General features: G+C 49.3%; 43 protein-coding genes (2 of these 43 only partly in view). 12 read left to right on the forward strand and 31 right to left on the reverse strand.

What is annotated here, in order from left to right; genetic code table 11:
* Together FN808_RS09645 and FN808_RS18900 are read right to left on the reverse strand one after the other, a co-directional pair.
* Window positions 1-1,043, reverse strand: the 5' portion of a protein-coding gene (locus FN808_RS09645; RefSeq protein ID WP_185958337.1) for a 3-keto-alpha-glucoside-1,2-lyase-like domain-containing protein. The gene continues 844 nt to the left of window position 1, outside the view; the window shows 1,043 of its 1,887 coding nt (coding positions 1-1,043); its start codon is at window positions 1,041-1,043; the stop codon falls past the left edge of the window.
* A gap of 415 nt (window positions 1,044-1,458) precedes the next feature.
* The gene (locus FN808_RS18900) at window positions 1,459-1,764 is read right to left on the reverse strand and encodes a hypothetical protein (protein WP_185958338.1); all 306 of its coding nucleotides are present in this window, start codon (window positions 1,762-1,764) and stop codon (window positions 1,459-1,461) included.
* A gap of 310 nt (window positions 1,765-2,074) precedes the next feature.
* Here FN808_RS18900 and FN808_RS18905 point away from each other — a divergent pair, with 310 nt between their 5' ends.
* Window positions 2,075-2,617, forward strand: coding sequence for a flavodoxin domain-containing protein (locus FN808_RS18905; RefSeq protein ID WP_185958339.1), 543 nt, complete (start codon window positions 2,075-2,077; stop codon window positions 2,615-2,617).
* Between the two features lie 64 nt (window positions 2,618-2,681).
* On the forward strand, window positions 2,682-3,314 hold the full coding sequence (locus FN808_RS09655; RefSeq protein ID WP_142714370.1) for a Tll0287-like domain-containing protein: 633 nt from the start codon (window positions 2,682-2,684) through the stop codon (window positions 3,312-3,314).
* 138 nt (window positions 3,315-3,452) lie between these two features.
* Here FN808_RS09655 and FN808_RS09660 read toward each other — a convergent pair whose 3' ends face one another.
* Window positions 3,453-4,727: an NAD(P)/FAD-dependent oxidoreductase gene (locus tag FN808_RS09660; RefSeq protein WP_142714371.1), complete on the reverse strand. Its 1,275-nt coding sequence runs from the start codon at window positions 4,725-4,727 to the stop codon at window positions 3,453-3,455.
* A gap of 389 nt (window positions 4,728-5,116) precedes the next feature.
* On the opposite strand from FN808_RS09660, the gene FN808_RS09665 reads away from it, so the two are divergent.
* Window positions 5,117-6,376, forward strand: a complete 1,260-nt coding sequence (locus FN808_RS09665; protein WP_142714372.1) for an MgtC/SapB family protein — start codon at window positions 5,117-5,119, stop codon at window positions 6,374-6,376.
* A gap of 67 nt (window positions 6,377-6,443) precedes the next feature.
* Here the strand turns inward: FN808_RS09665 and FN808_RS09670 are convergent, their stop codons facing one another.
* From FN808_RS09670 to FN808_RS09735, 14 genes are all read right to left on the reverse strand, one after another.
* Window positions 6,444-7,328 (reverse strand): F0F1 ATP synthase subunit gamma, encoded by an 885-nt coding sequence (locus FN808_RS09670; RefSeq protein WP_142714373.1) that lies wholly within the window; start codon window positions 7,326-7,328, stop codon window positions 6,444-6,446.
* A gap of 2 nt (window positions 7,329-7,330) precedes the next feature.
* Window positions 7,331-8,878: an alternate F1F0 ATPase, F1 subunit alpha gene (locus FN808_RS09675; RefSeq protein ID WP_142714374.1), complete on the reverse strand. Its 1,548-nt coding sequence runs from the start codon at window positions 8,876-8,878 to the stop codon at window positions 7,331-7,333.
* The gene (locus FN808_RS09680; protein ID WP_142714375.1) at window positions 8,875-9,666 is read right to left on the reverse strand and encodes a F0F1 ATP synthase subunit B family protein; all 792 of its coding nucleotides are present in this window, start codon (window positions 9,664-9,666) and stop codon (window positions 8,875-8,877) included. The genes FN808_RS09675 and FN808_RS09680 overlap by 4 nt, the downstream gene beginning before the upstream one ends.
* A 1-nt stretch (window position 9,667) precedes the next feature.
* Window positions 9,668-9,940: a F0F1 ATP synthase subunit C gene (locus FN808_RS09685; protein ID WP_142714376.1), complete on the reverse strand. Its 273-nt coding sequence runs from the start codon at window positions 9,938-9,940 to the stop codon at window positions 9,668-9,670.
* Window positions 9,941-9,949: 9 nt separating this feature from the next.
* Entirely contained in the window at window positions 9,950-10,660 is a 711-nt protein-coding gene (locus tag FN808_RS09690; RefSeq protein ID WP_142714377.1) for a F0F1 ATP synthase subunit A, read from the reverse strand.
* 16 nt (window positions 10,661-10,676) lie between these two features.
* On the reverse strand, window positions 10,677-10,961 hold the full coding sequence (locus FN808_RS09695) for an ATP synthase subunit I (protein ID WP_185958340.1): 285 nt from the start codon (window positions 10,959-10,961) through the stop codon (window positions 10,677-10,679).
* 1 nt (window position 10,962) lies between these two features.
* Window positions 10,963-11,268, reverse strand: coding sequence for an AtpZ/AtpI family protein (locus FN808_RS09700; RefSeq protein WP_246068323.1), 306 nt, complete (start codon window positions 11,266-11,268; stop codon window positions 10,963-10,965).
* Complete coding sequence (locus FN808_RS09705) at window positions 11,265-11,678, reverse strand: F0F1 ATP synthase subunit epsilon (protein ID WP_142714379.1); 414 nt, start codon at window positions 11,676-11,678, stop codon at window positions 11,265-11,267. Before FN808_RS09705 ends, FN808_RS09700 begins: the two co-directional genes overlap by 4 nt.
* Window positions 11,671-13,098, reverse strand: a complete 1,428-nt coding sequence (gene atpD / locus FN808_RS09710) for a F0F1 ATP synthase subunit beta (protein WP_142714380.1) — start codon at window positions 13,096-13,098, stop codon at window positions 11,671-11,673. Before atpD ends, FN808_RS09705 begins: the two co-directional genes overlap by 8 nt.
* Window positions 13,099-13,114: 16 nt before the next feature.
* A complete protein-coding gene (ppsA, locus tag FN808_RS09715) occupies window positions 13,115-15,508 on the reverse strand; it encodes a phosphoenolpyruvate synthase (RefSeq protein ID WP_142714381.1) in 2,394 nt (797 codons plus the stop codon).
* A 102-nt stretch (window positions 15,509-15,610) separates the two neighbouring features.
* The gene (locus FN808_RS19445) at window positions 15,611-15,868 is read right to left on the reverse strand and encodes a YgaP family membrane protein (RefSeq protein ID WP_142714382.1); all 258 of its coding nucleotides are present in this window, start codon (window positions 15,866-15,868) and stop codon (window positions 15,611-15,613) included.
* A gap of 86 nt (window positions 15,869-15,954) precedes the next feature.
* The gene (locus tag FN808_RS09725; RefSeq protein ID WP_142714383.1) at window positions 15,955-16,404 is read right to left on the reverse strand and encodes an Hsp20/alpha crystallin family protein; all 450 of its coding nucleotides are present in this window, start codon (window positions 16,402-16,404) and stop codon (window positions 15,955-15,957) included.
* 290 nt (window positions 16,405-16,694) lie between these two features.
* Window positions 16,695-17,366 carry a response regulator gene (locus tag FN808_RS09730; RefSeq protein ID WP_142714384.1) on the reverse strand — a complete coding sequence of 224 codons (672 nt, stop codon included), beginning with the start codon at window positions 17,364-17,366 and terminating at the stop codon, window positions 16,695-16,697.
* A 14-nt stretch (window positions 17,367-17,380) separates the two neighbouring features.
* Complete coding sequence (locus tag FN808_RS09735; protein ID WP_142714385.1) at window positions 17,381-18,799, reverse strand: PAS domain-containing sensor histidine kinase; 1,419 nt, start codon at window positions 18,797-18,799, stop codon at window positions 17,381-17,383.
* A 361-nt stretch (window positions 18,800-19,160) separates the two neighbouring features.
* On the opposite strand from FN808_RS09735, the gene FN808_RS09740 reads away from it, so the two are divergent.
* The 3 genes from FN808_RS09740 (at window position 19,161) to FN808_RS09750 (ending at window position 21,002) form a co-directional block, all read left to right on the forward strand.
* Complete coding sequence (locus FN808_RS09740) at window positions 19,161-19,697, forward strand: YciE/YciF ferroxidase family protein (RefSeq protein ID WP_142714386.1); 537 nt, start codon at window positions 19,161-19,163, stop codon at window positions 19,695-19,697.
* Window positions 19,698-19,743: 46 nt separating this feature from the next.
* On the forward strand, window positions 19,744-20,613 hold the full coding sequence (locus FN808_RS09745; protein ID WP_142714387.1) for a universal stress protein: 870 nt from the start codon (window positions 19,744-19,746) through the stop codon (window positions 20,611-20,613).
* A 134-nt stretch (window positions 20,614-20,747) separates the two neighbouring features.
* Complete coding sequence (locus FN808_RS09750; protein ID WP_142714388.1) at window positions 20,748-21,002, forward strand: hypothetical protein; 255 nt, start codon at window positions 20,748-20,750, stop codon at window positions 21,000-21,002.
* 118 nt (window positions 21,003-21,120) lie between these two features.
* On the opposite strand, the gene FN808_RS09755 is transcribed toward FN808_RS09750, so the two are convergent.
* Together FN808_RS09755 and FN808_RS09760 are read right to left on the reverse strand one after the other, a co-directional pair.
* Window positions 21,121-21,450 (reverse strand): sll1863 family stress response protein, encoded by a 330-nt coding sequence (locus tag FN808_RS09755; protein WP_142714389.1) that lies wholly within the window; start codon window positions 21,448-21,450, stop codon window positions 21,121-21,123.
* 33 nt (window positions 21,451-21,483) lie between these two features.
* Entirely contained in the window at window positions 21,484-22,020 is a 537-nt protein-coding gene (locus FN808_RS09760) for a DUF2267 domain-containing protein (RefSeq protein ID WP_142714390.1), read from the reverse strand.
* 315 nt (window positions 22,021-22,335) lie between these two features.
* On the opposite strand from FN808_RS09760, the gene FN808_RS09765 reads away from it, so the two are divergent.
* Window positions 22,336-23,217, forward strand: coding sequence for a universal stress protein (locus tag FN808_RS09765; protein ID WP_142714391.1), 882 nt, complete (start codon window positions 22,336-22,338; stop codon window positions 23,215-23,217).
* A gap of 286 nt (window positions 23,218-23,503) precedes the next feature.
* Here FN808_RS09765 and FN808_RS09770 read toward each other — a convergent pair whose 3' ends face one another.
* The 4 genes from FN808_RS09770 to FN808_RS09785 form a co-directional block, all read right to left on the reverse strand.
* A complete protein-coding gene (locus FN808_RS09770) occupies window positions 23,504-26,251 on the reverse strand; it encodes a cation-translocating P-type ATPase (RefSeq protein WP_142714392.1) in 2,748 nt (915 codons plus the stop codon).
* 162 nt (window positions 26,252-26,413) lie between these two features.
* Window positions 26,414-27,604, reverse strand: coding sequence for a chemotaxis protein CheB (locus FN808_RS09775; protein ID WP_142714393.1), 1,191 nt, complete (start codon window positions 27,602-27,604; stop codon window positions 26,414-26,416).
* A 159-nt stretch (window positions 27,605-27,763) separates the two neighbouring features.
* A complete protein-coding gene (locus tag FN808_RS09780) occupies window positions 27,764-36,427 on the reverse strand; it encodes a glycoside hydrolase family 94 protein (RefSeq protein ID WP_142714394.1) in 8,664 nt (2,887 codons plus the stop codon).
* A gap of 64 nt (window positions 36,428-36,491) precedes the next feature.
* Complete coding sequence (locus tag FN808_RS09785; RefSeq protein ID WP_142714395.1) at window positions 36,492-36,818, reverse strand: DUF5335 family protein; 327 nt, start codon at window positions 36,816-36,818, stop codon at window positions 36,492-36,494.
* A 293-nt stretch (window positions 36,819-37,111) separates the two neighbouring features.
* Between FN808_RS09785 and FN808_RS19240 the strand changes: the two genes are divergently transcribed.
* The gene (locus tag FN808_RS19240) at window positions 37,112-37,519 is read left to right on the forward strand and encodes a TraR/DksA family transcriptional regulator (RefSeq protein ID WP_142714396.1); all 408 of its coding nucleotides are present in this window, start codon (window positions 37,112-37,114) and stop codon (window positions 37,517-37,519) included.
* A 20-nt stretch (window positions 37,520-37,539) separates the two neighbouring features.
* Window positions 37,540-37,767 (forward strand): hypothetical protein, encoded by a 228-nt coding sequence (locus FN808_RS09795; RefSeq protein ID WP_142714397.1) that lies wholly within the window; start codon window positions 37,540-37,542, stop codon window positions 37,765-37,767.
* Window positions 37,768-38,227: 460 nt separating this feature from the next.
* Here FN808_RS09795 and FN808_RS09800 read toward each other — a convergent pair whose 3' ends face one another.
* Genes FN808_RS09800 through FN808_RS09810 form a run of 3 tightly spaced genes read right to left on the reverse strand, consistent with a single transcriptional unit; the run spans window position 38,228 to window position 44,367 of the window.
* Window positions 38,228-39,064 (reverse strand): RnfABCDGE type electron transport complex subunit D, encoded by an 837-nt coding sequence (locus tag FN808_RS09800; protein ID WP_142714398.1) that lies wholly within the window; start codon window positions 39,062-39,064, stop codon window positions 38,228-38,230.
* Window positions 39,061-40,866: a CRTAC1 family protein gene (locus tag FN808_RS09805; RefSeq protein ID WP_142714399.1), complete on the reverse strand. Its 1,806-nt coding sequence runs from the start codon at window positions 40,864-40,866 to the stop codon at window positions 39,061-39,063. Before FN808_RS09805 ends, FN808_RS09800 begins: the two co-directional genes overlap by 4 nt.
* Window positions 40,867-40,890: 24 nt before the next feature.
* Window positions 40,891-44,367, reverse strand: coding sequence for a CRTAC1 family protein (locus FN808_RS09810; protein WP_142714400.1), 3,477 nt, complete (start codon window positions 44,365-44,367; stop codon window positions 40,891-40,893).
* A gap of 273 nt (window positions 44,368-44,640) precedes the next feature.
* On the opposite strand from FN808_RS09810, the gene FN808_RS09815 reads away from it, so the two are divergent.
* Entirely contained in the window at window positions 44,641-45,642 is a 1,002-nt protein-coding gene (locus tag FN808_RS09815; protein WP_142714401.1) for a LacI family DNA-binding transcriptional regulator, read from the forward strand.
* A 543-nt stretch (window positions 45,643-46,185) separates the two neighbouring features.
* Entirely contained in the window at window positions 46,186-47,181 is a 996-nt protein-coding gene (locus tag FN808_RS09820) for a LacI family DNA-binding transcriptional regulator (RefSeq protein ID WP_142714402.1), read from the forward strand.
* Between the two features lie 55 nt (window positions 47,182-47,236).
* On the opposite strand, the gene bglX is transcribed toward FN808_RS09820, so the two are convergent.
* The 5 genes from bglX to FN808_RS09845 form a co-directional block, all read right to left on the reverse strand.
* Window positions 47,237-49,486 (reverse strand): beta-glucosidase BglX, encoded by a 2,250-nt coding sequence (gene bglX / locus FN808_RS09825; RefSeq protein ID WP_142714403.1) that lies wholly within the window; start codon window positions 49,484-49,486, stop codon window positions 47,237-47,239.
* Between the two features lie 51 nt (window positions 49,487-49,537).
* Window positions 49,538-50,914 carry a glucoamylase family protein gene (locus FN808_RS09830; RefSeq protein WP_142714404.1) on the reverse strand — a complete coding sequence of 459 codons (1,377 nt, stop codon included), beginning with the start codon at window positions 50,912-50,914 and terminating at the stop codon, window positions 49,538-49,540.
* A 120-nt stretch (window positions 50,915-51,034) separates the two neighbouring features.
* Window positions 51,035-52,621 carry a sulfatase family protein gene (locus tag FN808_RS09835; protein WP_185958341.1) on the reverse strand — a complete coding sequence of 529 codons (1,587 nt, stop codon included), beginning with the start codon at window positions 52,619-52,621 and terminating at the stop codon, window positions 51,035-51,037.
* Between the two features lie 19 nt (window positions 52,622-52,640).
* The gene (locus FN808_RS09840; protein ID WP_142714406.1) at window positions 52,641-54,065 is read right to left on the reverse strand and encodes a RagB/SusD family nutrient uptake outer membrane protein; all 1,425 of its coding nucleotides are present in this window, start codon (window positions 54,063-54,065) and stop codon (window positions 52,641-52,643) included.
* A 17-nt stretch (window positions 54,066-54,082) separates the two neighbouring features.
* Window positions 54,083-57,205 (reverse strand): SusC/RagA family TonB-linked outer membrane protein, encoded by a 3,123-nt coding sequence (locus tag FN808_RS09845; protein WP_142714407.1) that lies wholly within the window; start codon window positions 57,203-57,205, stop codon window positions 54,083-54,085.
* Between the two features lie 328 nt (window positions 57,206-57,533).
* Here FN808_RS09845 and FN808_RS09850 point away from each other — a divergent pair, with 328 nt between their 5' ends.
* Window positions 57,534-57,671 carry the 5' end (the start) of a LacI family DNA-binding transcriptional regulator gene (locus FN808_RS09850; RefSeq protein ID WP_142714408.1) on the forward strand. 864 nt of this gene lie beyond the right edge of the window, so 138 of the gene's 1,002 nt are visible here — the first part of the coding sequence; the start codon lies at window positions 57,534-57,536; the stop codon falls past the right edge of the window.

Raw genomic sequence — 57,671 nt, forward strand, 5'->3', positions numbered from 1 at the left:
TGGTTTTCGTGCATCCTGTGATAGCTGTTCTGGTCAAAAATGATCTTGTCATCAATCTTCATGCGGACCATACCGGCATTTTGCAACCGAAACAGGTATTTTCCCCGGTTGGGGGTCCGAAGTGTTCCGGTATATTTCAGAGCATATCGATCATCTTTATCGATGATATTGCCGGCCAGAGAATCAGTACTGCCCGATTCCGTTACCTGCAGCGAATCAAAATCGGGGATCCGGTCATAAGTACCGGCATAGTAATCATAGTCAAGGTTGGCCAGCTGTATACTTTTTTTATCGTATCTCTTATATCTCACATTTCTAATGGCAACAGGACCATGATCCCCTTGTATCATCAGGGGGCCGCGTGCTGCTTCTTCCTCAAATGCAGCCGCACGGGTGGGGCCGGATATCTCTGCGTCTTCCTGTACCAGCACTCCATTTATCCAGACCTCCTCAAATTTGGCATTGGCAATTTTATCCCCTTCCTGATCAAACTCAGGCGCACTGAATTTTATTTTGACATGCTGCCAAAGCCCGGGGGCACGTGCCGCATTCAAGGTGGGGGCTTTTCCATCAAATCCCCTGTTCCCTTCCGGTTTACTGTCATCCCACCGCTGATATATTCCACCCAGATCACTGAATTGGGGGGCTTTAACATTCCAGCTATCATGTAGCTGAATTTCGTACCTTCCCATCAGAAAGATCCCGGAGCTTGAATTCCCGGGCATCAGGAAATCCATTTCAAGTTCGAGGTCGCCATGCATCCACCTGGTCAAAAGATGATCCTGATGCCTTTCGGTGGGTATATTTACCAGGATACCGGTCCTTTCCACTCCCTGTAAATCACGAATTTTGTTTCGGTCAGCCACTACCTGCCCGGCCAGTGTCCAATTTTGACTGGTCTCCCTAAAAGAATCCAGATTCTGAAGTGAAAGCTGTTTCATGGGCAGGCGCTCCATCACCTTTTCCTGTGGTGTATGGCTGCCTCCGCAGGCCTGTACCATCAATAGCAGTATTATAAAATATGCGAACCACGTTCTTTTCATAGCGCCTGTCAGGTTAGCTTGTACACTCATCATGTTTTATTATGACATTCCTTAGGGTATCCTTTCTTTAAAATAACATTTCCTTTCAGCCGGGAAATATCGATACAAATTGCTCAAGGAAGGTATAAAAAATATTTTACTTCTTTGCGAATCCTTTTCAACAGGTGACTATGACCAGGAAAACCACCTGCTGCCACTGCAGATGCCCCCTGTCATTGATAGTGTAATACCCAGGTCTGTATCATGGATGATCTGTAGTAGTGACGCTCGACAGTACATGAGATCCAGCGTGGCTTCACGCTCTATCTGATTAGCCGTATCATTTGAAATGCCTAAAAGCTACCCCTCCTTTTCCTTTTCCAGAAAGAGATTCACATACTCATTGCCCCGGTATAAAGAGCCCAACCCACCGTTTTTACACTCCTTTTCTCTTGATATGTATGCCGTAATTAACTTCTCCCTCAACATCATCTTTGTGGTGCTGATGAAACACATTGGCCAAAAATAGAAAGGCAAAAGTTCCGGCCAAAGCAAAAAGAAGTCCATCCCCAAGCCCCAGGATAATCCCGATCGATCCCGAAATAACCGAACCAGCTATGCCCCAGATAATATTACCGACCAGGGGTATTCCCTCTCGTTTTATAGCTCTGCCAAAGATGAATCCAATGATACTTCCCAGTGCAATGAACCAAAAGTATGCTGTCCCACTAAGTTCAATCATGGTAACCTCCACTCACATTCTCTTTAATGTATATTTTATTATAAAAAACGTTTCTCTTTTTAAGCGTGAGGGAAACCCCTATTGGCCCGAAGTCTTTTCTTTTACAACTGACAGATTCCGGGCAGGCTCCAAATTCAACATTCTTGTAAGGGTTCTCCCCATTACAAATCATACCTATTCCCTCTGTATATCCTTTGCAAGAACCCTCACATTATTAACAGCAAGGGGACAAAATCCATCAATAGAACAGCGTTGTCCATGCTTAGGCAATTTTATTACCAGTAACTGCAACTACGCTCATATCATTTCTATGAAGATTTTAATTATCTATGGATCTACAGAGGGGCAGACCCGTAAAATCTGCACTTTCCTGCGCGACAAGGCCCAAGAAGCAGGTCACGAAGTATCCCTGAATGATGCCAGCGGTGCGGATCTTCACCCCAAAGGGTTTGATGCTGTTATCATCGGTGCCTCCCTGCATATGGAAAAATACCAGGCTTCCGTCGAACATTATATACAGGAGCACCAGAGTGTGTTAAACAGCATACCGGGGGTATTTATATCCGTCAGCCTGGCTGCTGCCAGTAACGATCCCAAATCATGGGAAGAACTGAAGGAAATAACCAGCACCTTTCTTGAACAGACTGGGTGGCATCCAACACATGTGGAGCAGGTTGCCGGAGCACTACGATATTCCAAATACAACTTTCTTAAAAAGTTTATCATGCGGCTGATTGCCCAGCAGAATGATGGGGATACCGATACCTCGGAAGACTATGAATACACGGACTGGAACCAGGTTAAGGATATATTAGCCCTTCTGGAGAATCAAATCAGCAAAAAAGAAGCCTGATCATACTCTCGTGTAGATAAATATTTATCTATAAACACAAAATTCAGCTAATAGGTGCCCACTTATGCGTTACGTCAGATCAACCGTTCTCCTCTCGCTGTTTATGTTCCTGGCAAGCTGTAGCTCGGAACCTGAATCTCCCGGTGAAAGGACAGCATCTCCTTTTGATACTACCGCAGTTGTACAGGAGGGCAAGGCCATAACCCGGGCAACGTTCAAGACACTCAGCTCGAACCTTCAAAAAGCACTGGCAGAAGGGGGCGTTTCCCACGCTATCAAATTCTGTAATGTTGAAGCCATGCCGCTCACCGATTCACTTTCCAGCAATTTTGGAGTACAAATAAAGCGGGTATCCCACCGGCCCCGCAACATCAACAATCGGGCCGACTCATTGGAACTGGCTTCTGTTAAAACATTCTTGACCCAGATTGAAAATGACGAGGAGCCAGCCCCTATCGTTCACAGAAAAGGCGGGGATCTGGTCTACCACGCTCCCATCCGGATGGCCAGTCCACTTTGCCTGAACTGCCATGGCAATCCGGGTACCGATATCCCTCCGGCCGACCTGAAAGTCATCAAGGAACTATATCCCCAGGATGAAGCTACAGGATTTGAACTCAGTGAACTGCGGGGGATATGGGTCGTTTTATTTCCCGAACAGTATTTCGATTCCGGGAAGTTGCAGCAGCCACAATGATGACTAAACTTCAAAATGAGAGATACAAAAAGTAACTTCTCGGGGCGCTCCGGCCTGATATTATTCCCGCGCAATCCTACAGTTCTTTCTATGGAGGGGGCAATTATCATCCCGCTTACCCATCAATCACCTACCCGATTAAATAACTGTACGATCTGCGATTAACTCTGAAAGCGGTAATCCCCAGCTCGGTATTTTTCCGCCCAGCGTATAGTACATTGTTTTGAATCCCATTTTGAGCAGGTGAGGTGTCCGCCCCATCTTCAGGATACTGGTTTCCCCACCCCACCATTCATCAGAATGCATGTAGAAGCCTTTGTGAGCCCCCATGTCACCCATGCAGACCAATTTGAATTTCAACGGATCAATGGATTCTTTGGGTTGGTATCCGCCCACCTCTTCACCCAGCACCTTGGCCAGGACCTCAGACTCTAGATGGCCCAGCGACCCCAATTTAGGAACGGTAATAGAGGCCGCATCACCAACAGCAAACACCTCTGGATAGTCTGGATTCCTCATAAAGAGGTCGGTTATAATGAAACCCTGGTCATCGGAAATAGGCAACTCTCTCAAAAAATCATGCGCTTTCCAGTTCGGGAAAATAATCTTCAGCTCTGCCTCCAGACTGCTGCCATCCCTGAATTCTATGCCATCCTCGTAAATACGTTTGATTCCCCGCGTATTGGCCTTGTAGCCGAACCCCATCTCCTGGACCATAGGCAAAAGCTCTTCCAGTATTGTTTCACCGGCATCTTCGGCAATGACCTCGGCCGGAGTAAACATCGTGATGGTTTCACTACCCCCCAGCCCTTTTTCGCCAAGCCATTCTGCCATCGAAAAGGATATTTCCACCGGGGGACCTTCACATGCCGCCTCAGCCACGGGGATGTCTGGCAGCTTTTCGCTTTTTCCCTGTATAAAAAGGTCTGAACCTATAGCTACAGGACCGCCTTTATAGCCTCCATCATGCAAATGCCTTCTTATCTTGTCACCATAATAGGTATCTGTAAACGTATGGCCATATTTTCCGAATCCTTCTATTTCATCAAATGCCAGCTTGTTGCCCAGGGCAATAACCAGGTAATCGTATGCCAATTTTTCAATTGCCGACCCGGAGCGTTCCATTGGCTTGTATTCAACCTTTTTCTGTTCTACATCAATCTGTTGCACTTCCGCCTGAATAAAATCAATATCATCACGGTCCAGGAACCTCACAAAAGGAAGGTGCAAAGAGGATTCAGGATTGTTATTATTCCACACCTCAATGGGAATATTCGGGATGAATGCCAGATAAGGCTTCCGGTCGATACATGTCATCCGTACATTTTTTCCCGCATATTCACGTATGTATCGTGCAGTTGTTAAACCTGCAAAATTAGTCCCCAAGATTACAATATGTGGTTGTGCAGCCATGACCTGTCATTTTAAAGGTTGAGATGAACAATTAATCAAAAATATTGCTCCGGTCCTTGAACCGGGCAGAGTACGTTGTACTCAGTATTATCTTATACAAAATCCATCTGTCCCCGTGTAATGCCATTCCTGATTTCTTGCCGTGATATATGATAGCCGTGATGTAAGTATATTACCTACAAGTCAGTCCGCGGAATCCCCATCAACTTGCCGGCCCGGAAATCACTGTATTTCCCTGTTTCCAAAGGGGATAATAATACCTACTATATACTGTTAAGAGCTCATATTTTTTTCAATATTACAATCATTGAAATACAAAATTTATACATGGCTAATACACTGAAAACATAGCTGCCTGTATATATAAAGAGAGGACCAGACAACCACTTATGGAAAATCAGGAATATGAGGTAATCATTCAGCTCCTGGCTGCTCTGGCTGTCGGTCTCCTAATCGGCATTGAGCGGGGATGGAGTGGTCGGTACAAGGATGAAGGAGACCGGGTTGCCGGTTTGCGAACCTTCAGCCTGATCGGCCTGCTGGGGGGTATTTGGGCACAACTTTCAGCTATCACCGGATCCTGGATGCTGGGTGTTGCTTTTATCGCTGTTGTAGCCTTGATCATCGCTTCCCATATTGTCGGATCACGGGAAACAGAAGATGTGGGGATTACCACCGAATTTGCCATGATGCTTACTTTTTCCCTCGGGGTATGGGCTGCGCTTGGCTATTACATTTATTCCTTTGCTGCTACAGCCATGGTCGTTGCCCTCCTTGGCATCAAGCCCATTCTTCATCAATGGGTTGGAAATATCAAGACCGAAGAAATATATTCCGGCATCAAGCTCTTGATCATTTCCCTCGTACTGCTCCCTCTCCTCCCCAACCAGGGCTATGGTCCCTGGCATGCCTTCAATCCCTACTGGATCTGGTGGATGGTTGTATTGATTAGCGGCCTCTCTTTCGCCGGGTATTTTGCCATTAAATACGCCGGCAACAGGCTTGGAACCTTCCTCACCGCTATCATAGGTGGGTTAGCCTCCTCGACGGCCGTTACATTGAGCATGGCCCAATTCGCCACAAAGCATAAACATCAGACACTGTTTATGGGCGGCGTTGTAATCGCTGCATCCATTATGTTCATTCGGGTGCTTATAGAAGTTAGCGTTGTAAATGCAGGGCTCCTCAATCGCCTCTGGCTGCCCCTGACTGTTATGTTCACCAGTCTTCTTCTGGGCAGCAGCTGGCTCTGGTTTAGCCATCAAGAAGCTGATCCGGGACCAAAAATTGAACTTAAGAATCCGTTTAATCTCTCTACCGCCCTTAAATTTGGTGCCCTTTTGGGGGTCGTCATGTTCCTCTCTGCAGCATCCAACGCATGGTTTGGTCATGAAGGCGTATATGCCTTATCCATCGTTTCCGGTTTGGTTGATGTGGATGCTATAACGCTTTCCCTGTCACGGCTGACCCTCAATAACCTGGGGGAGGAAGTGGCCATCATGGGTATTATCCTGGCCTCGGCAGTCAACACCATTGTAAAAGGCATTTTGTTTGCCGTTGTCGTCGGAATGAAGCAAAGCTTCCGCTTATTTGCGGTACTCTTCTTTTCGGTTGCGCCTGGCTTGTTCATTGCCTTTTTAATGAACTGACACCGCTGGTTACGACCTTCAGGTACATACTGTACAATCCGGGCTTGTTGATATAACGGACCCAAGATTAATATTCGTCCTCCCCTTTCACAGCCAGGTAGCCCGATAAAATATCCAGGAGCTCATCTGTAATAGCGTTTTGCCGTTCCCGGGCATACTGGTTATGCAGTTTTAACAGGCGCTCTTCAATTTTCTTCTCTGCCATAGACATGGCATTCAACCGGCTCATATGTTCCGCGGCAAGAGACTCAGCCATAGCACGGTAAAGCGAAACCAGCAAATACTGGTTGACAAGCTGCGAGAAGAGCGCTCCTGCTTTCATGCTGTACTGCGGAATATTGTTCGTGGGCCATTCTTTGGCAGCCAGCCGGTTCAGCCAGTGTCGATCCAAGGGAAGCAACAGCTGCATCCGGGGCACATACCTTCCCTGCTTGATGGGTTTATGATGCAAAATAAGTACCTGTCCGATGCTCTTCTCCCTGCGCAGGCTTTCAAGAGCCGTTAACAGTTCAATGGCAACCTTGTTAAGCCCTGCGACTGATCCCGGCAGGTCGAACACTCCTTCAACCCTGCTGGCATCCAGCCGGGCGGCAACCCGTTCCCCCAAAACCAAAAAAAGGGGATCTTCAACTTTTTGTTCCTTTAACTGCCGGCTGGTGAAATCAAAAATCTGTTCATCAAAAGATCCACATAGCCCCTGCCCGGAACCCAGAACGATGATGGCAGTCTCCCTCTTCTTCTGCCCTCCCATATATGGAAACTCTTCCTGGAAGACAGGATTCATTACAATCTGCAATCCCATCTCTATGGTTCGATAGTACTCGCCAAGCGATTCCGCCGCCCGCTCAAACTGCCGAATGCTGACGGAGGCCAGTACTTTCATGGTATGGACAATGGATTGAAGATCACCGGCATTTTGTAGTTTCCTCCTGAAATATTCAACGGTCTGCATTCCTATACCCCCTCTTCCTGCTCCGAATTCTGTGATAAGTCTTCCAGCAACGTCTTTACTGACTCCTCCATGTTACGCCTATCTATGCTGTTCAGCGGTTCCCCCCGCGTTATTTTGTCCGCAACCTCATCCAGTCTTGCTGCAATATTCATTCTTATTTTTCGGGCAGCCTTTTTCACTTCCGGCAGCTCCATATCATCAAAAACACCCTGCGTCACGGCCACCAGAAGAGCCACCTGCTGAATCACCGGCATCGTGTCGAACTGGTCCTGTTTAAGGATCTCCCGTATTCGTTTCCCCCTTTCAATCTGTCTGCGTGTATCCTCATCCAGCCGGGAACTGAACCTTGAAAAGGCCTCCAGCTCCTCAAACTGGGCATAGTCCAGGCGAAGCTCATCGGTCACCATTCGATAGGCCGGAAGCTGGGCGGCACCTCCTACCCTTGACACTGATTTTCCAACGTCTATAGCCGGCAGCACATCCTTTCGGAAGAGCGTCGGCGACAGGTAGATCTGGCCATCAGTAATCGATATGAGATTGGTGGGGATAAAGGCAGACATATCCTGTGCCTGTGTCTCGATGATCGGCAGGGCGGTCATGCTCCCGCCCCCGTATTCCTCCCTGAGGCGAGTGCACCGTTCAAGCAGTCGGGCATGGATATAAAAAATATCCCCCGGGTAGGCCTCCCGCCCCGGCGGCCGACGCAGCAGCAACGCCAATTCACGGTACGCCCGGGCGTGCCAGGTCAGATCATCATATATGATCAGTACATCCCGCCCCTGCTCCATAAAATATTCCCCCATACTGGTAGCTGCATAAGGGGCCGTATACTGCAGCCCCACTGGTATACTGCTGCTGGCCGACATGACAATGGTGTGTTCCATGGCTTCCTGCTTTTGAAGATCAGACACCAGCCTGTTAATTTCGGCACGCTGCTTGCCAATAGCACAGTAAATACATATGACATCCGTATCCTTCTGGTTAACAATGCTATCGACTGCAATGGCTGTTTTTCCCGTCTGTCGGTCACCAAGAATAAGCTCGCGCTGACCGCGTCCAATGGGAAGAAGGGCATCGATGGTCACAATACCCGTCTGCAGTGGAACACTCACCGACACCCGATTCATGATGGGAGGAGCCGGGCGTTCGACCGGGTAGTATGAAACAGCTCTCAAAGTGCCCTTCTCATCCAACGGCCGCCCCAGGGCGTCCACTACTCTGCCGAGCAAGGCGTCTCCCACCGGCACGCCTAAAACCCGTTCGGTCCTGAATACTTCGTCTCCGGCCTCAATGAGGTTCTCCTCACCAAGCAGGATAACCCCTACCTCATCGGGATCCAGGTTATAAGCCAGTCCCAGAGAGCCATTGGCAAATTTTACCAACTCATCCGTAACCACATTCGGCAGTCCCTCCACCCGTGCAATGCCCTCCCCTACGGATATTACTTTTCCGGTTTCCCGGATGAAAATATCCGGATCAGCAGTCCATGCCCTGTTAATATTATCAAAGGCAGCTCCAATAACCGGTATGGTTGAATGATCATCTATCATCTGTGGGCAACATGGTGCTTTATTTTTGTGTCCGAATTAAACAAATCGTCAATATTCTTCTTCAAATCCTCCAGGTATACTTTGGCATTCCATCCCATTTTCCACCCCTGCGCCCTTATTTCAATGCCAAATCCTATGACTGACGAGACGGTAAATGTACAATTGACATCCACAGTAAAAATCTCGTGCAGCAGTTCCCGGATCTGTTTTTTTTGGTCATCGGGAAGGGGAAATGAACTGATCACCATCATCTTTCCCTCTCCGTAATCCAGGGCCGACTGAATTGCATTTTTCTCCTCCTTCTTGTCCATGGTCCGGAGTTTTTCAATGAATTTATTAATGGCCTGCTCTTCGAGCGTACTGTTCGCCAGCTCCTGTATCAACCGATTGAGAAGTTCAACAATATTATCGGTGGTTTGCTGATGAAGCTCGGCTATGAACGTTTTTTTTTCAGACTGAAGAGCAGCTTCCCAATTCTGCTGGATGGTATCAATCTCTTCCCTGGCCTGATGCAGCATCTCTTTCTTGGTTTCCTCTACTTCCCGGCGGGCAGTATTCATCATCTCCACTTTGGAAGCTTCAAAATCGGCCAGTTTCTGTTCATAGGTTTCACGCTTCTGTTCGGCTGCTGCCAATTTCTGACGGGCCTCCTCCAGCCTGGAAGTCACTTTTTCTTCCCTTTTATTCATCACTTCATGAAGCGGGCCGTACAGGAACCGTTTCAGCAGCGCCAGCAGAATGACAAAATTTATAATCTGAGCCGTAAAGGTAAACCAGTCGATATTCAATTTATCCTACTCCTATGACATAATCCCAGAAGGGATTTGCAAATATTAAAATTAGCGCTACAACAAAACAGTAAATAGCCGTTGATTCCACCATTGCCAGTCCGACAAAGAGCGTACGGGTAATGCTGGGCGTCTCATCCGGCTGCTGGGCAATGGCAGTCAAGGCCTGGGCCAGCGCTTTTCCTTCTCCCAGTGCCGGGGCAATGGATCCAATGGCAATGGTGAGTCCTGATATAATAATTGATACCATACCTATAATGCTAATACTGTCCATACTGTTCTTTTAGATTTTTGATTCCTGTTTTGATGTTTCTGCGGTCTCCTGCACCTGCTGAACCCGCGAAGCCGAGGCAATATAGACGAGTGCCAGGATAGAAAAAACATAGGCCTGTATCACCCCGATCAGTAGTCCGAATGCCTGCATCACCACGGGAAAAAAAAGGGGGCTCAGGCTCAGGACAATCGCTACAATCAGGCTGCCACTCATGATGTTGCCGAACAGGCGAATGGCCAGCGAGAGCGTCCGTGACAGCTCCCCGATAATATTGAAGGGCAGCATCAGCGGCGTAGGCTGAATATAATGCCGAAAATAGCTTGAGAATCCCTGGCTGGAAATGCCGAATACCGGCACAGCTACAAATACACAGGCAGCCAGCGCCGTAGCCGTTGACAGGGAGGCTGTCGGCGACTCGAAGGCCGGTATGACTCCTATCACATTCGAAAGGACAATAAATAAAAAGAGGGTTCCGATGAAGGGCAGGTACTTATTCGGATCCTCATGTGTTTCTTCCTCGATCTGCGTCAGCACAAAGACCACAAAAGACTCCATAAAGGCCTGCCCCCTCCTTATATTGATGCCTGCAGCCAGATTCCGGGTGATCATCCAGGAGACAAACACCAGAAGCAAAATAACGATCCAGGTATGCAGCAAGGTGGCGTTGATTTTAAAAATCCCCTCCTGCCAGTAAATGATATTATCAATATTGAATTCCATATTCGTTGATCAGCAGTTAGTTAGAAAGCGCTCTTTCCGGTGTTCCCCATTTAGCCAGCAAGTGCTGCCGAATGATAAGGAATGATGCCAGGGCGGTGATCATGTAGGCCCAGTGCTGAGTGAGCAAAACATAAAACACCCCCATTACCAAAGCCATTCTTATGAGAAAACTTATCAAAACCAGCAGGGGGGGATAGCCCTGCTTGGTAACCTTGCGAATCGTCAGCCAAAGTCCCCCGAAATAGAAAAAGCCGAGGGCCATCCCGGAGGTCAATGCTATTGTCAATAGTATCCAGCTCATATTATTCTCCATTGCTTTCACTTTCCCGTTGTACCCAGTACCAGGCATTCATACATCCTATCATGATCCCAAGCACCAAGAGCATAAGTGTCCAGGAATACCGGCTCTGATAGGTGCGGTCGACCCATATTCCCAGCGCCAGCAGGCCGAGTGTGGGTATGGCTACCGACCAGCCCACCAGCCCAAACATCCCGAGTCCATACAGTAATCCTTTTCTGTTTTGGCTACGCACTTTCATTTTACGCCGCGTTTTTTTTCGCACGCTATCTTCCATCTCCTCGGTGCTATTGGTCTCCTGTTCAGTCAATAGTTCATGTCCAATTCTTTATCCAAGCCAATAAAATGCTGTATCAAGTCAGCCTCGAGATTCCTGAGGGCTGTACTTGCGGCCTGCTCTGTTTTTGCAATTCTCTGAAATTCCTGGCGTACCTGCTGCTCCAAGGCACTGAGATTATCTCCTTTGATGGCATTCAGCACGGATACCAGGACCTCCCTTCCGCATTTGACGAGTATGCCCCGGTCTATTGCAATAATATGCTCCCTTGTACCACGGTAGTAATAAAGGATCCCAGGCTTCAACGCCGATGTAAAATCAACGTGCCGGGGCTTCAGACAAAAAAAACCGTTGGGAGCTTCAGCAATAATTTTATCCACCGGACGATCTTCCATGATATGTTCCGGGACCATAATCTTCAGCTGCATAATTTCATCATTCATGGGACCTTGCCTCCTCTATGGCTCCAATCATATATAAATTCCGTTCCGGCACCTCATCCCAGGCTCCTTCGATGATTTGCTCGCACCCGTCCACCACTTCACCGATCCCCACAATTGCCCCCTTTTTACCAGTAAACTGCTCCGTAACGCCAAAAGGCTGGGTAAAGAAACGCTCCAGGCGACGCGCCCGCTGAACGGCCTGCTGATCCTCCCTGGAAAGCTCCTCCATGCCCAGCATGGAAATAATATCTTTCAGCTCCTCGTACTGGGATAAAATCTGCTTCACCTGCTGGGCAACACGGTAGTGCCGCGGCCCCGTTATGTGGGGAGCCAGCATCTTGGACCCCGACTTTAGCAGGTCAACGGCCGGATACAGGCCCTGGCTGGCGCGTTCCCTGGAAAGCACGAGGTAGGACGACAGGTGCGAAAACGTATGCGTCACCGCCGGATCTGTAAAATCATCGGCCGGTACATATACCGCCTGTATAGATGTTATAGCTCCGTTCTGGGTACTGCAGATACGTTCTTCAATATCAGCAAGATCGCTGCCCAGCGTCGGCTGGTAGCCGAGCCTCGAATTGATTTTCCCCATCAGTCCTGACACTTCGGCGCCGGCCTGCACAAACCGGAAAATGTTATCGATAAGCAACAGCACATCCCGGCGTTCATGATCCCTGAAATATTCAGCCATGGCAAGAGCCGAATGAGCAACCCGAAAACGGGCGCCCGGCGGTTCATTCATCTGCCCGAATACCATAATGGTATGATCCAGTACCCCCGCCTCGGTTATTTCCTTATAAAGCTCTACCGCCTCGCGATTTCGCTCCCCGATACCACAGAACAAGCTTATTCCTTCGTGCTGGGTGACCATATTCCTGATCAATTCCATAATCAGCACGGTCTTTCCCACCCCCGCGCCGCCAAAAAGTCCGGCCTTCCCCCCCCGCTCAATGGGAGACAATAAATCTATTGCCTTAATCCCGGTCGGCTGGATTGTCTGATCGGACTGATGAAGAGCGGAGGCTGTGGAGGGCTGATAAATTGATTTCATCTCCCCGGGCGGGAGGGCTCCCTTGTTATCAATGGGGTCTCCAAACATATTGAACATTCGTCCCAGCAGCTGCTTCCCCACAGGCACAGTAACCGTGGCGTTTTCATCCCGCACCGTCAAGCCGCGCTTGATACCCCGGGTGGAGGTGAGGGCGAGTGTCCTGACCGTCTTTTCGTTGAGATGCCCGGTAACCTCGAGGATGACCGAACGATCGGCTTCAACCTTCAATTTTGACTGCATCTCGGGCAACCGTTCGGGAAAAACCACATCCACCACACTTCCCCGGATCGCCGAAATCTGACCGGTATTGTTCGGAACTGACAGAGCGCCGTTCGCCCTGTCGTTGAATATGGAATTGGATGGCTGCATAGTATTTCATCTGCTGCTAAATGACTGCTTGGTGCTGATGCTGTTCCGCTTTAAAAACATGCCTTAACACCTCTACGGCACTATCCGGATTGACAGATATCGAATCGATGCCGCACTCGACCAGGAATTCCGCGTATTCCGGATTATCGCTGGGTGCCTGCCCGCAAAAACCGACCGTGCAACCAGCTTTGTGAGCTTTTGCTATCACCTCACGAATGGACTCCCTGACAGCCTCATCATTCTCATCAAACAGGTAATTTAATTCGGTGGAATCACGATCAACCCCGAGGGTTAGCTGCGTCAGATCGTTGGACCCAATGGAGAAGCCGTCAAAATAGCGGGCAAATTTTTCTGCCAGGATCACATTCGATGGAATCTCGCACATCATGTACACTTTCAGGCCGTGCTCTCCCCTCTTTAGTCCATTTTTTTCCATTTCCTCAAGCACCCACTCGGCCTCTTTCGTTGTCCGGCAGAATGGAATCATGATGATAATGTTGTCGAGTCCGATTTTTTCCCGCACTCGCTTCAATGCCCGGCATTCCAGTGCAAACCCTTCGCGGTACCTGTTCGAGTAGTACCGTGAAGCTCCCCTCCAGCCCAGCATTGGATTCTCTTCATGGGGTTCCAGGTTCTTGCCCCCGATCAAGTCGGCATATTCGTTGGTCTTGAAATCACTGGTTCGGACAATCACGGGTTTGGGGTACTGTGAAGCCCCTATTTTAGCGATTCCACTGCTCAATTTCTCAATAAAAAAGTCTTCCTTATTCCGGTAGGTTTTGGTTATTCGCCGGATCTGCTCGCGTTCCGACTCCTCGATAATATCATCAAAATGGATCAGCGCCATTGGATGTACCTTGATGTGATTGCTTATGATGAATTCCATTCGCGCCAGGCCCACCCCTTTTGTAGGGAGCTGCCACCACTTCAAAGCAGATTCAGGAGTCGCCAGATTAATCATAATCGGGGTACGGGGTTCCGGCAGCTGTTTCAGATTAATGGTATCCATCTTATACTCCAGATAGCCCTCATAGATTACGCCCTCGTCACTGCCGGCACAGGAAAGGGTTATCTCTTTCCCTTCCTTCAGAATACTGGTGGCTACCTTGGTGCCGATAACGGCCGGTATCCCCATCTCCCGGCTGATGATAGCCGCATGACAGGTCCGGCCTCCGGAATCGGTTATAATGCCTTTCACATTTTTCATTGCCGGCACCCAGTCGGGCTCGGTCATCTGCGTGACGAGGATGCTGTCCTCATCGAGCGATTCCAAGTCGCTGGCGTGATGAACCTTCCGAACCTTGCCGTGTACAATCGAATTGCCAATGCTGATGCCGGTGAGTATGCCCCCCTGGTCTTCCCCGGCAATTCGGTACGACTTGAATTCCGTGCCACTCCCGGCGGAATGAACGGTCTCGGGACGAGCCTGAACAATAAAAAGGTCTCCTGTTTGATCATCCTTGACCCATTCTATATCCATGGCTTTCCGGTAATGTTCTTCAATGCGGGCCGCCCACCGGGACAAGGTCAGAATTTCGTTGTCATCCAATACAAAGGAGCTCTTCTCCTCTACACTGGTTTGCACATTCTTGGTCCGGGTCCCGTTATCAGATACATAGATCATTTTTTGCTCTTTGCTGCCCAGTTTCTTTTCCAGGATCGGTGTTATCCCATCCTTATCCAACAGGGGCTTGAACACGGTATACTGGTCAGGATTGATGGTGCCCTGCACAATATTTTCTCCAAGTCCCCATGCAGCGTTGATCAGGACGGTATGAGGAAAACCGGTCTCTGTATCCAGTGTAAACATAACGCCAGATCCCGCCCGGTCTGCCCGTACCATCCGCTGTATGCCAACAGACAGTGCAATTTCCATGTGATCAAATCCTTTCTGCTGGCGGTATGTAATGGCCCGATCGGTAAACAGGGACGCATAGCATTTTTTACACATATGCAACAGTTGCTCCTTGCCCTGCACATTCAGGAATGTTTCATGAAGACCCGCAAAACTCGCCGAGGGTAAATCTTCGGCTGTTGCACTGCTTCTGACAGCCACCGATAAATTTCTGACAGCTGTTTTTTCGCAAAGTATCCGATAATTGCTGCGAATGGCCTCAGCAACAGAGATCGGGAATATGCCATTAAGAATCAAAGACCGTATGTTAAGCCCCGTATCTTTCAGGGTCTGGGATCTGTCGGTGTACTTTCGAAGTTCAGCCCGGATCGGTTTTTCCAATTTATTTGCCTTGATAAACTCCCGGTACGACTTGGATGTAACGGCAAATCCGTCTGGAATTTTAATGCCTAGCGGCGCTAAATTTCTGCTCATCTCACCCAGAGAAGCATTTTTGCCCCCTACGGAGCCTACATCTTCCATACTTAAGTCTTGAAACCAACGAACTAATTCCATGCTGTGCCTCCTATTTATACTCACCTGTTATATTTTATTCGCTTCTTACGCTCTAACGAAATTGATCACAAACAAGGAGACAGCTTCTGCCATAGCTCTTGATCATAGCCACCTTCGCTTACTCTCCTCAATTCTTTCTTTAACCAAGAAACGCGTGTTTATACGGGACCTTGCAAGGGTTGAAATACCCAGAGCCTTATAGACAGGACACCATCCAACAATCCCCGTCATTAATGGTACAAGCCCCGTCATTCCCCACAAACTCTGATACTGAAATCCAAGCGAAAGAACAGCTATTCCCATTATTATGCGGAACATGCTATCTGATAACCTGACATTATATATGGCAACCGTCTCCATTTGTTATTCTAAAAGGTAATATAGAATCAGCCTGTCACAGCTGATTCTATTGTTGTGTTTTTGTGGAGCTGACCTCCAGTGTGACCTTAGGTGATGGTCACTTTTTTTTGTTTACTCACTTCAGCTTTAGGGACGTGTACTGTCAACACACCATCTTGGAAGGATGCTTTTATATCGTCATCCTTCACTTTGGTTGGAAGCGTGAATGAACGTAAAAAGCGACCTTCGTATCTCTCTTTACGAATAAAATCTTTCTTTTCCTCTTTCTCTTCTTTCTTGCGCTCACCGCTTATGGTCAGGCGGTTATTCTGATAGTTAACCTCGATCTCTTTTTTTGAAATGCCGGGCAGGTCAACCGTGACCACATACTCATCATCGGTTTCACTCATATCCGTCCTTGGAGCCCAGAGACCCAGTGCCTTTTCATCTTTGTCCATTCTCCATGCAGAGGGAATGAGGTCGTCAAAAATGCGATCCATATCTCTCCTTATGGATTCAATAACGGGAAATTCCGAATACCTGGTTAGTTTACTCATAATACTACACCTTCTATATCTGTTATACTGGGTTTATTTTACTGTTCACAAGAGAATCACTAATCTCTTTTCTGATACAGTAGTAAAAAAAAAAATTGTGAAGAGGAAAGATGCAGTAGGTTCTTTAAAGGATCTGTAATAATATCGGCTGTAGCCTGTTAATGGATTCCCCTACATCAGGAAGGCGGATAGCAGCAGGAATCCCGCTCGGATGGAGAGCATCTGCCGTACGAATATCAGGTCTGTCATCAGGCAGCAAGGAGCATACCAGCAGCCTTGGCCCCGGTTTATTACTCCATATACGGATCCTCGGTTTCGACCCATTTTACGGCATGCCTCATCAGCTCGGTAGCGTTGTCGAGGTTGAGTTTTGTTTTAATGCGGGCCCGGTACGATTCCACCGTCTTCACCGATAAATGAAGCTTTTCGGCAATCTCACGTGTGCTGTTCCCTTTTCCCGTCAGTTCAAATACTTCAAGCTCCCGGTCACTCAGTTTATCCACGGGAGATTCACTGATATCCTTGCGTCCGGACGCCATGCTCATCAGTAATTTTTCACTTATTTCATTACTCACGTATATGCCGCCCTTGATAATCTTCCGGATGGCTTTCATGAGAACATCGCCGGCCTCCATCTTCATTAAATACCCGTGGGCACCGGCCCGTATTACCCGCTGGGCATACAATGATTCATCATGCCGTGATACGACGAGCATCCGCAGGGGGTATTCTCTTGATTTCAAATGCTTAATCAGTTCCAAACCACTCATGCCAGGCAATGAAATATCAACCACAGCCAAATCAGGCGAGAGCTCTTCATAGTCCTGAAGCATGGTCTCTCCACGTTCATACTGTGCTATCACTTCAAATCCCAGTTCAGAATCTATGATCTGAGCCAGACCCTTGCTCATAATCGGATGATCATCAACAATGATAATACGCTTTCGGTGTTCTTTTCCCATTTTTCTTCCTCCTTTTAAAGTGGTTGTTCGTAATACGGTATGCTGCAAATAATCTGTCCGCCGCCCTGTTCTGTTTCGCCAAGTTCCAGATTCCCTCCCAGTATATGGGCCCGGTACTGCATCGTTTTAAGCCCCAGCCCTTTTTGTCCTTCTGTGTATGAAGAAAAGCCGGCACCGTTATCCTCGATGCACAGCTGAATGGCATCAGCGCTGCCCTCGAGCGAAATTCGAATCTGATCAGCACTGCCATGCTTTACGGCATTGGTAATGGCTTCCTGGGTTATACGGTATAAATGGAGAGCTGTATTATCGCCCACCTTTTTAATTTCTGCTTCTTCAAACTCGCACTGTATGTTAAAAAGCTTTTGGGCACGGTTTATCAATTGAATAATCGCATGACGCAACCCTTCTTGACTCAGGTCAATGGGTACCAGGCTGTGGGAAAGGGAGCGGGCATACTCATCGGCATCTTTAATCAGTTCTGAAATTTCTTTCACCTCCTGCGCTCCGGGCAGGTTATTTGCTTCCAGTTTCTGGGCCACATTCTGGCTGATAAGTCCCAGCCCCGTAAGCATCTGCCCCAGACCGTCGTGCAGCTCCTGGCCGATTCGCCTGCGCTCGTCTTCGCTGATTTTTAAAATGGTATTTTCCAGTTTTCGCCGCTCTGATATATCCCTGATGATGCCAGTGAAGATGCGCTCACCCTCCCACATAGTTTCACTTACCGACAATTCCATGGGAAATATGGTGCCGTCTTTCCGGCGGGCTCGCTCTTCCCGACCTGAGCCGATGACTTTTTGATCGCCCGTTTCCAAATAATTGTTGATATACTGTTCATGCTGTTCCTTGTGCGGCGAGGGCATCAGTATCTTCAAACTTTTACCGATCACCTCCTCACTGTCGTAGCCAAACATTTTTTCGGCGGACTTGTTGAAATTCTGGATAATACCCCGGCTGTTGATGCTGATAACGGCCTCTACCATGTTGTCCAGGATGGCCTGGATACGGGCGCGGTTTCTTTTAAGCTTGGATTTAAGGGCCATCTCTTCTTTAATATTAAAGATGGAGCAAATAATAGCTACAGGCTTTTCTTCCTCATCATATATAAGCTTTGTCTGGGCGTTACACCAGATCAAAGAGCCATCCTTGTGCTCTCCGCACCAGGGATTTATAGTTCGGCGTCCTTCTTTCAGTTCTTTTAAATGACGCTTAAACTTATCCTTGAATCGATCGGGATACAGGAAAAGGATGTTTTGCTCCAGTACTTCTTCCGCCGAATACCCAAACAAATCCTCGCAGGCTTCATTCCAGAAAAGAATGCCCCCCTCCAAATTGAGGACCAACACCCCGTACGAGATATTATCAAGGATTTCAATAGCCGAAACGGGTAAGTTCCTCTTGATTTTTTCCATCTGTTGGAAGTACTTACTCATATGGTGCTCATTCGCTGCTTATCTATCACCTGCAATTTAGGCCGCCCTTTTCTGTCAGGAAGTTAATGGCTAAGCCATCCTTTCCATTTTAACAATTAATAATATATAAAATGCCAGACTATTATTGAGGGGGTTTTCACTACACAGTAATTAACTTTTCTATTACCGTATCTTGTTGCCTTTCTCTCTAGTCTTTGTGCGCCACAAAATCATAACATGTTTAAACAAACCCTTTCAATAACAAAGGTATATAAAAAAATCGACTATTTGACAGGCGATTCCATAATAATTTTGAGCATTGGAACCCGCATCAACTTTTTTCCAACAATAACATACAATATTAAGCTAGGAACAGGCAAAAATGAAAAATAATGATATCGTAAATTTATATGACCTCCTGCTGGAGCAGCTCAGAGATCTGTATGATGGGGAACAACAGCAACTGGCTGCCTTAAAAAAGTTTGATGAACTGGCTGATTCTTTTGAATTGATCGAAATCATTGAATATCACCGGAAAGAAACCAAGGAACAGGTTGGCCGTCTCGAAGAAATTTTCGATCTGCTGGAAGAAAAGCCGGAAGGTGAACATTGCGATGGTATCAAGGGCCTCATCAGGGAGGCGCTGAAACTGGCTGAACGATGCCAAAATCCTGAAGTATGTGATGCCGGCTTAATTACCTCCCTGCAGCATATTAATCACTATGAGATTGCCGGCTATGGTACAGCCATTGCCTATGCCAAACAGCTGAAGAAGCACGACGTTGGCGAAGTGCTTCTTAATACATTGAGAGAAGAAAAAGCCAGTGACCTTGGCCTGAATGAGATTGCAGAAAACCGCGTTAATCCGGATGCCAAATGGGCCTATATCATTGAAAAATCGGATGTCGAAAAGCAATAAGAACCGGCTTCTGCAGCACATAAACAATACGATCCTTAACCCCTGAATGTTTCCAGCCATGACTCCCCTGCGCATAAACCAGCTCCTGTTTCCCACGGATTTTTCTGAAACGGCCCATAAGGCGCTCCCCTTCGCCCTTGACATAGCAAAACGAAGCGGGGCCAGGCTAACCCTCATGCATACCATTGAAGAGCCCTACGATTTTGCACCGATGGCACAAGAAATCAAGCAGCAGATCAGGAACAGAATTGAATCACTCTTCAAGGAACAGCTGGATGACATTCTGAAAAATGAGCGCTACAAGGATATTGAAATTAATATTGAAATCCGCAACGGCCCGGCCACCTACTCCATACTGGATCTGGCCGAAGAAATGAAGGCGGACCTTATCATGATGGGGACCACCGGCGCTTCAGGCATCGACAAGATCCTGGTCGGCAGTACAACCTCCAAGGTGATTTCACAATCGCCGGTCCCGGTGTTGGCCGTCCCCAAAAATTACGAGCATGACTTTTATAACGGGCTGGACAGCATAACTTTTTTAACGGATTACAAGGACGAAGATCTGGAGGCGGTCCGGTCGACCTCCTATTTTGCCCAGCTATACGATGCGAAGGTGGTTGTGCTGCATATTGAAAAGGAACTCAACCTGAGGGCAAAGATTATGCACGAGGGATTCCGGGAGCTGGTTTCACAGCAAATTTCGTCCAACAGCATGCAGTTTGAGCTCATCATAGAAGATGATTTCGAAACGGGCATCGCCAGTTATCTGGATGCCCAGTGGAGCTCAGTGCTGGCCCTGGTTCGGTACAAGAAATCCTTTTTCACAAAACTATGGACAAAAGATCATACCAAAAAGCTTGGGTTTTACAGTAAACTGCCGCTTCTTGTCTTCATTGGAAATGACCTTCAGTGATCTGTCCCCTGAAGGCTGGAAACGTGTACGCATTTCACCCACGGGTATAAGCAAAGAACCCTTCTTTAAATTGTTCTACCAGAAATGTTATGCTTGTGCATATATTAATATCTTAAACAACCAATGAGACAGCCATGGATACCCCTAAAAAGAAACAGCGAACCCTCAAGATCAAACTCAGCGAAAGCAATCACCTGAAAGAATACGAGGATGAACTTGAACGATGGGAAAGCGAAGGAGGCCGTGCTTCTACGCTGAATGATATTTTTGATGAGGTTAAACTTCCATTAAAACCGGGTGAAGTTTTTGAAGTTACAGACGGAAACGTCATCTATGAAGACGGGGAATATTACTATATGATTGACATTGACCTTTTGTCGCTGTATTGAATGGAGAAACCATAAGATAATAAGATAGAGGTATGGATATTAAAGCTCATACATCTACCCAGAGCTTTAATATCCATGAGCTCGATTTATGAAAATCAAGCTTCCTCTAAATGCGCTCCTACTTCATCTGCTCTCTCATATTTTTCAGGCCTCTCTTCGTATCTTTCCAAAGCGCCTCCAAATCTTTCTTGATGGGGCCAAAGGCCTCCTCACTTGATTCCTCTAATGTTGAAAGCTTATCGCTCATGCGTTCTCTTCTTGCTTTAAGCTCGGCAAGGTTCTCCCTGTATGTTTTTTTAACCTTGTCGATTCTCTTGTTCATTTTAATTTCCAGCGCCTCCAGATCTTCATCCCATTCGTTGAGTTTACTGGTCAGGCTGTCGATATATTGTTGTCTTTTGGTATCTCGTTCATCAGTCGATGTCGCGAAATTATTATTTTTTTTCATGACGGTGTTTTGTTATCTCATTTTTTGGGGGAACTATTCATTTAAGCACTCGTCCCACAGCTCTTTAAGATCATCGGGTAAAATCCGGTATATATCATTCAGCTCCCCTTCACTGATATGGTCGTAAAGCACCTGTAGAACAGCTTCAAACGCCCGTTCGGGCGATATGTCTGCGGCAGGACCCAGCGCATCATCGATGCGATCCAAAAACTCATCCACATGATATTTTTCAGGCTTGCCGTCAAAATGATATCCTTCAAAAAAGACACCCCGTACAAGGGTAGGCAGCTGGGCAGAAAACTGGAACAATTCCTGGGGCGTCAGCCGGTCTCGCAAGGCATACAACACCCCTCGCAGCGCATTATAAGCCCAGTCCTCACGCTCTTCTTCATCCAGGTAAAAAGCAACCTCCCCGATCCAGCTGTCCACATCTTCTACATATTTATTGAAGTATTTTTTCTTTCTTTTGATGGCCGTTTCCCGTGTGGCTGGTTTTCGGGCGTGTATAACCTTTTTGTGTGATCCCTTTTCATCTTCATGAACTTTTTCATACCAATGTAATTCCTCCATCAATCAACCTCCGTCAAACCATTAATAATACCGTTGCTTCTTTTCTTCAACGATTAAGATCTCAAGAACCCGCCGACCGGACAGACAGGGAATGCCACCGGTGCAGTGACAGTGTAAACACTACAACAAACGGTCAGGGATGTACGAATTTCCCCTACATGCGAATTGTATAAACACCTGCCTCTGCGGATGACTAAATGATTATTTTAAGGTGAAAGGACGACATGCCAGTAACTTTCACCATATACCTAAAGAAAAACAAAGGCTGAGTTTAATCCATACCGTAGAACCCTAAATTAACAAGGAGCACCGACCATGGCCTTATCATTTGACCATATCCTTTTTCCAACAGATTTTTCCAACAATGCCGATCGTGCCCTCCCTTTTGCCGCGGAAATCGCTCTCCGTTCAGGAGCACAGCTAACCTTATTTCACTCGGGTACTGCCGCCATGGATATGTCTCCCGGTTTCCAAAAAGCCAAGGACAAGGAAATTCATGATGCTGACGAAGCCTTTGAAAAACTTATCGGAGTATTGAGACGCGATGACCGGTACAAGGAAATCAGCATCCGCACGCTCCTGCAATCCGGTAATACCCTGAACAACATCCTCAGCTACCTCAAGGAACACAAGCCGGATCTTATCGTCATGGGCACCCAGGGTGCTACCGGCGACCGCAATATATTGTACGGCAGCATCACCACCAGCATCATTCAGAAATCCGAAGTTCCCGTACTGGCGGTTCCCTACGGAAGTACCTTTGATCAATTTAAGAATATCGTCTTTGCAACAGACTTCAAGGAAAGTGACCTTGCAGCATTGGAGCAGACCATCCAATGGGCCGAACTTTTTGATTCGGCTATTGACGTATTCCATGTAGCCGAACGGCAAAACCTTGAAGCTGAGATACGCTTCCGCGGTTTCCGGGAGCTGGTGCAGTCACAGACGACCTATAAAAATATCAATTTTCACCTGCGGTATGAATATGACTTCTTCCCGGCCGCAGCAGAATACATTATTGATCATCCCGCCTCCCTGATAGTGATGTGCCGATACAAAAAAACGTTCTGGGAAGCTTTTGGAGAACGCAATCATTCCAAGGAAATGGGATTCTATTCCAAGATTCCGCTTCTCGTTCTGATAGGAAAAAAAGAAGTGGATTATGCTTTCAAATTTGAAGAAGGGGTTCAGGTTTGACAGGTACGCGATTCTGACTACCGGCAGGATGCTGCACGCAAACCAGCTGTTATCAGTATCCTCGTCGGTCCTTTCTACATCCGGAAATGGTTTTAAACTGTTGGCATAACCGGTTGGTATTCTTCATACCTACCTTTTAACCATTTTCATACGGCCTTTTAAGCATCTTCAAAGGACCTTTTAGCCGTCTTCAAAGGGCCTTTGAAGACGCTTAAAAGAGTGAGATAAAGATATCATATCACAGCCGCGGACAGTGCCAGGCTATCCCCCGAGCCACAGGGGCTTTCTACCGCTGAGCGGAGAATTTCGAGGCTATTTCCTTGTAAGCCTGTCCTATAAAGAGGGGAACGAGACTCATCCCTATCACCACTGACCAGCCAATGGTATCGGGCGGATGCACTTTTAAAATTTCTGCAACGGGAGGGATATAGAGGGCCCCCAGGATAAGGATGACACAAAGGAGCAAGGCCCCCTGTATCCATGGATTTGCAGTAATCATGTTACGGAATATCCCCGATTTGCGGCTCCGCATATTGAATACGTGCCACAACTGCGCAAAAGCCAGGGTCAGAAATGAAAGGGTTACCGCCCTGGCAGCATCTAAATGCAAAAGGTGCAGCCCTATATAGAGGGCCCCCAGTACCGAGGCCGTTATGACAAGACCGTAGCCCGCGATTCCCAGCCAGTGCCTGTTAGTCAGAATCGATTCTTTTGCCTCCCGTGGTGGCTGCTGCATGATACCGGCCTCTCCCTCTCCCACCCCCAGGGCCAGGGCCGGAAAAACATCCGTAACCAGGTTTAGAAAAAGAATTTGCAGGGGAAGCAGGGGAAGCGGGGACCCGGCCAGCGTAGCGATTCCGACAATCAGCACTTCACTGACATTACAGGACAACAGGTAGAAAATGAACCGCCGTATATTTCCAAAAATAACGCGTCCCTGTTCAATGGCCGCCACAATGGTTGAAAATGCATCATCCACCAACACCATATCCGCAGCTTCCTTGGCCACCTGGGTCCCCCGTTTACCCATGGCGATTCCAATATCCGCCTTCTTCAGGGCAGGCGCATCATTCACCCCGTCGCCGGTCATGGCTACGATATGACCCTTTTTTTGGTATAGTTCGATGAGGTCCAGCTTCTGCTGTGGATTAACCCGTGCAAAGATATTCGCTTCCAGGATATCTGAAAGAGACTTTCCTTCAGGGTCTTTCTCCTCAAGCGAGGGTAGATCCCTGCCGTGGATCAAGCGCCCCTCCTCCCCTTGGTCAGCCAGTCCCACAGATTCCGCAATATAGCGCGCCGTCTGGTCCTGGTCACCGGTTACCATAACCACACGGATACCGGCCTCCCGGCATTTCGTTATGGCCGAACGCACCTCCCCGCGGGGCGGATCCAGCAGGGCCACCAGCCCGATATAGGTGAGCTCTTCATACGGATTCCCTTCCGTGGTATCACTCTCGCGAAAAGCCAGGGCCAGCAGCCGGTATCCTTTGCCAGCCAGCTCCCTGTTGGTTTCAAGCCACTTCTGCCGTTCCTCCTCGTCCAGCGGCTGTTTGCCACCATCTCTGAAAATGGTCTCGCTGTGTTCCAGTACCGTTCCCGGGGCTCCTTTTACCGAAATGCGATATTCTCCAGCCTCCATCTTATTCCAGGTAGCCATCATTTTGACCTCCGGATCAAAGGCTTCCTCCCGCTCCTCAGGGAACCGGTTCGCCAATTCATCAAAATGGAGCCCGGCCTTGCTGCCGGCAGCAAGGAGCGCAATTTCAAGAGGGTCACCCGACCCTGCTTGCTCATCACCATCAACAAAAGTTGCATTATTGCATAAAACCCCGGTTTCCAATGCCAGCAGCAGGCTGTCGTTATTTTCCGCCTGAACCGCCCTCTTGGTCTTCTGGCCATTCTCTTTGAAATTCCCATTCACCGAAATGGTATTGTCGGGCAGCAGGAACTGTGTTACCGTCATCTTGTTTTCCGTCAGCGTCCCGGTCTTATCGGTAAAGATAATCCCGGTTGTTCCCAGTGTTTCCACGGAAGAGAGGCGGTTTACCAGTGCATTTTTTTTGGCCATCAGCTGCATGCCCTTAGCGAGGGCGATAGTGGCAACAATGGGCAAGCCCTCCGGAATACTTGCTACGGCCAGAGCTATACCCGTCTCAATCATCAAAAACAGTTCCTTTCCCCTCATGACCCCGGCCAGCGAGACCAAAAACACAATGCCCAGTGTAAATATTACCAGCCGGTAACCCAGTTTGTCTAGACGATCTTCCAGGGGGGTTTGTTCTTCCTTCGCTTCCTCTACGAGCGATGAGATCTCCCCCAGTTCTGTCTGAATACCGGTAGTTACAACGACCGCCGTACCTGCTCCGCGGGTAATAGCCGTACCCTTGTACAGCATGCTCCCGCGCTCAGCCAGCACGGCATCTTCAGCCACAGGCTCCATCTGCTTGCTTACCGGACTGCTCTCGCCCGTCAACGCCGATTCATCAGCCTGCATTTTCGAGCTTTCAACAACCCTCATGTCGGCAGTAATGATATCGCCTCCTTCAACAATCACCAGGTCTCCCGGCACCAATTCCCGGGCATCCACTTCCCGGACCGTCCCTCCCCGGCGCACCCGTGTCTTGACTTCTCCGAGCTTGAAGAGGGCCTCCATCGAACGAACAGCACTCAGTTCCGTAAAAAATCCGATTCCCGTGTTGATTACGATCACCACAACAATAGCCCACCCCTCCAGCACCTCCTGATACAGAAATGAAACAGCAGCTGCTGCAATGAGAAGCACAACGATCAGGCTCTTCAGCTGATCATACAGGATTTGCAACACATTCTTTTTGCGGTGCTCGCGCAGCTGGTTTGCCCCGTATTTGCGCAGACGACGATCGGCCTCTCCTTCCGAAAGACCTTGGGCGGGATCAACCTTTAGCGCATCGAGCACAGATGGCACAGACTGAGCCCATGCCGCGGCCCCGTTGAACCCTCTTTCTTCAGCATTGGATGAGGAGACACCACTCTGGTTATGAACGTTTTTCAAGACTGTTTAAGCCAAATTCATTATTGATCCTGGATGAACTTCGAACCCGAACCGATTCATTACCACCCATTCATCTCTTGTTTATTCAATATATAGGGTATCGTATTGTAAGAAACAACTGCTGGAGCTAAAAACACCATGTTGCTATCCTGTCAGCCGGATTCAGTTCTGTGTGGTTTTGGCCTTCATGAATTCCATTGACTGAGAACTGTAGGATCTGTGGCGAAATCGAATCAGATCTCCCATAGGTTCCTCCTCCAGTGCACTGGCACGCCTGACAATCTGGTCCTTCAGTTGGCCGGTCGAATAATATTGATTGGTAATTCCAACCCGAATAACGTTTAACGGCATTTCAGGAGCTATTGCAGTTTGAGGATCCTGAACAAGGACCGTACCACCCGCCAGCTTGACGGCTGTGGCACCATCCAGTCCGTCAGTACCGTGACCGCTCAGGATAATACCCAGTGTTCCGGATCCATATTGCATGGCAGCCGATCGGAAAAGAACATTGATCGAGGGTCGAACCCCCAGTTCTTTGGTTCCGCGATGTGTTTTCAGCTTCATTCGGTAACCGTCATTAAATATTTCGACATGCTGGCCGCCCGAGGCAATCCAGAGGGTTCCCGGCAGGAGCTCGGCCCCATGGTAGGCTTCCTTTACCTTAATTTTTGAACGCTCATTCAACGCTTCGGCAAAAATACCAGTATACTCTCTCGGCAGGTGTTGAACAACTACCCCGGGTATGGCCAGGTCAGAGGGAAGTTGGGGTACAAGCGAAAACAGGGCCTGGGGGCCACCGGTGCAACCTCCCAAAACCATCATGCTGGCCGGCTGGATGGCCGACTCTTTTTTTGATGATGAAAATGTGGATTCAAATTCCTGCTGATAGCCGGAAGCGATGCATGAGCTAATGTTTTTGAACGCATCGGAGCGACCTGACTCACTAGCAGACAGCGCCGTCTTGACAATCGGTACCACGCGCTTGGAAAAATGACGACCTGCAAATAAAAGACTGATGCCATGTCTGGGTTTGGTGATGAAATCCACCGCCCCCATCTGCAGGGCTTTGATGACCGCTTTGCCTCCCTGTTTCGTCTTTGGACTCATAAGCACTACCGGCAACATGGGAAACTTTATTTTAAAACGGAAAAAAAGGTCAAATCCTTCAGACTCCAAATGCTCAACATCCAGCAGCACAATGTCAGGGTTTATAGATATGACAGCTTTTTCTGTATGCTTTTCTTTGAGTGGCAGGCCGAAGACTCTGAAATTGCCGTCCTTCTGCAGCATGTTAGCTATAGTCTGGCGTACCAACACATCCTTGTCAATCACTAAAACTTTTTTTCTTCTCATAACAGCCTCAAAATCTTAAATACCAACTGGAGGAAACTTGGTTAACCTCCAGCTATTAATTACATCTAAACATTTATTTTTATTAAAGATAGTATCAACAGATTACATCTTATGTACGGTTTTCACCCTCCCTGCCTGTAATAGCATACACTACATATATCAGCTGCTTTGAGGAGACTCCTTCAATGGTTCTGAGCTACCGACCTGTAACTCAATATGATGTATTTTACCATCCCGCTTCATTTTAAAAAGAGTGGTGTTCTTCCGTTCTAAACGGCTGCCGTTAAAGGTTCCCGTGATGCTTCCCGGCTCCATTGTTTTATCAGTTGTTACGCTGATCCGGTGCTTGGTCCCGGCTTGTTCATCTTCCATAGTGATAGAAAATCCCTCCCAGTCGGCTGGAATATGGGGTCTGATATTCATCTCGTTACCGTTCTTTAGTTCCACTCCTAAAATGGATTCCAGGATAACCCGATACATCCATCCCGCCGAACCCGTATACCATGTCCACCCGCCCATTCCAGTCAGTGGAAGTTCGCTGTAAATATCCGCAGCCACGGCATAAGGCTCGACTCTATAACGATCAGCCTTCCCCTTGGGGAAACTGTGATTTACCGGCATCAGCATCCGTACAAGACGAACCGCCCGCTCATTAAATCCCTTCTCTGCAAATGCCCGTACAAGCCACAGTGCGGCATGCGTGTACTGCCCGCCGTTTTCCCTTACACCGGGAATGTATCCCTTGATATATCCGGGATTATGCTCCGTACGGTCAAAGGGGGGATTCAGCAGCCGAATGATTTCCTCTGATTCCGACACAAGATGACGATCTGCCGATTGAAGGGCCTTTAAGGCCTTATCATCGGGTGCAGCCTTCGAAATAACAGCCCAGGATTGTGCGATGGCATCGATCTTGCATTCATCACTCTCCGATGAACCCATCGGGGTACCGTCATCATAAAAAGCCCTGCGATACCAGGCACCATCCCATCCCTCCTTGTTGAGATGCTTCTTCAAGTCCTTTTGATACGCTTCATAACGCTCTACCCTTGTGTGGTCATCCCGCTTTTTGCAGATCGGTATAAAGTCCGACAAAATTTTATAGAGGAAAAATCCCAGCCATACACTTTCACCTTTCCCCTTCTCTCCCACATGATTCATACTGTCGTTCCAGTCGCCGGCTCCTATCAGCGGCAAGCCATGAGCTCCTTTGGTGAGCGAACGGTCAATAGTCAGGCAGCAATGCTCATAGAGGCTTTCCTTCCGGTGCATCACTTCCGGTTCCAGGTAGGCTTCCTGCTCGTTCTCCTCCAGCTGCCGGGCAGAAATAAAGGGCAGCTGTTCATCCAGGATGGCATGTTCTCCCGTCCGTCTGATATAAAGGGATGTTACATAAGGCAGCCACAAAAGATCATCAGAGATTCTCGTTCTTGTGCCCCTGTCTGTGGGAGGATGCCACCAGTGCAGCACATCTCCTTCCGGGAACTGGTGGGCCGCGTGCAGCAATATCTGTTCCCGGGCCAACCCCGTATCCATATAAAGAGCCGCAGAAACATCCTGCAGCTGATCACGGAATCCAAATGCTCCGCCAGACTGATAAAAGCCCGACCGTGCCCAGATGCGACAGGCAATATTCTGATACTGAAGCCACCCATTCATCATGATATCCAACTCCGGTGCAGGGGTTTGCACCTGTATGGACCCGAGCTTTTTGCGCCAAAACTGCTTAACCTCCTTAAAGGAGCTCTCCAGCAGCTCAATATCACGGTATTTTTCTACCAGCATCCGGGCTTCCTCTTCACTGGCTGTTTCGCCAAGCAGAAAATACAGATCTATTGAAGAACCGGAGTTGAGCCTGATCCTGGACTGGAACGCTCCACACTGATCAAAACCTGCACCAAAACGATGATTCAGTTCCCTCTCGTCGTACAAAGCCCTGGGGTTGGCAAGGCTGTTATTTCGGCCTATGAAATGCAGGCGATCTGCCGTTGCATCATCAAAAAGGGTGCGCGCCCCGGTGTATTGACTGGCGAAAGCAATCCGCCCGGCGAATTCATTGTTATAGAAGTTCCGTGCAAAAATAGCCTGGTGACGATCACTGTAATTGGTAATAAGGTAGTGCGAGGAATCCTCGCGGTGCACCCCCAGCACCCAGTCAAGATATCGAAATATTGAAAGCTCCTTGGCCATCAGTCCGGTATTCGAGAGCCGCAGCCGTACAATCTTGACCGGGTCGTCAACAGCGACCCATTTGGTAACCATCTGCTTTATTTCTGCAATATTGCTCTTATAGCGACTGTAACCGAATCCATGACGGATCTCATAGTGTTTGCTCCCGGGCACCGGACCCGGTGTAGGTGACCAGAAGTGTCCCAGCTCATCATCCCTGATATACAGAGCATCGCCACAGGGGTCCGTAACAGCATCGTTAGACCACGGGGTCAGCCTGTTTTCCCGGCTGTTCTGGCTCCAGCTATAGTCGGCACCACTCTCGGATGTGATACAGCCGAATTCCGAATTGGCCAGTACATTGATCCAGGGCGCCGGAGGATAGGTCAGCGTATCCGATCCCTTCTCTGACTGAAGGTGTATGACGTATTCTTTGCCGTCTTTTGAAAATCCGCCGTATCCGTTATAAAACTGAAGGTCAGAAGGCTTGCCCATGTCATGGGACGCCATTTCTCCGAGGTTTACGGGAGCATAGGCAGGCCCCTCTTCCTTCTTCTTGTGTTCTTCTTCCTTCTCCCTGAACTCGATCTTGGGCAGGCTGTTATGAATAACAACAGCAGCAACGGTATCAATAAGCACGAGGTCTTCCCTGGGAATATTATCCGAACGAAGAACAAATACTCCTCCCGTTTTATTCAGTTTCTGCCGCTCCATGGACGACTGTATACGGCTCTGGATAGCATCCTGAAGCTCATTGATATACGAGGTGGGGTGGTCGTTGATAACGACGAGATCGACATCATAGCCCTTGAGTCGCCACAACCCATGTGCCTTGAGCAGCGACTCCACTGTGCGCAAATGATTGATCTCCCGGATATGATAAACCAGAATGGGCAGGTCTCCCGATATGCCATAGGCCCACAAGGCCGACTGTGTACGGCGGTTTTGTTTCAGAATGTCCTCGTTCGCCCTCAGTTTTCTGTTTCCATAAATTAAAAAACCGGCGAGCTTTTGAAAGTAATGAGCCTGCTGACCACTGAGTCCGATATGTTCAAGTTCAACTCTCCCATAAATAGAAGCCAATTCAAAAACGCGATCCGTGGCGTAGGGATTGTCATAGCGGTTGGCCATGTGTACAGCTTCTTCCCTGCTTGTCACTTTGCCCAACCCAAAAGTAATATTCATCTTCTCGCCCGGCTGCAGCTCCACAACCCGTCGCATGCTCACGATGGGATCCGGCACATTGCCTATTTTTCCACTGAGCTGAGCTTCTGCTTCCATGACCATCGGATTTTTAAGGCTGCGTCCCCGGCCAATAAATTTTCCCCGATCGGTCTCATATTGCAGGGGCTCGGGAAGGTTCTCCAGATCATCGCTTGCCAGGGTATGCACCAGCCATACGGGCTGCGCCTCCTCACTGCGCGGCCGGCGCTTTGCAATCAGGGCATGGTGTTCTGCTATGTAGTCAGTCTGGACAAACAGGTTGGAAAAAGCCGGGTGCGCCCTGTCCGCTTCGGCCTCATTCAATACCACTTCAGCATAACTGGTGACCTCTATTCTACGCGGATGCTGTGAATAATTGGTGAGGGTTAGTTTTCGCAGTTCAATATTATCTTCCGGTGACACGCAGACTTCCATGAACGACTCGATCCATTTATCAACTCTGGCAATTTGCATTTTTCCGCTGTGGTACCACGAATCGTACCGATCGGCTTTTCGGCCCACCGGCTGATGCCCCATGGACCAGAATTCACCGTTCTGCAGATCCTTGATATAGAAGAAGAATCCATAGGGATCTTGAACACGGTCAGCTCGCCAGCGGGTCAGCCTCATGTTATCACAGGAAGAGTAGCCGGTGCCGGAATGGGTGATGACGGTTGAGTATTGCCCATTCGACAGAATATGGGTCCGCGGGGGCGTACTGTTGAGCGCCTCCTGGCCTGCATGATCAACAGATATTTCCACTTTTTGCTCTTCACCAGGCTCCAGTTCAACATCAATAGGTCTGGGCTCTTTAATAGGAATGCCCCGGGGCACCTTCTCCTGCAGTAGCACCTCGCATGATTGTACCATGGGATCCCTGTGAAAGAGATTTTGTATCATATTTCCCTTCAGCACATTGGCCATTGCGAGGAGGCTCATTGCCTGGTGGTGGGCCATGTACATCTGCACAACGGTCTTTTTTGCCTCGGAAGTGCCCTTGAGGGAACTGTAATCAATGGCTTCATAAAATCCCTTCAACCCGTACCCCCCTTCCTCTTTTAGTCTCCGCAGATTTTCCAGTGACACCTTTGGAAGTATCATCAGGGCCAGCATGGTCGCATAGGGAGTGACCACATAATCTTCGGCCAGTCCCCGGCGAAGTCCCAGGCCCGGCGCCCCAAATGCCCGGTACTGGTAATTCAGGTCCAGATTGAGCACTCCGTATCCGCTTTCAGAGAATCCCCACGGTTTCCGGCGAGAATCTCCATAATTTTTTTGCCAGACAACCACGTTTTCGTAGGTATTGCTCAACAGGGTTTCCTCAGTCTGAGTCATGAACAAGACAGGCATCAGGTACTCAAACATGGTCCCGCCCCAGGAAAGCAGAATCTCATTCCGGTCAATACTTGTAAGGCGCCGACTCAGTCGGAACCAGTGCTTGGGCGGTACATCGCCCTTAGCAATGGCAATATATGATGCCAGGCGGGCTTCTGTGGCCAGCTGGTCATACGTACTGCTGTCGAGTGAGGCGCGATCCAGGTTATACCCGATGCTGAACAGATCCCGATCATCAAAATAAAGCATACTGAAGTCGGTTTCTTCAACCATCTGATTGCACCAGCCAGCGAGTTCAACAGCCCGGTGAATCCAGTCCCCGGAAGGCAGCTGTTGGTCCACCTCGCTTATGGTCAGTTCTGCACTCGCAGACTGACCGCCCTGCGATTTCAATCCATTTTTACATTTTTTGATCTCATCCAGCTGAGCGTTGAGCTGGATGAGCGGCTGCCGATACCAGTGCTGCAATGCCTCAAACTCCGCATCCTCCATTACTGCTTGCAGGGGGGTGATGTCAACCTCCACGATCTCTTTAGCGATGGTTTGCAGCCTCTGTAAGGCATCCAGCCATCCCTGAATATCCTCTGGTGATGAACCGGGAATCATTTTCTTGAACTCTCCGATCAACACGGAAAGCTCCGTACTTAAATCCTTGGTTCCTTTCTCCCGACTCTCAAGCTCCTGTGTCAATTCTTCCAGTACCCGGGCCGTATCGCGAAGCCCGTTCCAACCGTTCTCGTCAAGCCACTTCTTTTCGCCCAGTCGAAGCAGACCCTGCTTTACAATCACCAGGGAAGCCGCCAGGTTTCCTGAGTCAACAGTCGAAATATACCGGGGGTTCAATACCTGCCCCTGCAGGGTGCTGTACCAGTTAAAAAAATGCCCTTTATGCCTGTCGAGCAATTTCATGGAACCGAGCATGTTACCCAGCCGGTCCAGCAGCTCACTGATCGTAATGTAGCCAAATTCATAAGCCGTATAGGTCGCCACCAGCGCCAGTCCCATATTGGTCGGGGAGGTACGGCTCACAGCACCGATATAAGGCTCTTCCTGAAAATTATCGGGGGGCAGCCATGAGTGATCCTCGTTCACGTATTTTTCAAAATAGTGCCAGGTTTGACGTGCATATATCCGCAGCTCCTTGATCTCATCCGCGCTAAATGACGTTTCCTCGGTTTTGTGCCGCTGGCTGATACTATACGCAAGAGCCGGAGCTGCCATCCAGCTCACTGCAAAGGGTGCTACCAGGATTAATATGATCGGCTTGTAGATCCAGACAAGCACAATACAAAGTATACTCCAGGCGATATTTATCCACATTTTTTCCCAGTACGTCCTGAAGTCGCCCCGCGATTCCCGCTCTACCTGTGAGGCCGAGGTCCATTCCAGCAGTTTGTTCTTTGAAACAAACATCCTCCAGAGTGTCCTGGAGATGGCATCCACTGCCACATAGGCCTGGTGAGGCATAAACAGGAACGTGGTTATCGCCTGTACGGTATTGATCTTGATATCATCCCGTATCTTTTCGAGGTAGAGCTTCCACTGGACCCGTACGGGCCGACGGAATATCTCCATGGTAAATGAAGAGTAGATTGGAAAAGCGGTAATACCCAACGCAGCTGCCGTCCATATTAACGGAGACCCCGGCAGCAAAAACCAGCCGGCAAGCAGAAACAAGAGTAAAAAAAGCGGATTCAGGGAGCGGCGCAGATTATCAAAGACCTTCCACCGGGATACCTTGTTAATGGGGTTGCCCTCTTTTTCCTGACGACCCGAGGGTACCTTTTTAAAAATCCAGTACAGGATCTGCCAGTCGCCCCGTATCCAACGGTGGTTTCTTTTCGAATAATTAAGGTAGTTGGTCGGATAGTCGTCAAAAAATTCAATATCGCTAAGCAGAGCCGTTCTCAAGTAGGTGCTTTCCAGCAGGTCATGCGAGAGTACCGTATTGTCCGGGAATCGTTCACGAAGCAGGCGGTCAAAAAGATCGACATCATAAAGTCCCTTTCCCGTAAACACCCCTTCCCCAAAAAAATCCTGATAGACATCGGATACCGCCGTGGTATATGGATCGATCCCGACATTGCCTGAAAAGATTTTAGCAAACATGGACCTGTTCGCCGACTTCGGAGTGATAGATATACGGGGCTGGAAAATGCCATAACCCCGAACAACTTTCTCATGCTCTTCATCCACTTCGGCCCTGTTAAGCGGGTGCCCGGCCGTACTTATAAGCTTGAGAGCACTGCCGGGGGGCATCTGTGTGTCCGCATCCAGCGTAATAACATAACGGACCGGAACTTTCTGGATGGATTCCAGGAAATCGCCGCTGATGGTGGTGTAGGTTGTGGATGCATCGGGGTTCTTCAGCAGTTCATTGAGCTCCTCGAGTTTGCCCCTCTTTCGTTCCCAGCCCATCCACCGCTCCTGATTTTCATTCCATTTGCGCTTGCGGTGGAGCAGGTAAAATTTATCCCCGTAGTTGCTGTCGTACCTCGCATTCAGATTTTGCACTTCTTCGACAGCCGCCTCAAGAATAGCATCATCACCGGCTGTTGTTTCCTGCGCAGCATCGGTAAAATCTGAAAGCAGGGCAAACTGAAGACTTCGATTGGGATTGGCCAGCGCCCGGATTTCCAGGGATTCAAACTGGGCGCGGACATCCTCGGGTGAGCTAAATAATGTGGGCACGACCACCATGGTGCGTAATTCATCCCGTATGTCGCCGGTGATCTTCAACTTCGGCATTATCCTTGGGGGCAACAGTAGTGAAAGCAACCGGTTGACGGAGACTACGGCAAGATCCAAGGCGGGTATAAGCGCGGCTCCCAGTGTTATCACAATAACCCATGTCGGCATCTGCATCAATCCCGTTGCCCATGCCACAATAGCCAGCAGAACAGCCAGACAGATCGTAATGGAACCAAAATAAACCACAGGGTGTCTTTCCGACCACCGCCTCATCCGTTCGCCCAGAGGCATGCTGTAATCAACCGCCGCGGCGAGTTCGGTAAAGCCGTCGCCTATGAGATAGTAACCGATATGAGCCGCCTTGTTATCCCTGCTGCTATCGCTCCGGCTTGCTTCTTCGGTCATAAGAAGAGCCTGTTCCGCAATTTTGGGTTCCGATTGTGAAGAGTTTGCACTAAGCTTTTCTACAATTTTGCGATAGCGATCCCGCGTATTGAAATCCATATTCGAATAATAGCCGGACGGGTCGAGTTTCAGGATACGCTCGACAATGGAGTTGTTTTCGACAAAATCCCGCCAGTCGCTTTCAGCGACCTCCCGAAGCGAGGAAATGGCATTCTGGATGCTGAGCTGCAGCCTTGACGTTCGCTGATTTGCGTTCCTAAGCTCTTGCTCCAGGGTGGTATCCCATGATTTGAACCGGTAGTCAAACCAGCTTCTTTCCGTGTCTGTCAGCATTCCCTGCACCTGCATCTGCTGGGCAAGCGCACACAGACAAGTTCTTTCGTCCCGCTCCTTTTCAATAAGCTCAGGCAGCTTTCGCAACAGCAGTCCCGGCTCCTTATCCTCCTCCCCGGTAATTGTTTCGAGGAGCCTGTTGACCCGCTCCCTGACGGCCCGCTGTTCAATCAGGTCGTTGACCCGCTCTGTCAGCCGTACCAGCAACACAAGCCGAATCATGATCGGTACTCCCCACAATTCACCGATTTTAAGTGTATGCAGCTCCTGGTAAGCCTGCACAGCTATGGTTGCATTATCCCGGTCAATCACATTGTCGCTCACCGTGGCAAGGACCTGTATGAGCTCATATATCCTGGGAAACCCCCGGTATTCCCCTTCCGTCAGACGCGGCAACTTTTTATAATAGGAAGACGGCAAATCTTCCTTTATCTGAACAATCTGTTCCTGAATAATATAAAAATTGTCAATCAGCCATTCGGCGGCAGTAGACAGTTCCCTGTTTTCTTTGGCCGCCCGTGCCAGCTCCCGATATGCCTTTGTAAGTATTTCTTTTGATATCTCCAGTAAGGGATCTATCGATTCGATTGGCTTGGAGCTCAGTGTTGACTCATGGCCACCAACCAGGTTTTGAATCTCTTTTTCAAGTTGCTGTTTGTTATAGTGTACCTTTTCATCCTGCAGCATTGCGGTATCGATTTAAAGATAGTTGGCTGATTACTCCTTCTTTCGGTGTTTCTCGTCATAACCGTTACCTGAGCTCGATAATGTCTTTGGTTCCATCAGATTCCACAATCTCCATACTGGTTATCCATCCATCCGTATCTTCATCAACATATACCTGACTAGGGTTCAATATCATGCGATTCAGCCCTTCAACCCTTATATCAAGCAGATCCTCTTTGGCATTAAAGGTTAGTCCCTCCAGAACAAGCCACTCTGTCTGAGGCTGGGCACCCGATTCAGCTGAAAGAATCCTGATTTCTGCATACTCCGGCTGATCATCCTTTAAATACTTGTGCGAAAAAGAATCAAAAAATGGTTGCCAATCTTCCTTATTAATCTGTTTAATGGCCATAGTATCATCCTTACTGTGAGTTTGAACCGATGGTTTATTCTGTGATAAATTTTAAAATCATCAGCCTCATTTTTAACAGGATATACCTACTCCTTGTGAAGGCGAAACTATTACACTCAGCACACCCCGCATATGCTATTCGACGGTATTTTTGGATAAAAAATCCTCAGCACGAGTCATTATCACCGCCAAAATGTAGGCCATATCACTACACGAAGTTGGGGTTAAGTATGATACCATCTGGCCTGTAATTGTGGTATTTGTCAGGGAGAACATTAAACAGCGGCTATATCATGGATGAAAACAAAAAAAAACAGTCCCCATTTGACGCAGCAACACTGGAACACTTTCGCACCCTGCTCCAAAATAAGCGCAAGGAAGCTGTCAATGAATTGAATGCGATAGACCAGACCGTTTCCAATTTGAATGAGGCCGACGATGCCGATTATTCATCGGTTGCCCATCATCAGGGAGACGTGGGAACGGATGTAGAGGAAGAAGAAATGTACTATCAGCTGATGGAGCGGACCCAGAAGTATATCCAGCAGCTAGATGATGCCCTTGAACGAATAGACAACAACACCTACGGTATCTGTATGGCTACAGGCAAACCGATATCAAAAGAGCGGCTGGAAGCAGTGCCTCATACCCGTTACACCATTGAAGCCAAAGAGAAGGGAATGGCCGATGATCTCAAATAACAATCATAATCACCAATGACATGTCCTCCGAAAAAAGAGACCGAGACAACGTTTTTCACGAACGAATATCCATCCTCAAGGAACAGGGGTATTGCGGTTTTATGATAGACAATATCAAAAAGCACTGGGATGGCATACAGGTCACCGTGCGAAACAACAGTGGCGAAACCATTACGGCTTCCGGTGAAACCCCTGAGGAGGCCTACAGTGAAATCATTGACAGCATAGACCTTATGACTGACATGTAGTGGTAGCGCGGCGACGGATCCTATGGGGATGGGCATGCGTATAGAGCCTTAAAATAAAAAAAGCGAAGCCATCGGTATCCTTTCGCCGGTATTGACCGGTTCAAGTTCTGGGGTATATTCTCAGCCACCCTTTCACAGGCAGCACCCTCTCCGACGACTTCGCCGCTAACTACCCGAAGGCGGTTAGCTAAAACCGTAGCACACTTTTTGACCATCCTGATTGGAGTGGGACAAAAAGGAACCAGCGGCAAATTTTCCTGGTTCATTCAAGATCATACCGTAGTATCAACCCTGAACTGTGCTAATAGCAGTAAATCAGTATGTCAAAGTTTCTACATGTAGTATAACCAACCCCGGGATGCCCGTATGTAGGTAAAAAACCGTAGATGATGTAGGGATTTCCTGTATACCAGAAGGGGATGGAACTGGTGGCATGAGGTCCCGTTGCTGCACGGAAAACCTATGAGTGCTGGTTTGGCACCTCGCTGTGGTCGCGATGGCGGTCTTTATACCATAATTCTGCCGCCATAGCTATCGGTCCAACGATAAACAGGGCATAGAACGGTGCATAAACCGCTTCATTGATACGCAGAATCATTTCTACGAAAGCGATCAACACAATTACGATATATTGTCCCCACTTGCTTTGGACGGTTGTTTTGGGATCTGTAATCATGAAGAAAATGAAGAGCTGGTACATCGGCCCCGTAATGGGCGCAATTTCGGCAATATAGGGATCGCCGGTCATCCAGCTTCTAACCAGCGCGAAAGCGAGAAATGAAATGACATAAGTGGCACAAATATGAAATCGGCGCAGCCGGTAAATGGAGATGGAACCCACCACCCAGATAATCAGCATTGCCCACATATTATTACCCCACTGGATGCTCAGCACCGCAACGCTCTGCGGGGCCAGCAAGAGCATCATCACCACCCCGAAGTTGGAGGGGTTCCAGATATGGCGTCCCTTGTACCGCAGCACATATTTCGAGGCAATTGAAATCATTGCGCACAGGGCGAAAGGCCACAGCTGTGGTGAACGGATAAGAATACCGACACTGATGCCGGAGATATAGGCACTTGACAGATCACGCCATGTACCCACAATCAACCGGTGCAGCACCAGCTCGGTAGCAAAACTTGCTGTTATGGCGGTTATCAATTTGGGATAGCTTTCGAGAATGCCAAACGAAAGGTGTGCAGCCAGCAAGATACCGGTTATCAGCAGCGGCGGCGTATATTTGTGGCTGTAGCTCAAGCCCTTCAGCTTGGTCGTAAGAGTTCCCAGGCCGTTCATGATTGTTTTTTCGTTTCTTTGATGAGATGTGTCTGGCCTGTTTCAGGCTGCTCAAGGGTGTCGGTTTTCCCCGATGGCCATGCGATGACGGCATGGTCAACCTGCTCGGAGCGACCCAGGCCGAAGTGAAGTTCCCGCTGATTTTGAGCACTAAAGCCGCTGGCAGACTGCACCACCTGTACCTGGCGGTTGCCATCCCACACGACCTCAACCCGGGCCCCTATGGCGCTCCGGTTGCTCTCAACGCCTTCCAGACGGAAGCTGATCCAGCTGTGCCCCTCCCGCGCCACGGTTCTGTAGATCTTCAGCGGTCCCTTCTGGGTGGCCACAAGAACTTCAAGCGTACCATCATTATTCAGATCGGCCATGGCGACGGCACGGCTGTCCAGCTCCAGCGATCCTCCAACAGCGCCAGCCACTTCGCGAAACTTCCCGGCCCCGTCATTGAGCCATATTTTATTTTCCTGGTAGCCAGAGAGGCTGCGTCCCTCCATGTCGGGCCAGTTTTTGGCGTTCGAAATAATGGTCTGATTCCCTCCCGCCACCTTTGAGAAGTCATACCAATAATCGGTTCCCTTACGCGCAGAAACATATCCATTCGCTACATACAGGTCGAGATAGCCGTCCAGGTTCAGGTCTCCGAACTGGGCCCCGTAACTCCATCCTCCCACTTCAACGCCGAAATTACCCGCCAGATTCCGAAAAGACAGACCCCCGCTGTTGCCGGAGGTGGGAACCCAGAGGTTATTCCCCTGAATAAGAACACCCGGTTCCGAAATATTGGTCACATAGATAGACAGTTCGCCACGATTCATCACATCTCCGAAAGAAACATTCATTCCACTCTTGGGGGCAAAGCCCATGCCGGCCTTTTCACCTGCATTCACGAATCCCCGGCCCTGCCGGTTGAGGAATAATTCATCCACACCATAATCATTGGCTATGACCAGGTCGGGATAGCCCGAGCCGTCCACGTCAGCGGAAGCCGCTGCATACGACCACCGGTTACTAACCAGCCCCAGTTCATCGCTGACCTCTTCAAATTTACCGTTCCCGAGATTGTGAAAAAGAAATTTTCGGCCACCATTCTGTGCGTACTCAAAACTTTCAGGCATAATTTCCGTGGTCTCAAGGTCCCAGAGGTTTATGCTCTCATGGAAATAGCCTCCCATGAACAGGTCGAGCAAGCCATCTTGGTCGTAGTCAAACCATACGGCGGTGTTCGAATTGATCCATTCCGGGAACTCGGGTCCCAGCGATACACGGCTGAAGCCCTCCCCCTCGTCGTTGTGAAACAGCAGCGGTTTTCCCCATTTGACCACCAGCAGGTCTTCATAGCCGTCGTTGTCGTAATCCGCCCATACCGAACTCATGGACACACCTGTCTCCGCAGTGTTGACCCCGGCGACCCCCATCGCCCCGGCCACATCCTCAAATTGCCCGTCTCCCAGATTCTTGTACAATGCGTTGGAGGTGCCGCGTGCACTGTTTGTAACATAAAAATCCTGCAAACCGTCGTTATTGAAGTCAGCAACAGACACCGAAGCTCCCACAGATGCTATTTGCGGCATGATGTGATCCAGCTGCTTGTCGAGCGACGGAGCCCGGTGAACAAAGTCAACCCCCCATTCTTCCGTCACATCCTCGAGGTAGAAGCCATATTGATCCAGCGCATTCTGACGATCCAGGGCCAAACCCGACCGGCCCGTCCACTGCTCATAATTAGACAGGATTAAAGGGGTAGCCAGCAGTACCGCAAAAAACAGGGCCAATAATATTTTATTTCTCTTTCTTACTTCCATCACATGCTAAATTACAAATCTATATCACTTGTTAAACTGTAAAGCAGTATTATAATTCCGCGGCGTCACATACCGGGTATGATAGTTTACCCAGTCCTCCTTATGCTTCTCATAGACCGGGTCTTTCCACAAAGGCCCCGGTTCTACAGCATAATTCTCCATGCCGTGATACGGCAGCGGGCGTACTGTTTTGGAGTGACCGGTATTATAATCTCCATCCTTTACCCAGCCATCCCCCACGAGCACGAAGTCGCGCTCCCAGCCCTCCCCGGGCGGCTCCAGCCCCGGGAAGCGAAAAACAAGCTCATCACCCGCATTCATAATAACATACCGATCATCAATGCCATGTGTCAACTCTTTAACGTCCCCATACCGGGTATAGAACCCCACGAGGTCACGCCATTTGGGGGTTGTACCGGCAATTTGCTGGTAATCGGCCTTCGTCGGCTTGAACCGGCTGGTGTCTTCGAGCCTGGAGAATCCACGGTAGCGCAGCCGGGAGGTTTCGGCAGCCAGGTCAGTCTTCCTGATCTCACTCTGCGAAGCGCGAGTCCCCACCTGCAGCTGATCCCAGTAGATTTCCATGTTCGTATACAGACGTACCTTCCGCTCGGTACCAGGTACAAATATCCCATTCAGGTTGACCAGCATGGTTTTATTTTTACCGGCCGGGAAGCCGACATTCTGGTGGGCGACTTTCCATCCTCCCTCGCCGTCGGGCACTTCCACCCGGATACCGTGGGGCGGCCCCTGCTTATTCTGGCTGAGAGCGATGTTTACCGAGGTATCCGTTGGATAAATCCATCCCGAGGCAATCAGCCACTCACGGCCGTTCTCAGAAAGTCGATCCCCCAGGTTCACCTGGATGTAATGCTCGTCAGCGAGCCCCTGATAAGAAGTCAGCGGCAGTGAATCCACGTACTTCCCGTCCTGCTCCCTAATCAAGGGGGATAGATCCTTTCCCCGGCTGTTGCTGGCCGATACGACCGGTTGAACATCTTCCATCACATAGAGCTCCTGTTCGGGAGCGGGCAACGCAAAGCGTTCATCGACAAACACTTCCATGTTTTTCGGATGATCAACCGCCATCAGGGATACATGATCAAAAAAGTGCGTCTCCCACAGGTCTGCGGTAATCCGCACATCATAATAGCCGTTGCGCGGTTGCAGCTGACTCCCTTCCAGCTTGACCCAGTCAATGCTGTGAATGACATTGGCCTTGCCCTGTGCGTTGATGCGGAGTCCCAGGGCGGTTCGCCACAGGAAATCGGTCACAAATTCCATCTCCTCACCATTGTAGGTAAAAATCCATGGACAAGAACCCTTAAGAATTTGCTCATTCATAATTTTGGATTCATATCCCAACTCCGCAAATTCAGCCTGTGTAGAACCGTTGGGCCAGGTAATGCGCACCATGGCTGCTTCTTCATAGCTGCCCAGCCCGAAATGAACCCACGGCTGACGAATGGGCTGCTTCGTGTATTGCAGTCCCGAGCGGCTTTCAATCTCACCGCCGATTCCAAACGAATTGATTCGCTGATCACCCAGCGGTCCCGATGCACGGGGACGCAATACCCGGGCCCGGTAGCCCTTGGTTCCTGTGTTCTGCAGCATGACCGGGTCCTGTTTGTTATTCAGGCCCGTCAGATCCAGACGTGCATCCCCATTCATATCCGCCATGCCCATAACCTCCACATTCAACAGATGCGGGCCGGCAGTGAAATTCATATTTTCGTCCGACAACCAGTATGAGCTGGTACCGCCGGCAGATGCCAGCACATCCAATGCCCCGTTGTTGTCCAGGTCAGACACAAAAAGCCGGGCCCCGGAGGAGTCTGCCGTCAATGTATCCGGTATTGTCAATACCTGTCTGCTTTGCCACTGCATGGTAGAATCGGCAAGGCCTGTGCTGTGGATGGCCTGCTGCTGCCAGCTAAGCAGCTCAAAGTAGCCGTCGGCATCAATATCCCCGTAGTCCAGCGCATAGACCGGTGGATCTATATTGAAAGAGGTATCCTTTTCAAATTCCCCTGCTCGTTCGTTGCTGTAATAGTGCACCGACCCGTCTTCGGACAGAAGCACGGGGTCGGGATCCCCGTCCTGGTCAAAGTCTGCCCATAAAAAATCGCGTACCTTCCGGACCTCCTCGAAGTATGGATAAACATCAAACGTCCCATCTCCATTATTTCTGAGCACCCGGGCCGTTCCCTGGACCGGGGCCAGCAGCAGATCCAGGTCCCCATCCAGGTCGATATCGTTTGCCCAGGCCCCATGGTACTTCCCGCTGAGCACCTCGGACGGCAGGGTCAGATCCGCCGATACATCTATGAATGTAGAATCGTCCTGCAACCGATACAAGCGAAATCCTCCCGGACCGGCAAAAGCCAGATCATTCAAAAAGTCATAATCGTAGTCTATGGTAGCTACAGCATGAGCAGAAACAGGGTCAGAACCGGATCCTCCGGGAAAGGCCAGCTGCATCGTATCATTGACCATCGCCTGCGCCCCGCTCACCACGACCGTACTGGCCGTCTCCTCGTCGGCGAACCCGGCAGGTTTAAACAGGCGTACATCCTCTCCGTACTTGTGGCCGGAATCACGAAAAGCCATCTGTTCATCGCTTGGCGCCGCCCGGTGCTCAGGAGTGGGCAGCCATACAAAACGATCCATCAGGAACCCCACCTGGTTAACCGGAAGCTGTACCCTGGCCAAGTCGTGCTGGAAACGCGGCAGCTGGTTCAGATTGTTTCGCAAGAAGGCCAGCTCGAAGGTGATATTCTTGCCTTCTTTCTGTAGAATAGCCTTCTTCTGATCTTCAAACTGCCGCCGAATCTGATCTGGCCAGTGTTGTGATTCAGCCTCCAGGTTCTCCAACGCCTGCTCCACGGTCGCCAGATCCTCCCACTTGGCCGCTGTTCGAACGACCTCGAGAAGCACCGCCAGGTTGCCAGGGTCTTCCTGGAGAATGAGATTAAGACGCTTTCTTATCTCCCCGCTGTTTCCCGACGGATCCTGGCGTTCCAGTTCTTCAACCAGCGCAAATTGCATTTGCAGGTCGGAGGAATTCAAAGCCACCGCCCTGCTGAGATGTTCAAGGGCCTCGTCAATATTACCTTTTCTACTTTCCAGAATTCCCGCCAAAAAGTGAAGGTCTGCATTTTCCGGGGCAAGCTCCACGGCCTTGTTCATTCGTGTTGTTGCCAGCTCAAAATTTCCCTGGCGCATGGCAAATACACTCAAATTGCCCCAGACTGCCGGTTCATCCGGATAAGCCTCAGAAACTTTCTGCATCTTGTCAACAGCAAACAGGGCCTGGTCAGACTGTATCGCCGCCAGGCTGATATAAAAATCCGCGACTGCCTGCCGATACTGCTCCGAGGTGGTATCAACATCGGCTTTGGACGAGCGCTGTGAACAGGAACCCAAGACAAGCATGAACAGGGCAGCACCCAGCCAGTACATTCCAATGCCCTGCTTCTGAAATCCTGAAATCGTAATCATCTTAAAAAAATAGTACCAACTTTTAACTCATTGACATTGCAATTACCTCTGATGCACCACCTGGCATATCTGAAATACAAATCCTTGCGACGATCTTCAGCCCGAATAAAATACCAATAATTAATCAAATAAGCCGGATGGGAAAATACTTTTCATGCAAACAAATGCAACTTATTTATCTAAAGGTGAAAATTATTTGAAATAAATAAAAATGAAATGCTTATTACAGGTGATTAAAACTATTACCTAATTTAACTTTATTGTACTGGTATTGTGAAAATAACCCTGAAAGACATCGCGGAGGAAACCGGCTATTCTATCTCAACCGTTTCGCGGGTATTAAATGGCTCTGACAAGATAAGCAAACAGGCGCGGCGTGAAATTTACCGGACCGCCAAAAAATTAAAATACCCCGTCTACCGGACCCTCGACGGAAAGAAGATTATCGATTCTCTAAAGATCCTTTTTATTGTCACTGGTTTTCACGAGGGAGCCTTTTACTCCTCCCTCTTTTACGGGATGAACAGGGCCGCTGAAAAGTACAATGCACAAATATCGTTTGTTTTTTTAAACAAGCCCTTTAAAGAAATTCTGAAGAAAATAAGGAACGTGGAAAAAGACAAGTTTGAGGGACTCGTCCTTTTTGCCCCTGAATTTCAAAAAGAGCATTATCAGCAGATTAAAGAGGAAGTGCCCGACAAGTTTCCCGTAATCTCCAATGGACTCATTGAAAACCCTGTGGTATCAACCGTCACCTTTGATGGGTACAGCGGAGGTTTTCTGGCCGGCGAGCATTTTAAGAAAAAGGGCTACGCCAGATGTGGCATAATACGCGGCCCCCTGGAGAAGACAGAGGCCCGCTATCGCTCCAACGGCTTCAAGGACTTTATTAACCGGAATGACGATATGGAACTTCTTTGGAGTTATAACGGGGACTTCACTTTTGAGTCCGGGGTTCAGGCTTTTCAACAATTTGAAGAAGAACCCCAGAAACCCCGTGCCATTTTCGCAAGTAATGACGATATGGGACATGCTTTCCTTGAGGAAGCCCTTGACAGGGGATACAAAGTTCCTGAAGAGCTGGCTTTAATCAGTTTCGACGACTTGCCGATCTGTCAGCGCCACCGGCCTACCATTTCCTCCATTCATACGGATTATGAAAAGCTCGGACTTGTTACCATAGAAAAAATGAAAGAACTGCTTGCCAATCCGGAACAGCAGGATGGCATTCTCAGCCTGGTCCCCGTTCATCTAAACGCCCGGGGCTCCTCTTGATCATGGATGTTCCACAAGCCAATCTTCATGCGCATTTTTTTTAAAACAGAAACACTCGATATAATCAAAAAAAACAAGGGATTAAAAGTCATTTCCTGCAAACAATAATACTTTTTGGGATACGTATTATTGCCTTCTTATTAAGAGGAGACAGATTCATATAACTCTAATCATTTTCGTATATTTGGCTACAGAAATTTTTTTGTTCTTTTTGCACAAAAATGGAGCGGCTCCAGGGCTTTGGTTGGGAAAACGGGATAAAGGCTAAGGCCTGTCAACAGTGAGGACAACGCAGCCACGCTATTTGAGATTGTTTATCCCGGGGACACAGGCTATTTCTCCAGATCAGCGCACCCGGCCACTGGAAGCCCGCCTCATATTCACACAAGACCTGAATCGGCTGTGTCCTGCACAGAAATTGCAAACCAGAATTTAACAATTATTTAATTAAATTAGTTATTTAAATAACATATATTTATTTATTTTAATAGCCATATTATAAATAGAATATAAATTATTAATAAATAATACTGACTTTACGCTTTGAAAGTAACACTTAAAGATATTGCTGAAGACACCGGTTATTCCATATCAACCGTTTCACGCGTTCTCAATGGTTTTGACACTAATCCTGACACCAAGAAAACCATCCTCAAGAGTGCACGGAAACTCAATTATCCGATCCAAAATTTTGACAAGGGATTGAATTCCGAGGAACTGCTGGATATTCTCCTGATTACGGGTATTGAAGTAGGAGAATTCTATGCTTCTTTTTTCGACGGATTAAACAAGGCTGCATCCCGCCAGAATGTCCGCTTGAGCCTTTCCAGCCTGGAAGACCGTATTCCCAGAATCGAGGATATCGCCAAAAAGATCGAAGAGGAAGATTTTGATGGCCTTATCATCAATGTCCCCCGCTTTTCAAAGGGGCACTACCAGGAGCTGAAGGAGGTTCTTCCGGAAGATTTCCCGGTTATCTCCAATGAAATTCTTGACAATCCAATCTTTGAGACCGTGGGATTTGATAATTACGGAGGGGGACAACTCGTAGCCCGGCACTTCAAAGAGCGGGGCTATACAAGCTGTGGTATTATTCACGGACCCAGTGAAAAAAATGTTTCTCGCCAGCGGGCCCATGGATTCATTGATTATGTTTCGCAGCAGGACGATATGAAACTACGCTGGCAGTTCGAGGGAGATTTCAGTTTTGAGTCGGGTATCCGCGCCTTTGATGATTTCAACAAGATGGATTCTCCACCCCGGGCTGTTTTCTCCGGAAATGACAATATGTGTCAGGGTTTTATGCAGCAGGCCATGGTGGAACAACTCTCCTTTCCCGATGACATCGCCATTGTAGGCTTTGATGACTTGCCCATATGCTCACGCCATCGACCGAAGATCTCGTCAATCCATACCAATTACGAACACCTGGGCACCGTTTCCATACAAAAAATGAAGACCCTGCTGGGCAATACCAACCACCCGGGCAGGATGCTGAACCTGGTTCCGACAACCCTCATGGTTCGCGAGTCCTCCTGACTGTTCTTTAATATTGACAGCTGATCAGCGCATCCATCCCGAAGGCATGCGCTGGTCACTGTATCAACAGCTCCGTTTCGAGCACATCCCTTGCGTTGGTTCCGACAAATATTTTAAAACGCCCTGGTTCCACCACCTTTTTCAGTTCCTGGTTGTAAAAGGAAAAATCTTCGCCGGTCAAGGTAAATGAGACCGTTTTCTCCTGGCCCGGCTGGAGTTTTATTTTCTGGAAGGCCCGCATCTCTTTTATCGGTCGGGTTACACTTGCGGATAGATCCCGGATATACAGCTGTACAACCTCCTCCCCCTCCCGTTTTCCCGTATTTTCAACTTCCACCCGTATGTGCAAGCTGTCATCGGGCCTCATTGTTTGACGGCTTAGCTGCAGCCCCCCATAATCGAAGGACGTATAGCTCAACCCGTAGCCAAAGGGATAGAGCGGCGAATTCTCAACATCAATGTACTTGGAGGTATACTTCTGATCGGTCATCGGCCGACCGGTATTCTTATGATTATAGTAATACGGAACCTGTCCCACGGCCCGGGGAAAGGTAACAGGCAGCTTTCCCGAAGGATTGTCGTCGCCGAACAGAATATCAGCTATTGCATGCCCCCCTTCGGTTCCCAGGAACCAGGTCTCCAGGATTGCCGGAATATGCTGGTCGGCCCAGGTTATCGTGAGGGGCCGTCCATTCATCATGACAAAGACCACAGGCGTTCCGGTCGCATGAATTTGCTCGAGCAGCTCCTGCTGCACCCCCGGAAGGTCGAGGGTAGCCCGGCTCGCTGCTTCTCCGCTCATCAATGCCTCCTCGCCCAGCACCACTATCGCGACCTCCGCCTGCTCTGCCGCCTGCACGGCTTCATCAAACTGATCTGCAGAGGTCCCGGTTATATCACTACCTCTCCTGTAGTGGATAGCCGTTTCACCGCCGAGCTTTTGCCTGATGCCCTCCAGCACAGTGACATTATCATCTGCATCGCCCGCGGCGGACCAGGATCCCAGCAGCTCCTGCTGGTTGTCGGCCAGCGGACCAATGACCGCCAGCTCGGAGATATCCCGGGACAGCGGAAGCAGGTTATTTTCATTTTTCAGCAGCACAACCGACTCCCGGGCCACTTTCCGGGCCAGTTCCCGATTCCGGGCACTCAGCAGCTCCTTGTCCTCACGATCAGCATCACTGTACCGATAAGGATCCTGGAACAGTCCAAGCTCATATTTTAGCCTCAGGATACGGCGTACGGACCGATCCACCTGTTCTTCTGATATTCTGCCCTCTTCTACCAAGCGAGGCAGTTCCTTAAGATACAATCCACTCTGCATATCCATGTCTACGTTTGCATTCATGGCCATTTCCACCGCCGCTGTCTCACCGGCCGCGGCTCCGTGAGCAATCATCTCGGGAATAGAGGTATAATCGGTTACCACGAAGCCTTCGAAATTCCAGGCATCTCGCAAAATGGTGTTGAAAAGATACTGGCTGCCCGTAGCAGGCACTCCGTTGTACTCGTTGAAAGCTGTCATAAAGGTGCCAACACCTGCATCCAGTGCTGCTTTGAAGGGGGGCAAATAGACCTCCCAGAGCCGCTGATTTGACATATTCACGGTGTTGTAATCCCTTCCTCCTTCTGCAGCACCATAGGCCGCGAAATGTTTGGCTGTGGCCAAGATGGTTTCGGGATTTTCAAGGTCCTCGCCCTGGAATCCACGAACCCGTTCTTCTGCAAAACGCACATTCAGATAGGGATCTTCTCCTGCACTTTCCGCGATGCGTCCCCAGCGGGGGTCGCGCGAGACATCCACCATGGGGGCAAAAGTCCAGTGCAGGCCTGCAGCGGCGGCTTCCCGGGCCGCTGTTTGTGCCGACCTCCGGGCCAAATCAGGATCCCAGCTCGCCGCCTCGGCCAGGGGAATCGGAAATATTGTTCGAAAACCATGAATCACATCATATCCGAAAAGCAGGGGGATGCCCAGGCGGCTGTTCTCAACGGCCATTTTCTGCAGCTTCCGGGTATAGTCGGCACCGTAGGCATTAAAAATAGCCCCGGTCCTGCCCTCATTAATGAGTTTCCTGTAGTCATCCCGCATCGTCGGGCCTGTAGTCGTCAGGTCACTGGTAAACAGGGTAAGCTGTCCGATTTTCTCCTCCAGGGTCATCCGATCCAGTAACGAGTCGACCCTGGCATCGATCCCGGGTCCCGCCTCTGCAGCAACCTGCTGGCCCCGTGAGGGCGACAGCAGTAAAAGCAAAAGAAACAGCACCGTATGTACAGCAGAAATCAGGATTTTATTTATTGTAATCATCTCTCCTCCTTATTATAGGTTATACCTGTTATTAGCCCGGATACCGCATCATTAGTCCAGGTGCGGACTTTGAAAGCCCAGTTTCTTCAGGCCCTTCTGTACTTCCGGGGCCGACATAAAGAGATCCCACAGCAGCCCCGAACGATGATTTTCAATCATGGCTACAATTGGCCCCTGGTCGATGGCCAGGTATTTGCGGGGATACCAGTTTTCTTCTACACTCATGGCATCATAAAATCCATAAGGGCCGAGGGTTTCGTCATTATAGTTATAATACAGGTTCTTCAGCACTTCCATGGAATATTCCGGAGTATATGGGAAGGAGGAAAGAGCGGCTGTAGGTGAAATCACACCGAGATCTTCTGTAGGGCGATGAGCGGCATACCCATTTACGGAATAACTCGCAGTCAGCCCCCACAGGTCTTCTCCATATCCTTCGTAGTTGCCGGGATTGGATATGCACCACCGGCGGTTAATGAGGGTATGATTTTTATTATGCTCCCAGTAATCGGCGTAGCGATCCTGCAATCCGCGCGGGTCCAGCCCCAGGTAGGAGTAATGTGCCCAAAATAACGGTCCGCCGTACTCCCGGGCTCCATTATGGGTAAGCGTAAGTTCATAGCCGTAGGTTGTGACATTGGCATTAATGTCCCCGCTTCGGGCCCATCCCTGATGGTAGGGCTCCGCAGAGATATCGTGAGTCGGGGATGATGCCGCCAGCACATAAGTGATCAGCGTCTCGTTATAGCCTTCAAGCGGGAAGTCCATCTCCCAGCTATAGGTGGGCGACCAGTGCCAGTACAACACATCCTCGCCTCCCCGGGTATACCAGTCCCATTCCACTTCGCGCCAGAGCGTATCTATTTCAGCTGCCAGAATCCGGGCATCCCCGTCGTTGTCAGCGCGCAGGTACTGGCGAGCCGTAAGCAGTCCCTGGACAAGGAAAGACGTTTCCACGAGGTCACCGCCATTATCCTTCCGCCCGAACGGTTTTACTTCCCCTGTTTCCCCGTTGATCCAGTGCGGCCAGGCACCATGGAAACGATCGGCCTCTTCCAAAAAATCAACAATGCGTTCCAGCCGGTCGATCCCCTGCTGGTCGGTAATAAAATCCCGCTCCATACCGACTATGATGGCCATGATCCCGAAACCGGACCCGCCGCTCGTGACGATATGCTTGTCGTTCTGGGGATATACGCCATTCATGTGGTAACGCTCCCGGGCCATCCCCGAGTTGGGTTCGGCGCCGTCCCAGAAATACTGGAGGGTTCGCTCCTGAACAAGGGTCAAAAGCGAATCCTCGGAAATCCGGGCAACCTCATCCTGCGCGCCCTGAGGAGTGGATACGGTACGCTCGCTGACCCTGCAGCCGATAGTTGCAAAAGAAGCAAAAAGGACCAGTGTTATAATGCGAAATACTTTTTTCATAACTTGATCTTATAATTATTGGCAGCTATTACTATTTACCGAATTGGGGACAGCCCTCCTGGACTGCTCCACCCCGGATGCTATTACGGTTAAAATCCTCACAGATATCTTTGCCGACGATCAAAGTTCCTGCTCCGGACCTGCCTTCACATACGGCGGCTTGAAATGATCCGGGGGGACCCCGTAAAAGTTTCTGAGACGGTTCAGCTCCGCTTTCATTTTTTTGACCCTGTCCTCATACGCCTTATCACCGTATCGGTTGTGAACCTCGTGAGGATCCCTGGACAGGTCATAAAATTCCCATACATCATCCGTATAAAAATGAATCAGCTTGTACCGATCCGTCCGGACCCCGTCATGGCGCGGTACATTATGCAGGCCGTGATCATAATAATGATAATAAATGCTTTGTCGCCAGTCTGCCGGAGGCTTCTCAGAAAGCAGCGGCAAAAGAGACCTTCCCTGCATCTCTGAAGGAACATCCAAATCCGCCATCTCCAGGAAAGTGGGAGCGAAATCAATATTCTGCGTCAATGCCTCTACCCTGCTGCCCGGTGTTATCTGCCCCGGCCACCGGATCAGCAGCGGCATCTGGATCGACTCCTCATACATAAATCGCTTTTCGGCCCATCCGTGCTGGCCGGTAAAAAAGCCCTGGTCTGAAGTATACACCACCACCGTATTCTTCTTGATTTCTGGACGGGTATCGAGCCAGTCCAAAAGGCGGCCCACATTTTCATCCACGCCGTCAATCAGGCGCAGATAATCTTTGATAAACTTCTGGTAGGCAAATTTGAGATGCTCATCTCCCTCCAGCAGGCCTTCCCTTTTCAATGCGCGGTACCTTTGGGTTTCGGGATCCCGGAACCGGTGCCACTGTTCCCGCTGATCTTCGCTCATGCGGGCATAATAGATATTCTCCTCCGGATTGTGTTCCTCCTTTAGCGGAACAGGATTGTAATGAACCCTCATATTTGCCTGTTCGGCATAGGATGCCCGCCTGCGATAGTCATCAAGCAGGGTTTTCGGCTCCGGAATCGTATCATTTTCGTAGCGGTCGAGAAACCGGAAAGCCGGCATCCGTGGAACATGAGGCGCTTTAAACTGCACAAAGAGCATAAACGGATTCTGCTGTCCTGAATGTTCCGAAAGCCAGCGCAATGCCTTCTGTGTCACCAGGTCGGTGGCATGCCCCTGCAGTGTTTCTTTTTCACCGGATCCCTTTTCAAATTCAGGATTGTAGTAAAATCCCTGCTTGCCGGCACCTGTCAACCGGTCAGAATAATCGAACTCGTCGCCGGGAGGATTATTGAGGTGCCATTTTCCAACCAGGGCCGTTGTATAGCCCGCCTGCTGCAGCAACCGGGGCAGAAGCGTCTGATCGTTGTTCCATGGTGAAGCGTTGCCTACAACGCCATTCCTGTGACTGTGTTTACCTGTCAGGATGGAAGCGCGGCTCGGGTTGCAAATCGAGTTGGCCACAAAATTATTCTGAAAAAGCACCCCCTCTTTGGCCAGGCGATCGATGCTGGGGGTCTGGTTGATGCCCCCCTGGTAGGCACTGATGGTCCGCACAGCCTGGTCATCGGTCATGATAAAAATAATGTTCGGCCGATCCTCCTGCTCCGATACTTCGGAACACGCCCCGAAACCCACCGGAAACAGCAGGAAAACGAGGCCGCATAATTGGCGAAAAGAAATATTCATCGAGGGACTACGATCCTGGTTAATAACCCGGGTTCTGCCGCATCTCCGGTGTTTGTCTGAGCTGCTCTTCCGGTATGGGGAACAGTTCATGTTTTCCATCTACAAAGTCTTTGCCATGGGCCCTCATAACCTCCCCCGCCTGGCCCGTGCGCAACAGGTCGAACCATCGATCGTGTTCAAATGCCAGTTCGAGGCGTCGCTCTTTCCATATGGCCCGACGAAGCTGCGCCTGGTCGCTGGTGGTAACCGGATCGAGCTCCACGCGTTCGCGAACCTGGTTCAGGGCATCGAGCGCCGCCCCGGTGTTCCCCAGTTCATTGGCCGCTTCCGCTTTGATTAGCAGGACCTCGGCATACCGCAGCACCCGGATATTCTTATCGCTGTCGGCCGCCCCCGCATTGGCACTCGAATAAGCTTTCTCGTTATACCGCGGGTTCTCGACATTTTCGCTGACCTCACGGCCGTCCCACAGGGTCTCGCCGGCAAATATGATGGTAGCATTTTTCCTAATTTCGTCGCCCTCGGAATCGTAGGCCTCAACCAGATCCTGGGTCGGAGTATTAAATCCCCACCCCCATCCACTGGGTCCGCGCGCGCCCTGGGTCTGCGAATATTGCTGCACCCCGTGAGCTGTTGATTCACCGCGGGCCTGTATTTCAAAAATGGACTCTATACCGTTTTCCGAATGCTCTCTCCAGATCTCCTCATAGTTGGGTTCCAGGCCGTATTCGCCCGAGTTGATAACCTGATCAGCATAGTTCACAGCTTCCGACCAGTTTTCACGCTCCAAATACACCTTTGACAAAAGTGCCTGTGCTGCCCCCCTGGTGGCACGACCCAATTCATCAGTTGGGTATTCACTTTTCAACGGCAGCGAGGCGATGGCGCTCTCCAGGTCGCTGATGATAAATTCATAGACTTCCTCCTCGGGGACCCGCTGGGTCAGATCCTCCTGCTGCAGGGGGACATCCCCGAAGTAGCGCACCAGGTAGAAATAGCTGAGGGCACGAAGAAAACGAGCCTCACCGATAAGCCTGTTTTTGTAGGCCTCGTCCGAAAGACCGAATGACTCGGTATACTCGATCGCATTTGTGGCCCGCCCGATGGTTTTGTACCAGATTGTCCACATCGCCTGTATGGATGGTGCCGTACTGCTGAACTGCAGGTTATCCAGCAGGTGCTTGTCCGTTCCGGTATCGGAGGGGGAACTGCCCTTGTCAGCGTTATCCGATATTATTTCCGTTACACCAAGCCAGGAGAAAGCATACTCCCACTCGGTGAAATTACCGTATACCCCGATAACAAATTCATCAGGTCTGTAGATTTCCTCCTGGTCTACCGCTGCAACCCGTTCCCTGGAATTCACATTGAGAAAATCCTCGCCGCATCCTACCAGTAAAAAGGTTAGAAAAAGAAGAAAAGGTATTTTCTTTGGCGTATTCATAATGCTTGTCCTCTAGACTATTTTAAATCTATATTTATACCGAAAAGTAATGTGCGGGTATTGGGATAAGCCGATAATTCAATGCCTGCCGTCCCATAGGGATTACCATTGTCACTGCCTATCAGTTCAGGTGTAAAACCGGAATAGCCGGTAAGCAGTACCGGGTTTTCGGCACTCACATAAAACCGAACACGGGATACGCGGTCAATGATTTCCGGCAGGCTGTATCCCAGCGTAATATTGTTAATCCTGAAATAGGCCCCATCTTCAAGGTAGTAGCTTGAGGCGCGCGCATCACGGTTTGCTCCCGGGTGAGTATTCGTTGACCCTTCACCGGTCCACCGCTTTTCAAACATGTCACGGGTCGTGTTTTCTCCGCCAAACCGGGTGTTGTTCAGGCCGTTGTAAACCTTGTTTCCACCCACTCCGAAACCATCCATGCTGAAGTCGAACTGCCGGTAGTTGAGTCCAATATTAATGCCGTAATTGTAATTGGGAACATAAGAGCCAAAAAATCGCTTGTCGCGTTCATCAATGACGCCATCCTCATTTAGATCCCGGTACCGAAGATGCCCAGGCATAGCTCCACCCAGGGATGGATTATTGTCGATCTGCTCCTGCGTTTGCCAGACCCCTTCGGCCTCATACATCCACCAGGCACCGAGGGGCTGTCCTTCCTCCAAACGCTTCGTGATCTGCCCATTTCCAAGGCCGCCGCCCGTCAGTCCTTCATAACCGGCAGCAACATTGGTCACCTCGTTCTGGTTGTAGGAAAAGTTAACCCCGACATTATAGGACAACTCCTCGGAGATGCTGTTGCTCCAGTCCAGACCCACTTCAACTCCCTGGTTTACGACCTCGCCTCCATGGTCATAAAAGCTCTCGGCGTAAGGAGAGTCCGGCAGGGGATTAACCAGGAGAATCACATTCTCAGTCGTTTTCTGATAGAAATCAAGCGAGGTTGAAAGGCGGCTGTCCAGTATCTCCATATCCACTCCGGCATTCCACTCTTCTACAATTTCCCAGGAAATATCGCGGGCCGGCGAACCAACAGAGGCTCCAAAGCGGAGCGTCTGGGCCGGGCCGAAAACATAGTTCTGTGAACTGCTGCCCGTGCTCGTATAGATAACGGTCGTGTTCAAGGGCACATTCTGGTTACCCAGCCGGCCCCAGCTTCCCCTCAGCTTCAGGAAGTCGATAAACTCGTTATCACTCATAAAATCTTCATTTGAAAGGGTCCACCCCAGCCCTACAGAAGGGAAGAACTCCCAGTAGTCTTCCGTATTGGCAAACTGGCTTGTCCCGTCGCGGCGAAGCGTCCCGGTAATATAATATCGCTGGTCATAGTTATATTGTATCCGTCCGAAGTAGGAGGCCAGGGTACTGGGGGTAAAATTTGTATGATTGACCTGTTTCTCATAATCATCAGAACCCAGATTCAGGTTCCAGTACTGCTCCTGCTGCGGTACATCGTAGGCGGTGCCGCTGAATGTGCTGCCCACCCCAATTCGTTCACTCGACATGCCAAGGGTGAGCTCCGTATTATGACGATCAAAACTTTTGTCAAAGGTGATGAAATTATCCCAGTTCCAGCGGAACCGCTCCAGGTTTTGAACAAACAGGGAATTATCGGCCCAGTCGGTTACGCCGGGGTTCTCCGCTTTGCTTGTTTCGTACTGGGTTGCCGTTCTTGTCGGGTCTGATGCAATCCAACCCTGTTTCAGGGGATTGAACGTCCGGCTGTCGCTGTAGTACTTGGTGCCCCCCAGCCGACTGGTGAAAGTCAGGTAGTCCGTAAAATTGATTTTGGCTGACAGTGCTCCCTGCAGGGTTACCGTGTTGCGCTCTTGGTTATTAAAGGCGATGGCGGTCAAAGGATTGCCATGAGTATTCAGGCGGCCGATGGCTTCGCCTTCGCCCCCCTCATAGCCCATCTTGCCGGTGGTCTCATTGACAAAGGGCTGTCCATACCGCCCGTTCGGATAGAACGTAGGGACCAGCGGAGACTGTCGATAGGCCGTATTGAAAGCCGAAAACGGCTGTGGATTTTCCCGGCTGACCGAGATACTGAGGTTCTGATCAATCTCAACAACATCATTGAACAGCCAGTACTTGTTATTATTCCTCAGTGTTTGTCGCCAGAACGTTTGCTCATCAAGCAATCCCTTCTCCTGGTTGACGTTATAGCTGACAAAATAGTTGACGTTCTCACTGCCTCCGGAGACTGATGCCCGGCTGTCGATGACATACCCCGTTTCCAGAAGTTCATCGTACCAGTCGGTATTATACTGCTGGCTGGGAGCAAGCTGAAACCCGCCGATGGCCGCATTCTCCTCATTGAAATACGTAATATATTCCTGCTGATCGGCCATCTCCACGCTGTTCAGGACCGAGGTATAGCCCGCCGAGGAGCTTACTTCAAACTGGGGTGCTCCTCCCTCCCCGTCTTTTGTGGTTACGATGATGACCCCGTTGGCGGCACGCAAACCGTAGATCGAAGCCGCCGAAGCGTCCTTGAGAAAGTCAATGCTTTCGATATCCGAGGGACTGATATTATTGATGTCATCCACCGGTACGCCGTCCACAATATACAACGGATTCCGTCCCCCCAGGGCCGTGCCCAGGCCTCTCAAAATCACCGTCGGGGTTCCCCCGGGCGCATCATTATTGATCACATTCACACCCGTAATCTTTCCCTGCAGCGACTCCATGGCCGTGAGGGAAGATTGTCTGGTGATCTCCTCCGTTTCAATCCGGCTTATGGACCCGGTCAAATCTTCCTGCTGCTGGGTACCATATCCTACGACCACTACTTCCTCGCCGGCAAGCGTGGCAGGTGTCAAGTTCACATCGATCATATTTCGCCCGTCAATGGGTATTTCCTGCGTTTCAAAGCCGATAAAGGAAAAAACCAGGGTGTCGGATGCACTCGGGACCGTCAGCTCATACATCCCCTCGCTATTGGTAGAAGTCCCCCTGGTCGTGCCCTTCACCGTAATATTGACACCGGGCAACGGTTCCCCGTTTTGATCATTCACCGTACCCTGCACGGTATGTTGCTGCCCAAAACTTTGATCGGGCAGGAATAAGAGGAAGGCCAGTAGGGTCAGAATAATAATTGGTATATGTTGATATCTCATAATTTTCTGTGACCATTGGAAATTGTTAAAGAGCATGCATCGCACAACTACTTCAAGACTAAAAATTAAATTTTAATGATGCAATTTTTTATGCAATTTTTAAATTTTATGAATATATTATTGCATTAAATAAGACAATTACTATTTATTAATGCCATATTAACTTTATATAAAGGTATTTTTAATGAGTAACACATCTTTTCATGCAAGTTTATGCAAGTTTTATTACTCATCAGTATTTAAAATTGCCCCGTCAATTAGCATTTGCAGGTATGATTCTGATTTAATAGCATAAAGCGGCACTAAAAGAAGCAATCACCAAGTGATCATGAAGATAACGCTTAAAGACATCGCCAAAGACACGGGCTTTTCTGAATCAACCGTCTCACGGGTACTCAATGGATCCTCCAAGATCAGTACAGAAACACAGGATATTATTTTAGAAAGCGCACGACGTCTCAGGTAC

This window comes from Fodinibius sediminis, from assembly GCF_900182555.1.
GTDB classification, from domain to species: Bacteria; Bacteroidota; Rhodothermia; order Balneolales; family Balneolaceae; genus Fodinibius; species Fodinibius sediminis.

What these genes read in the sequence shown, in the direction of transcription:
- FN808_RS18900 (WP_185958338.1), bottom strand. Translation starts at nt 1,764, where the DNA reads ATGATTGAACTTAGTGGGACAGCATACTTTTGGTTCATTGCACTGGGA.
- FN808_RS18905 (WP_185958339.1), top strand. Translation starts at nt 2,075, where the DNA reads ATGAAGATTTTAATTATCTATGGATCTACAGAGGGGCAGACCCGTAAA.
- FN808_RS09655 (WP_142714370.1), top strand. Translation starts at nt 2,682, where the DNA reads ATGCGTTACGTCAGATCAACCGTTCTCCTCTCGCTGTTTATGTTCCTG.
- FN808_RS09660 (WP_142714371.1), bottom strand. Translation starts at nt 4,727, where the DNA reads ATGGCTGCACAACCACATATTGTAATCTTGGGGACTAATTTTGCAGGT.
- FN808_RS09665 (WP_142714372.1), top strand. Translation starts at nt 5,117, where the DNA reads ATGGAAAATCAGGAATATGAGGTAATCATTCAGCTCCTGGCTGCTCTG.
- FN808_RS09670 (WP_142714373.1), bottom strand. Translation starts at nt 7,328, where the DNA reads ATGCAGACCGTTGAATATTTCAGGAGGAAACTACAAAATGCCGGTGAT.
- FN808_RS09675 (WP_142714374.1), bottom strand. Translation starts at nt 8,878, where the DNA reads ATGATAGATGATCATTCAACCATACCGGTTATTGGAGCTGCCTTTGAT.
- FN808_RS09685 (WP_142714376.1), bottom strand. Translation starts at nt 9,940, where the DNA reads ATGGACAGTATTAGCATTATAGGTATGGTATCAATTATTATATCAGGA.
- FN808_RS09690 (WP_142714377.1), bottom strand. Translation starts at nt 10,660, where the DNA reads ATGGAATTCAATATTGATAATATCATTTACTGGCAGGAGGGGATTTTT.
- FN808_RS09695 (WP_185958340.1), bottom strand. Translation starts at nt 10,961, where the DNA reads ATGAGCTGGATACTATTGACAATAGCATTGACCTCCGGGATGGCCCTC.
- FN808_RS09705 (WP_142714379.1), bottom strand. Translation starts at nt 11,678, where the DNA reads ATGAATGATGAAATTATGCAGCTGAAGATTATGGTCCCGGAACATATC.
- atpD (WP_142714380.1), bottom strand. Translation starts at nt 13,098, where the DNA reads ATGCAGCCATCCAATTCCATATTCAACGACAGGGCGAACGGCGCTCTG.
- ppsA (WP_142714381.1), bottom strand. Translation starts at nt 15,508, where the DNA reads ATGGAATTAGTTCGTTGGTTTCAAGACTTAAGTATGGAAGATGTAGGC.
- FN808_RS19445 (WP_142714382.1), bottom strand. Translation starts at nt 15,868, where the DNA reads ATGGAGACGGTTGCCATATATAATGTCAGGTTATCAGATAGCATGTTC.
- FN808_RS09725 (WP_142714383.1), bottom strand. Translation starts at nt 16,404, where the DNA reads ATGAGTAAACTAACCAGGTATTCGGAATTTCCCGTTATTGAATCCATA.
- FN808_RS09730 (WP_142714384.1), bottom strand. Translation starts at nt 17,366, where the DNA reads ATGGGAAAAGAACACCGAAAGCGTATTATCATTGTTGATGATCATCCG.
- FN808_RS09735 (WP_142714385.1), bottom strand. Translation starts at nt 18,799, where the DNA reads ATGAGTAAGTACTTCCAACAGATGGAAAAAATCAAGAGGAACTTACCC.
- FN808_RS09740 (WP_142714386.1), top strand. Translation starts at nt 19,161, where the DNA reads ATGAAAAATAATGATATCGTAAATTTATATGACCTCCTGCTGGAGCAG.
- FN808_RS09745 (WP_142714387.1), top strand. Translation starts at nt 19,744, where the DNA reads ATGTTTCCAGCCATGACTCCCCTGCGCATAAACCAGCTCCTGTTTCCC.
- FN808_RS09750 (WP_142714388.1), top strand. Translation starts at nt 20,748, where the DNA reads ATGGATACCCCTAAAAAGAAACAGCGAACCCTCAAGATCAAACTCAGC.
- FN808_RS09755 (WP_142714389.1), bottom strand. Translation starts at nt 21,450, where the DNA reads ATGAAAAAAAATAATAATTTCGCGACATCGACTGATGAACGAGATACC.
- FN808_RS09760 (WP_142714390.1), bottom strand. Translation starts at nt 22,020, where the DNA reads ATGGAGGAATTACATTGGTATGAAAAAGTTCATGAAGATGAAAAGGGA.
- FN808_RS09765 (WP_142714391.1), top strand. Translation starts at nt 22,336, where the DNA reads ATGGCCTTATCATTTGACCATATCCTTTTTCCAACAGATTTTTCCAAC.
- FN808_RS09775 (WP_142714393.1), bottom strand. Translation starts at nt 27,604, where the DNA reads ATGAGAAGAAAAAAAGTTTTAGTGATTGACAAGGATGTGTTGGTACGC.
- FN808_RS09780 (WP_142714394.1), bottom strand. Translation starts at nt 36,427, where the DNA reads ATGCTGCAGGATGAAAAGGTACACTATAACAAACAGCAACTTGAAAAA.
- FN808_RS09785 (WP_142714395.1), bottom strand. Translation starts at nt 36,818, where the DNA reads ATGGCCATTAAACAGATTAATAAGGAAGATTGGCAACCATTTTTTGAT.
- FN808_RS19240 (WP_142714396.1), top strand. Translation starts at nt 37,112, where the DNA reads ATGGATGAAAACAAAAAAAAACAGTCCCCATTTGACGCAGCAACACTG.
- FN808_RS09795 (WP_142714397.1), top strand. Translation starts at nt 37,540, where the DNA reads ATGTCCTCCGAAAAAAGAGACCGAGACAACGTTTTTCACGAACGAATA.
- FN808_RS09800 (WP_142714398.1), bottom strand. Translation starts at nt 39,064, where the DNA reads ATGAACGGCCTGGGAACTCTTACGACCAAGCTGAAGGGCTTGAGCTAC.
- FN808_RS09805 (WP_142714399.1), bottom strand. Translation starts at nt 40,866, where the DNA reads ATGGAAGTAAGAAAGAGAAATAAAATATTATTGGCCCTGTTTTTTGCG.
- FN808_RS09810 (WP_142714400.1), bottom strand. Translation starts at nt 44,367, where the DNA reads ATGATTACGATTTCAGGATTTCAGAAGCAGGGCATTGGAATGTACTGG.
- bglX (WP_142714403.1), bottom strand. Translation starts at nt 49,486, where the DNA reads ATGATTACAATAAATAAAATCCTGATTTCTGCTGTACATACGGTGCTG.
- FN808_RS09830 (WP_142714404.1), bottom strand. Translation starts at nt 50,914, where the DNA reads ATGAAAAAAGTATTTCGCATTATAACACTGGTCCTTTTTGCTTCTTTT.
- FN808_RS09835 (WP_185958341.1), bottom strand. Translation starts at nt 52,621, where the DNA reads ATGAATATTTCTTTTCGCCAATTATGCGGCCTCGTTTTCCTGCTGTTT.
- FN808_RS09840 (WP_142714406.1), bottom strand. Translation starts at nt 54,065, where the DNA reads ATGAATACGCCAAAGAAAATACCTTTTCTTCTTTTTCTAACCTTTTTA.
- FN808_RS09845 (WP_142714407.1), bottom strand. Translation starts at nt 57,205, where the DNA reads ATGAGATATCAACATATACCAATTATTATTCTGACCCTACTGGCCTTC.